Source organism: Gilliamella sp. B14448G11, from assembly GCF_016101765.1.
Classification (GTDB): Bacteria; Pseudomonadota; Gammaproteobacteria; order Enterobacterales; family Orbaceae; genus Gilliamella; species Gilliamella apicola_N.
Genome location: NZ_JACFPX010000011.1, coordinates 1 through 57,671, shown reverse-complemented (window position 1 = coordinate 57,671; position 57,671 = coordinate 1). Strand labels below are relative to the sequence as shown.

Below are 57,671 nucleotides of genomic sequence, written 5' to 3'. Positions count from 1 at the left end.
TAAAATATTTGCCTGTATAATCGCTAACAGATAAAATCAGTTGGTGCAGTTAACTATTAAAAGGAACAATAAAGCAATGCGTATATTACATACTATGATTCGAGTTGGAGATTTACAACGTGCTATTGATTTTTATACTCGTGTAATGGGAATGAAACTATTAAGAACCAGTGAAAATACAGAATATAAATATTCTCTCGCATTTGTTGGTTATGGTGATGAAACTTCCAGTTCAGTTATAGAACTTACCTACAATTGGGGTACAGAGCAATATAATCATGGTGATGCTTTTGGGCATATTGCCATTGGTGTGGATGATGTTGCTAAAATGTGTAATGATGTAAAACAAGCGGGGGGTAAAGTTACACGTGAAGCGGGGCCCGTTAAAGGTGGTAAAACTATCATCGCTTTTATTGAAGATCCAGATGGCTATAAAATTGAACTCATTCAAAATGATCAGGCGGATAAAGCATTAGGTAACTAATTTTATTGACTCATAAAATCGCCGATTCATATCGGCGATCGACTAATTTTTTACATCAACTTTTTTACATAACTAAGGTTTATAGTTTTGTAAAATTACTATTGTGACTCCTCTGCAACACTCTAATAATTAATGCAAATAATTATCTAACTCTATTTAGTGATTTAGTGCAGATCGATAATTAATTATTCAGCAAGCAATTCCTTGAGTAATTGTTGATTGGCTAAGGCTTGTTTTGGTTGCTCTAAACTGGCTGCGTTGATAATAGAATTTAATGCATTTAAAGAACATTCAAAATCATCATTAATGATAATGTAATCATATTCATTATAATGTGAAATTTCAGCTTGGGCTTTTTGCATTCTTTTATTAATAACAGTTGCATCATCTTGACCTCGTTTAATTAGGCGATTTTCAAGCTCTTTGAGTGATGGTGGTAAAATGAAAATGCTTTTTGCTTGTGGCATTTTTTCCCTTACTTGTTGTGCTCCTTGCCAATCAATATCTAAAAATACATTAATACCTTGTAACAAGCTCTGTTCAATCTCAGCTTTAGAGGTTCCATAATAGTTTTCAAACACATGAGCGTATTCTACAAATGCTTGCTCATCAATTAATGACTCAAAATGTTTGTGATCGACAAAATAGTAATGTGTGCCATGTAATTCTCCTGGTCTTGGATTACGCGTGGTATGAGAAATAGAAACTTTAGCAGGATGATGATCCTCTTGCTCTAAGTAAGCTCGAATTAAACTTGATTTACCTGCACCACTTGGCGCCGAGATAATAAATAGCGTTCCAGTATACATATATTTGATTGCCACTTTAATTAATATTAAGTTATTTTATTGTCATAAAGACGAGTTTGGCGATATTATAACAAACTTTAACGATAGTTTGTCTCATATTATTATGCAGACTATTTAGTTGGTATAAGTTTATGCTAAGTTAAGATTAATTAAAAAATATACTGAAACGTCTGCTTAACCTGAAACTTTTTTACAAAAAATTATAATTATTCATTAGTTGTACAGTTCTTATATTAAGGAAAGAACATGTCATTAACATTTAAAGATGGTGTTTACGCTTGTATCCCAACTTTATTAGGTTATATTGGTATCGGTATTGCTGCTGGTGTTGTTGGCAAATCCGCACATCTATCTGTATTAGAAATCACTTTATTGGCCGTAATTATTTATGCTGGAGCTTCACAATTTATTGTTTCTGGATTAATGTTAGTTGCTACACCTATTTCAGCTATTATTTTTACCGTATTTTTAGTCAATTCTCGCCATTTTTTAATGAGTATGGCAACCGCACCGACTTTTCGAAAATACTCCTTACTTAACAATATTGGGATTGGTAGCTTATTAACCGATGAGAGTTTTGCCGTGGCAATGAATGCAATTGCTAATAAAGAGCCTATTAATGCTGCATGGATGCATGGACTAAATTTAACCGCTTATATTACTTGGATTTTATCCTGTTTCATTGGTGCCCTAATTGGTGAGTGGTTACCCGATCCAACAAAATTTGGGTTAGATTACGCTTTAGTGGCTATGTTTATCGGGCTTTTGTATTTACAGTTAATTGGCGATAAAACTAAACGTTTAAGAAATCGAGTTATTGCGATGTTAACGGTGAGTGTTTTATTGGTACTGTTATTACGATTTATTTCTTCTGAAATGGCTATACTTATCAGCACATTCGCAGGTTGTTTTATGGGCGTTGCAATGGAGCGTAAAGCATGACCACATACAGTTTATTGATTATTTTAGGGTGTGGGCTTGTTACTTGGCTGCCGAGAGTAATTCCATTTATATTAGTACGAAAAGTGCAATTGCCTGAAATCGTTATCCGATTCTTATCTTATGTACCTTTATGTATTTTAACGGCTCTTTTTGTGCAAAATCTCTTTATTGCCAAACAAGGCGAATTCCCTGTTTTTAACATTGAGTATTGTTTAGCGGCTATACCAACTACGTTGATTGCCATTTTGACTAAAAATTTAATGTGGATTGTTGTTGTTGGTATGTGCTCTATGGCGGTCATTCGGTATTTCTTGGTTTAATGATAAATAGGAACAAAAAAAGACAGGGCAAATGCCCTGTTTTTTTATGTTCTTTCTTTCAATTCTAATTTGTTAATCGTTCTGAGGATTTTATCTGCTTCAGCCGTTTGCCCTAATTGATTAAGATAATTTGCCATCGCTCTTTTATAGGCAACATTATTAACAATCGCCTTAGGTTGTGAATTCCACCATTTTATTAAGGCTAACGGATCACTATCGGTTGATAATTGCTTGATACGACTTACATAGGCAACTTGTTTAAATTGGTCTAATTGCGACTCACTAAATGCTCCTGCTTTATACATAGCTGGCATAAGGTCAATGATTGCTTGATAATTTTGTGTATCATAATAGATTTGATCAGCAAGCCTTAACACTTCTGGATTACGAGGTTTCTCATTTAATAAAGTTTCAATTGTTGCTCGTGCTGCATCATACTCACGGTTTTTAATTTGCAAACGGATTTGCACTAATTGAAAAGCAAATAATTCGTTCGGTTGACAATGTTTAGCTGCTTGTTCTAACGATTGATTAGCTGGAATTACTTCATCATTGTCAATTTGCGTTTGGGCAGCAAGTAAGAACGATAAAGCTGTATTGGTTGAGGCTTTGGCACTCTTCATAAAAAATTTACTGGCTTGTTTATAATCCCCTTCAAGTAATGAAAGCTGTGCTTGCTCAAGTCGTTTAGCTGATTTTCTAGGTGATTTTGAGCGCAACCAGTTGCCCAACATTGTTTTGGAATTAAAGATTTTCTCAAAGAACCAATAGCAAATGTATAAACAAAGTAAACCCAGTAATTCTAAGATCACAAAGGATATAAATGACATACTGATTCTATAATTGGCGACCTCAAAAACGGCTGAGCCTTGATGACCCTGTAATAATGGCCCTAGAAAAAATCCACCCACTAGCACTAAGAAAATAATTAATATTTTAAGCATCATTATTCTCCTATTGTGCCAACATTAAATGAACACGAGTTTGCATCAGTTTTTCTAACTCACTGACACTTTCGAGTTTGTTAGGTACAGATTGGTCACTAATCGATTGGTTGAGCAAATTGTCAAGGTCATCTAAGAAAGCTTTAACACTTGGTGCGTTACTATCAAAATAAGCACTCACCCAAAGTAAAGCATCACTAAGTGCCCTTTGATAGATTAAATCTTGATGTCGAGGTACTGCTTGAGCAGCAATTAAAAGACGAAAACGAATATTTTCTCGAAGATAAAGTGATTGTTCTAACGTCAATGGTTCTTTAAAAATTTGGCATCTAAGCATCTGTTTTTCATCTAAGCCTGCTTTAGACAAACAGGTTTTGAAGTTATTTTCTTTTTCATCGAGGTTTTCGATGGTAATGAATTTAGCCATAAAGTTTTTTGTATTCGTCAGTAAATTACTGGACCAATCTGAAATTGATGAAGTAATACTTTGCTTATCATTATGAGCCATATCAGAATCAGCTCCCAAATTCACGTCTTGCGCGCTGGTTGTATGGGAATTTGACGGTTCTGTTTGGGTTGAGGCAACGGCATCATCATGTTGCGTCATGCCTAAATCTATTTGTTTATAATTACCAACTAAAGGTAATTCATTGAGTGATTCTGAAAGTCCAACCAAATTCATGATAATGCCATCATAATCAATAAAACTCACCTGAGACAGTGAATTAATATCTTCATTAATTGCCTGTCTTGCTGGTATTAAACTTGGATCATTTGCTTGTGCAAGACTTGCATCAGCATTTTTTAACAATAACCGAGCGGTCACATAATCGTGCTCATTCCAGATTTTTCTACCAGCTAAATGCACTAAATAATTAGCTTGAGAAATTAACCAGACACTGTAATTTGTTGCCGACATGGACGATAAGCGTTCATTAAGGTTATAAATATTTTGCTCATTAAGTTTTGATGCATCATTAATCTGATTAGTTAACTGTTGTTGTGCTTTTTGTTGTTCAGTCAATTGATCATCAACTCGTTGCTCTAATGTTGCAAATTGTTGATTCTGTTTGTTTACCGCTTGCGTAATGTTATTTTGTAAATCGTGAATAATACTATCTTTGGTGGTTTGCTTTAAATTAGCTAATTCTGTTTGTAAACTAGCAATCGTCTTTTTTTGGTTTTCAACTTGTGTATGACCGTGATAAAAAACAAAACCTCCAAGACCAAGAGTTAGCGCAATAGCTAAAAGGGATAGTTTTGATACAGGTGCTTTATTGACATTATTAGATGATGCAACTTTTTTTTCAACTGTTGGACTAGATTGGGCGGTTGTTGATGTTCTATTATCTTCTTTCATAGTCTTTTTCGCTTTATCTAAAGTAGTGATAGTGGAAGATTGGCTAAATGAAGAGGTGCTGATGGTAGAAAGTGTGGCATTGGCACCATAATATCGTAATGGCATAACTGACCTCATTTAGCATTGATATAATTAACAATATTATGACATAGAGTCATTATAGTTTTAAATAAAATTTGCTATTTGAATTAACAAACGATCATAATAACTTTTTTTAACCTAGCTTTGCTATTACTTTTAATAAATTAAAATTTTATTCAATAAAATTTTTTAAAATAAATAACCATCTTCACTATTACTATTTAAACGAATAAGCGAAAAGTATTTTTCAACGTTATTAAATTTATTATAACGGGGTAGGGAAGTGTTGTTTTACAGCATTAAAGACAGTTTGATTATCCGCACTATTTATTAATAAAACATTTTGCCATGTTAACTCTTTAGCTTTTGTAAAAATCCTTTGACTGGTTACCAGTAAACGACTTTGTTTTTTGTGTTCATCACTGCTATAGGATTCAAGTTGGTTTAGGTGCTCAATACTGGTAATAATAATGAGTTGTTGTGAGATATGCTCAGATAAGATATCAGGTTGGTAGATTATGGGAGTGCGAGAATAACACTCAATCAATTTTACTTTGGCTTGGCGAGACCTTAGCGTTTGTGCCAGTAATGGTCGACCTGAGTTACCACATAAGATTAAAATGTTTCGTTGTTTTACTGATTGTTGTTGAAGTAACACTAATAATCCTTCACTGTCTTCTCTATCAGGATAATTAACTTCAATTTCGGTGAATTGCTTAAATAATTGTGCAGATTTTTTGCCTATTGCAAAATAACTAATGTTTTTTGGCAAGGTCAAATGGGTAAAACACTGATTAATGGCATGAGTTACTTGGGGGGAAACCACTATCACGATATCTTGGGGTAATAGCTGGTTTAACTGATGCTGTAACTGTAGAATGTCACGACCTTGTGAAATTTTAAAAAATGGCAAATGTTGCGCAGGTAGATTGGCTTGGTTAAATAACTCACTTAATTTTTCACCTTCCGGAGAGGGTCTGGTTACAAAAATCATGCGTCTAATAATTCCGTTAGAATTAAATCTGCACCTTGATTTAATAACTGTTTAGCAAGCTTTTCACCTAAAGATTCGGCTTCGTTTATAAAACCTGTTATCTGTTGTTTAATTATTTTTGAACCGTCAACACGACCCACCAGACCTTGTAAAAATAATTCATCATTATTCAGCCGGCAATAACCCGCAATAGGTACTTGGCATCCACCTTGTAAGGCGTTATTCATTGCTCTTTCGGCTTGGATACAAACTCGACTTTTTTTATCATCAAGAACTGAAATAATGTCCAATATTTGTTTATCGTCAGTGCGACTTTCAATGCCAATCGCGCCTTGCCCAACAGCGGGCAACATTAAATCTGTATCTATGTATTGAGTAATTCTGTGTTCTAAAGATAAACGTTTTAAACCGACTGACGCCAGAATTATGGCATCATATTGCCCATCATCCAATTTATTGAGACGTGTGCCTACATTACCACGAAGATCTTTAATTATTAAATGGGGAAAATGACTGCGCAACTGACATTGGCGCCGTAAACTTGATGTACCAACAATTGCACTTTCAGGTAAATCATTTAGATTGGTATATTTATTAGCAACAAATGCATCTCGAACCTCATCTCTTTGGCAAATAGTTGCTAGCATCAAACCTTCAGGGAACTGAGCGGGAATGTCTTTAATTGAGTGAACCGCAATATCTGCTTCATTATTTAATATTGCTTGTTCTAACTGTTTAACAAAAAGACCTTTTCCACCAATTTTTGATAATGGACTATCAAGTATAATATCACCTTGAGTCACCATTGGAATAAGTTCAACCGTTAAATCTTTATGTGCTAATAATAGATTTTGTTTAACGAAATTAGCTTGCCATAACGCTAATGGGCTTTTCCTTGTTGCAATACGAATCTTCAATTCATTTTCCTAATTTTATAAATGAGGCTTTTTGTTTGGTTAACTCTGTTATTTTTATAGCGCTAAGGATAATTATTGATAATCAATCCTTAGCACAATTGTTGTTATACTTAATGAGCAGTAAACATTATAACTTATCGACAAAACTGGTCGCAAAGCCAATATAATTAGCAGGTGTTAACTGTTTTAAACGTGCTTTTTCTTCCTCAGGTAAATCCAACGATTCAATAAACAGTTGCATACCTTGAGCATCGACACGTTTGCCGCGAGTTAGCTCTTTTAATTTTTCGTATGGTTTTTCAATCCCATAACGTCTCATCACAGTTTGTATCGGTTCCGCTAACACTTCCCAATTACGATTAAGTTCTTCAAGCAAATAGCTTTGATTTACTTCAAGTTTATTTAATCCTTTTAACGTTGATTGATAAGCAATAACGGCATAACCAATCCCAACACCTAGATTGCGTAAAACGGTTGAATCGGTAAGATCACGTTGCCAACGAGAAATTGGTAATTTACTGCCTAAATGGTTCATGATCGCGTTAGCAATGCCTAAGTTACCTTCTGAATTTTCAAAATCTATTGGATTGACTTTATGTGGCATTGTTGATGAACCAATTTCACCAGCAACGGTTTTTTGTTTAAAATGATTTAATGAAATATAGCCCCATACATCCCGATCGAAGTCAATTACAATGGTATTGAAACGGGCAACACAATCAAAAAATTCGGCAATATAGTCATGTGGTTCAATTTGTGTGGTATAAGGATTCCATTCTAATCCTAATGAGCAAACAAATTCTTCACTCAATTTATGCCAGTCCACTTGTGGATAAGCAACCATATGTGCATTGTAATTTCCTGTTGCACCATTAATTTTACCTAAAATCTCAATCGATTGGAGTTGTTTAAATTGACGTTGCAGACGATAAGCAACATTGGCGAACTCTTTACCAATTGTTGATGGTGTTGCCGGTTGCCCATGTGTTCTGGAAAGTAACGGTAAATCTCGATACTCTTTTGCTTGAGAAGTGATTTTATCAATTAGTTGTTGCCAATAGGGTAGTAAGACCGTTTCTCTGGCTGTTTTTAGCATCAACGCATGCGATAAATTGTTAATATCTTCGGATGTGCATGCAAAATGGATAAATTCATTGATAGCATGCAGTTCTTCGTTACTACTGACTTTTTCTTTTAAAAAATATTCAACCGCTTTCACATCGTGATTGGTGGTTCTTTCTATCTCTTTAATTCGCTTCGCATCTTGCTCATTAAAGTTTTCAATGATTTGATTAAGATGCTCAGTAGCTAATTGGCTTAATGCTGGAACTTCAGGAATATTTTCTTGAGATGCTAATTTTTGTAACCAACGGACTTCAACTTGAACACGGTATTTTAATAAACCATATTCGCTAAAAATGGTACGTAATTGTGTTGTTTTCTCTCCATAACGGCCATCAATAGGCGAAAGGGCTGTAAGTGCAGATAATTCCATCGGTTTAACTCCGTTACTATTTTGAAATATCGAATATAAAATATACGTTAATAAGGTGTATTAATTGTTTGTAATAGCTGTTGCGCTGCATCACAAATACGTTTGCGCTGAAACAAAAACTGTAAACGACTACCACCGACTTGATACCATAGGATGGCCGATCGAATACAGCCCAAAAGTGCAGTTCTGACTTTAGCCTGCACAAAAGCATTCTGTAGAAATTTGGCTTTACCCGTTATCTGTATTTTGGTGGATATAGGGCTGACAATATCAGAATAAATTCCAGCCAATGAATAGGATAAATCTTCAATATTATCACCAATTGTTTCATCACTTAAATCAGGATAAAGACTGGTAATGTGTTTTAATCGTTGATCTATCTTACTTAGTGAATCATTATTTTTTAGTAATTTACTGGTTATATTTAGAGAACTAAAAACATAACGCATTATTTCCATCTGTTCTTTTTGTCCAGATGAAAGTAGCTCAATCAGTGTTTGTAACCCTATTTTAATGTTGTAAATACCATTATAAACATCTAATGTTGTGTTGGGTGAGGTGATAAACACACTTTTTATCGAGCGTTCGTATAATGTACTATTACAGATTCCTGAATTAGCTAATTGCGGAATTAATAATGCACTTTGCGCAACACCTGCAAGTGCAATAGCAATATGATGATACTTGCTGTCCATTTTACAACTCCTGTCTACCTATGATTCGCTCTTCAATGATGCCGCCACCAAGACATACTTCTCCTTGATAAAATACGGCTGATTGTCCTGGCGTTACTGCAGCAACAGGATGAGTAAATATCACTTCAATTTTATCTTCTGATAAAGGATTAACTTGGCAAGCGATATCTTGCTGACGATAACGTGTTTTAACGGTACATGTAAAAGGTTTGCTGACAACTTGACGATCAACCCAATGTAATTGGCTAGCAATTAATCCATCAGAAAATAATGCAGGATGGTCATGTCCTTGTGCAACAATCAATTCATTATTTTGTAAATCTTTATCTACAACATACCAAGGTGTATCATCAGCTTGTTTTAAACCACCAATCCCTAAGCCTTTACGCTGTCCTAATGTGTGATACATAAGTCCATGGTGCTTTCCAATTATTTCACCATCTACCGTGCGAATTGCTCCCCCCTTTGCAGGTAAATAGCGCGCTAAAAAGTCACTGAATTTTCGTTCTCCAATAAAACAGATACCTGTAGAATCTTTTTTAGCCGCCGTTGCTAAACCTAATTGTTGGGCGATTTCACGTACTTTCGGTTTTTCCAGTTCACCTACTGGAAATAAGCTTTGCTTAATTTGAGCTTCATTTAGAGTGTAAAGAAAATAACTTTGGTCTTTATTGTTATCCACACCTCGCAATAATTCAACTTTGCCATTACTTTCACGTTTGCGTACATAATGACCTGTTGCGATATAATCTGCGCCAAGATCTTCTGCTGCATATTCAAGAAAGGCTTTAAATTTGATCTCTTTATTACATAAGATATCTGGATTTGGCGTGCGACCTGCTTTATATTCAGATAAAAAATGTTCAAAAACATTATCCCAATATTCAGCAGCAAAATTGATAGTGTGTAATTTGATATTCAATTTATCACAAACGGCTTGAGCATCGGCTAAATCGACTGATGCGGAACAATACTCCTCGGTATCATCTTCTTCCCAATTTTTCATAAATAAGCCAACAACATGGTAACCTTGTTGCTGTAATAGATAAGCTGAAACAGATGAGTCAACGCCACCAGACATGCCGACAACAACTTTTTTGGATGTATTTACATTTGACATAATAACAAAATAGTAGACTTAAGAATTATGATAATTTTATCATACCTCAATAAAAAAGCATAAAGTTATACCCGCAACAGTTTATTTAATCGTGATGGCTTTTTGCTAAAACATAGGGTTAATCTCAAACTTTTTCACATTTTTTTAAACTGATTTTAAAGTTTATAAGAAAGGAAAACTACGAATTAATAATTCTTTTAATAACTCAGTCGAATAATTAGCGACGGAGTTATTAATATATTATATAGTTTTTTTATTAAAAATCCTTTAATAAATAGATGACATGCCCAATGATTTCGAAATTCTGTGGCGAATTTTTATCAATCAAAATCGTTGGGTACTTAGGATTATCACACAATAAAGCTAAGTTAGTCCCCTGATTTTGAATTCGTTTAACACAAATTTGGTCATCATATTGCACAGCATAAAGATAACCATCAATCGGTTTACAATATGCTTTATTAATGATCAAAATATCATGGTTGGATATAGTTGGATCCATACTGTCACCTTTAGCCCAAATCGCAGTTAAATCCTCAGTTTTACATCCTTGATTTTTAATTAAGTTTACTTCAAAAGGAATAGAATCAATTCGTGATAATGGATTGACATTTTTATTTAGGTCATGAAAAGGAATACGAAATGATTCTGTACCTATAGAATCACTAAGTAAACGACATTCTCCTTTTCCTGTTGCTAACCATTCAATAGGTACATCACATTTTTGGGCAATGATTGCTAATCGATTTAATGATGGATAGGTTTTACCAGATAAATAATCTCGAATTACAGCTTCTGACATGCCAACTTTTTTGGCAAAAGCATTACCGGAAAGTCCTTCTAATAATAAAGTTAATCTATTTTTAAAATTTATTACGCCTGTTTTTGTTAAAATGCTCGTTTTTTCGTGCTCGCTAAGCGTTTTAAAATTGTTTTCTTTCATTTTTTGTTCCATTTTATAGATTTTTTTTGTTTTTATAGTTTTGTTTCGTTTTTTTATGTGTTATTCTTTTTGTGGTAACATTTTACCATTTCGTATTGTAATGCCGATAATCATTACAATAGCAAAGAATTAACCTGAAGAGGATCTCATAATGAGCGAACAAGATCAAGATTGGTCACCATCAAGAGTTGTCGGTGAAATTAAAATTAGAGGTGGAAACTTAAGGGCACTATCAAGATCAAGTGGCTTACAAGCTGATACTTTGAGAAATGCTTTATATCGACACTGTCCAAAATATGAACGAATTATTGCTGAATACTTACAAGTTTCTGTTGAAACTATTTGGCCTTCACGTTATAGCATTCAAGCAAAATAATTATTTTTGATACTACATCAATTTAAATTCTTCCTTAAAAAAGACGCCTTTTCAGGCGTCATTATTTTATTTTTTTGCTTGTTCTGCTGCTCGAACAATTGCTGCAAAAGCATCTGCTTTAAGGGATGCACCGCCCACTAAAGCACCATCAATATCTGGTTGTGTAAATAATTCTGCTGCATTTTTATCATTTACTGAACCACCATATTGAATAATTACTTGTTCTGCAACTTGAGCATCTTGTTTTGCAATATGATCACGGATGAATTTATGAACAGCTTGAGCTTGGGCTGGAGTCGCAGATTTGCCAGTACCAATAGCCCAAACAGGCTCATAAGCAATTACTGCACCGTTGAATGCTTCAACACCTAATGCATTTATCACTGCATCAATTTGGCGCGCACATACTGATTGAGTTTGACCTGCTTCATTTTCAGCTTCAGTTTCACCGATACAAAGAACTGGCACTAAACCAGATTCTTTTAATACACCAAATTTTTTGGCAATAAATTCATCTGACTCTTTGTGGTAAGTACGACGTTCTGAATGACCGATAATTACATGAGTGACACCCACTTCCTTTAACATTGTCGCTGATACTTCACCTGTATAAGCGCCAGACAGGTTAACATCTACATCTTGGGCACCTAAAATAATATTAGAACCACCTAATTGATGTTTAACAAAGTCTAAATAAACTACTGGTGGGGCAATAGCAATATCACACGCTGCTTCTGTCGATAGTTCTTTTCTTAAACCCTCAACTAAATTTTTAGCCATATCAATACTACCATTGAGTTTCCAGTTACCCATAACGAGAGGTTTTCGCATAATTTTCTCCAACTTAAGTTTTAAAAAGGTGTTGATTTTAGAATGAATTCGTTATAATGGGGAGTATTATACATCAAATAATTTGAGCTTGAGGAAAAATATGACATTAGAAATTTTAAATCAGTTAGAAAATAAAATTCAGCATACTGTTAATACTATTACGACATTACAAAACGAAATTGCGACTTTAAAGCAAGGCAATCAAGAATTAGAACAGTTGATCAATGACAGTTCAGATGAAATGAAAGCATTACGCGAAGAAAATGAAAAGCTCAAACAAGATCAACAAGTTTGGCAGCAACGTATCCAAACTTTATTAACCAAAATAGGTGAAATCACACAATAAATCACACTATTTATAAACGCGGCTTATCTTGCGATTGTTTTATATTTCATTAATATAATTGTGAAAATTAACTATAATGCGAGAAGAGTTAAAATCGCTGTGGATTGCTCAGACTATTCATTTAATTGAAAAAGAATCTGGGCGATTTGCAGATCAAGATATTAATCGACAAGTAAGAGTGATTCAAACGTCACTGGTTAATCGTATTGTCATGCGAGCTGTCATGCTATCAAAACAAAATGGTTTGTATGCAGCGCAAAGAAATTTATTAAAAGCAATAAATCTCTCTTTTTTAGTATTCATTTTTTTATCTATTATTTGTGGTGCATCATTGGCTTTTAGTACTTTAAGCCAAAATCCAATTAATTTGTATTGGGCGCTTTTTAGTTTACTAGGTCTTCATTTAGTCACTTTATTTATCTGGTTAGTCTCCTCTTTTTTGTTTACTAATTTAGGTGGTAGCTTTTTAGTTTATTGCTGGTTATGGTTAGCAAAAAAGTTCTCCCAAAAAAAGACGGTACAACAGCTTATTCCAGCTTTTATTGAGTTATTCGGTGGGCGTATTCGTTGGCTAATTGGATTTGTACTTAATCTTTTTTGGTCAGTAATATTAAGTAGTGCGTTAATAGTGCTTATTGCCTTATTTTCAACAAAACATTATAGTTTTGAATGGAAAACAACATTACTTAGCTCAGATACGATTATTAGCCTAACTCATTATTTAGGTTGGTTACCTTCGAAAATAGGGTTTATGATTCCTGATGATAATATTATCAGATTAAGTGAACACGCTCTAAATGCTGGAGAAATACGTTCTGCTTGGGCAATTTGGTTGCTCGGTGTTTTCATCGTTTATGGTTTAGCGATTCGATTTTTATGTATGATAATTTGCGGGATTAATTGGTTGGTTAGTTGTCGACGAATTAAATTCAATACCCAACATCCTGATTATCAATTATTAGCAAATGATCTACAACCTATATTGTTTCATGTTGAAGATGAAGATAATAAAGATAACGTTAAATTTGAAAAATCAATTTCGCATTTGACTAAAGAGGGAATAGGTACTTTCTTGGTGGCAATTGATATTCAAGAAGAGTGGAATCCACCAAATTCAGTAACTTTTTTAGGTTTTTTAAATACGCGTGAACAGCGCCGTAAAATTCTTGACTATTTACAATTAACACCTGCTAAAAAGTTATTAATCGCGATTGATACTGATAGGGCACCCGATCGGGGTATGTTAAATTTAATTAATCAACTGACAAGTAAATCGCAGCAGAGTCGGATCTGGTTTATCAATCAAGGCAAACAATTTAATAATTGGCAAGCGTTATCGTTACAATCAGCTTTACCAACATGGTTAAGCGAGGAATTTTAACATGTTAACGACATTGAAATTAGCTGTGGTTGGGCACGCAAATGTAGGAAAAACATCATTATTACGCACTTTAATTCGCAATAGTAACTTTGGTGATGTATCAGATAAACCAGGCACAACAAGACATGTCGAATCAATTACCTTACCTGTTGATAACCAAAACACCATTATTTTTTATGATACACCAGGTTTAGAAGATAGCTTGGCACTGTATGATTACATTCATCAATTAACACCAGCTAACAATAAACTTGATGGTATTGATAAATTAACATTTTTTTTACAAAGCCCAGAAGCCGAAAATACCTTTGATCAAGAAACTAAAGTAATCAGACAATTATTGAAAAGTGATGCCGCTATCTATGTAATCGATGTACGAGAGCCAATTTTAGATAAATATCATGATGAATTAGCTATATTAGCCAGTGGAGCCAAACCGATATTGGCGGTATTAAATTTTACCGCGAGTATGCAACAAAATGAAAATGAATGGAAAATATTACTTTCTCGGATCGGTATTCATGCTATCATACGGTTCGATGCAATCGTGCCGCCCATAGATGGTGAAGAACGATTGTATAAGAGTTTATCTTTGCTAATTGAGCCGGCAAAATTGATTTTAGATCAATGGTTAAATAAAATTACGCAAATGCGTGAAGCTCGCAATAAAAAGGCTAATTTGATTATTGCTAAAGCTTTAGTTGATGTAACAGCTTTTTACAAAATGGCCAAATCTGATGATAAACAAGCTATTGTCGATATGCAAAATCAAGTAAGAAAGCGAGAACAGTTGGCAATAAATGAGCTGTTAAAACTCTTTCAGTTTAATTCAGCTTTAGAAAGTGAAGAATGTTTGCCTTTGTTAAAAGGTCGTTATAATGCAGATCTATTTAATATAGATGCCCTAACCACAATGGGCATGCATTTGACGAAAGGTTTTGTGTCAGGTGCTACAATTGGTGCAAGTATTGATTTAGTTACCGGAGGCATTACGCTTGGTTCTGCAACGCTCATTGGCGGTGCGGTCGGTAGTTTAGTGCAAACAGCCAAGCATTATGGTTCTAGAATGCGATATCAGCTTTCTGGTTATAATAAATTAAGTGTTGATGATGTTATTATTTGTTACCTTTCTTTACGACTTGTTAGTCTAAAAGAGAGTTTAAATCATCGCAGCCATGCGAACACTTGTCCCATTAAATTATCTAAATTAGAAACGCAAGAATGGAAAAAAGGTGTGTTACCTAAAAGTTTGAAAATAGCAAGGCGTTATTCGCATTGGTCGACGTTAAATAAAGGAACAAAAAGAAATGACAAAAAAAGACAATCGACAATTGAAAATATTGCCGAACAACTTTTTTAGTGTAAAAAAGCGGTTTTTCATAACATTGATATTTTCTATGTTTATGTTAATCGGTTGTAGCAGTACTACAACCGCTACTGTCAATACAAGTTATGGCGCTAAATCAGCTAAAGAGACTAAACAAGATGCCTTGATGTTAGCCAAAATTGACTCCCATTATAAAAAATGGCATAAAACGCCCTATCGTTATGGTGGTATGAGTTTAGATGGTAGTGATTGTTCTGGTTTAGTTGTTAATTTTTTCAAAAATAAACTCTCTAAAACTGTACCAAGAAGTGCTGCTGAGCAAGCTCAATTAGGTTATAAAGTGACTAAACCTAAACCAGGTGATTTAGTATTTTTCAAAACAGGACGAGGCGGCAGTGGTTTACATGTCGGCATTTATTATGCAGATGGTAAATTTTTACACGCTTCAACATCAAAAGGTGTAATTTATTCAAATTTGAATGATGACTATTGGAAAAAACGTTACTGGATGACGCGACGAGTGACTAGTAGTTAATTTATAAACCTGCTTGTCTATTTGACTCAAAATAGTGATATCTAAAAAGCTCTCTAAATTGTGTTCAATTTAGAGAGTTTAATTTTGTCAATAATGACATTTTTAAGAACACTTATGAAATTAAATTTTTCCCTTCTCTTTTAATTCTCGCATAATGTTAGCAACATAAAGCATTTCGCCAGGTGTACCGAGTGAAATACGGCACCAGTCCGTAGCAGGAGGAAAATCTCGTCCTATCAAAATAAAGTTATTTTCCATTAATTCCCGATATGCTTTTAAATCAATCGGACTTTTATGAAACATAAAATTGGTTTCAGATTTTAGGTAATGTAAACCTAAATCCGATAAGACGTTTTCCATGATTTGACGTGAAACATCAACGGCTTTTTTTGAATAAGTTAAAAATGACCGATCATCCATCGAGGCTAATGCTGCACAAACACCACAATAGTTAAGCTTTTCGCCTGCTACATATTGTGCAATATTATTGATATTTTCGGCTGAACTGACCGCATAACCAACACGTAAACCAGCCATAGCATGAATTTTTGAAAAAGTTTTTAGTAGTATTATATTTTCACAACCTTGCCCAATAAGGTAATCGGCTGATTTATATGCCGGATCGTTAACAAACTCAGCGTAGGCTTCATCAATAATAAAAATAGTATTTTTAGGTTTGCTTTTTATCCATGATTCGATCTCTTTAGTTGCAAAAACAGTCGAAGTGGGATTGTTAGGATTAACTAAATAGACAATCGATGATCCTTTATAGTTCTCAACCGCTTTTTGTAAACCTTTCAAATCGATTTGCCAATCCGGTAAACTTGGTACTTTGCTGATGTGTAAATTAAAAATTTTACCAAAATATTCACCGTCACCGTAAGTAAGTTCTGGGATAACTAATTGGGTATCAGGTTTAACATAGGCGGCAATAGCGCTACGAATTCCTTCTGATGAACCCGCGGTTAATAAAATTTGAGATTCAGCAACATTATGATGTTTAGCTAACCGTTTATTCAGCAATGGCATCTCCGCTTTAGCATAACGATTGGCTTTAGGAATAGCATCAATTGCTGCTTGTTTAGCATTAGGTGACATGCCAAGAGCATTTTCATTAAAATTTAGCCTGACTGGATTGTTTACATCGGGTGTAACTACTTTATCAAGCATAGGTAGGTTATAGGAAACCGTATTTTGTACTTCTTGAGCATAGGCTTTAGATAAAAATTGATTGATGGATAACCCAGCTATCGCTGCACTTGAAAATGTTAATAATTTTCTTCTATTGATATTTATATTAGACACCATGATTCACCTCATGTTTTAGTTGATCCTTATGTGGTCAATAATTATTAATGCAAAAATAATACCAAGTTACAGAGTTAATGAATCCTATTGATTTATAATAATAAAATAGTAAAAGAAGAGACTTATCAGTAGATTTTTATTAAAAAAATGCACAATATTGATGCTTTATTGCACAAAAAGGGTGTATAAAAAGACCAGTTATTATTTTTTAGTAATAACTGGTCTGTTTCATTCTTTATAGAATATGCGTCATTTGTACTTAACTATCAGGCGGGGTTTCAATATCCGAATAGCTTGATAGCATTTGTAAGAACCTATATTTTGATGCGACCATTTTTGTTGAACGTGCATGTAGTATATTAGCAACAGTCGGTTCTAAGGTTTCTAAACGTCGGAATCGTTGTTCTTTAAGTAAAATACTTGATAGAGCTTCACTATTTGGTGATTTTGAATCTAAAACTAATCCCGGTTTTCCTTCAGCCGCACGGCGAGGATCATATCGATAAAGAGGCCAGAACCCAGATTTCACTAAATCTTTCATCTGTTCGTGGGATTTAGCCAGATCATAACCATGTTCCTCACACGGACTATAAGCAATGACAAGTGATGGCCCATCATAGGCTTCCGCTTCTTGCAATGCTTTTAATGTCTGGTTTAGTTGAGAACCTAAAGCCACTTGAGCCACATAAACATGACCATACATCATAATGCTAACGCCTAAATCTTTACGGGCTTTATGTTTACCTAAATCCGCAAATTTAGATACGGCGCCCATAGGTGTTGCTTTAGACTGTTGACCACCCGTATTAGAATAACATTGAGTATCTAATACTAAAATATTGACGTTATCCGTTAAACTCATGACATGGTCGAGTCCGCCAAAACCAATATCATAAGCCCAACCATCTCCACCAATAGCCCACACTGATTTATCAATCAGATAATTGGCGTCTTCTAATAACTCTTTAGCTTCGACAGAATCAATGTGTTTTAATTGCTCTCGTAATAAATCAACTTGCGTTCTTTTTTCAGCGATGGTTGCATCAGAAGATTGCAAAGTGATGGCAATTTCTGGCGAAATCTCGCCCGCCAAATGATCAAGTAAACGTAAGGCACGTTTTCTATGTTGGTTATAAGTGATGCGATAACCTAAAGCAAATTCAGCATTGTCTTCAAATAAAGAATTAGCCCAAGCAGGTCCGCGACCCGAGCGATCGGTAGTATAAGGTGTTGATGGTAAATTACCCCCATAAATAGATGAGCAACCAGTTGCATTGGCAATAGCCAAATGGTCGCCATAAAGTTGTGTTAATAATTTAATATAAGGTGTTTCACCACAACCCGCACAAGCACCCGAATATTCAAACAATGGTGTAATTAATTGAGAAGTTCGTATATCTATACGCTCAAGTGATTTGATATCACGATCTGGTAATTGAGAAAAGAACTCATAATTAACTTTTTGTGTGTCAAGATTATCAATACGAGGTTGCATATTGATTGCTTTAATATCAAAGTTGTTACGATCACGAGATGGACACACCTCAACACATAAGTTACAACCAGTGCAATCTTCCGGAGCTACTTGCAATACATAACGTTGACCTTTCATATCGCGTGCTTTAACTTCTAGCGATTCTAATGTATCAGGGGCATTAAGCATTGCATCCGGTTCGACCACTTTGGCTCGAATAGCTGCATGAGGACAGGCAACTGCACAATGGTTACATTGTGTACACAGTTCAGATTTCCAAATCGGGATCTCTTCAGCAATATTACGTTTTTCCCATTTAGTGGTGCCAGTTGGCCAAGTGCCATCTGGTGGAAATGCCGAAACCGGTAGACTATCACCTAAACCTGCTAACATAGTTGCAGTAACGGTTTTTACAAAATCTGGCGCATTGTTTGGTACAATAGGAGGCATTGATGGGCTACTTTGATCCACACAACTAAGTGGAATTTGTTCAAGCGAAGTGATGGCTAAATCTAACGCTTTCCAGTTATTTTCAACCAACTCTTGACCTTTACTACTGTAACTTTTGGCAATGACTTCTTTTAACTGTGTGATGCTAAAATCATTTTTGAATATATCCGATAGATGAAAAAAAGCAGCTTGCATGACTGTGTTAATTCTGGCTCCTAAATTACATTCACGTGCAATCTTAGCTGCATTGATAATATAGAAATGGGCTCTTTTCTTAATTAATTGTACCTGCACTTCTTTAGGTAACCGATGCCAAATTTCATCTTTACTATAAGGGGTATTAAGTAAAAAAATACCGTCATCTTTAAGTTTATCGACAATCTGATATTTATCTATAAATTGGTCTTGGTGACAACCAATAAAATGTGCACTGGTAATCAAGTAAGGCGAATCAATTGGATCTAAGCTTACTCGTAGGTGAGAGGTAGTTAATCCACCTGCCTTTTTGGAATCATAAACAAAATAACCTTGCACATAAAATGGTGAACTGTCTCCAATTATTTTAATATTATTTTTAGTTGCCGAAACGGTGCCATCACTTCCCAACCCATAAAACAGGGCTTCTAGTGCTGATTTTTGCGGAATTGATTTATCTGGTAGTGGTAATGATAGCCCAGTAATGTCATCATAAATCCCCACAGTGAAGCGTGGTCTTGGTTTTTCTAAACCAAGCTCGTTAAAAATGCCAAGTACCGAGCGGGGATCAAACTCTTTTGAGGATAATCCATAACGTCCGCCTACAATCTGTGGCATAGAATTACGTTCACCACGAGACAAGCTCTCAGCAAAAGCTGTCATAATATCTAAATATAAAGGTTCCGCTTGTGCTCCTGGTTCTTTTGTTCTATCTAATACGGCAATTTTCTTAACACTATCTGGAGTCACAGCAAGTAAGTGTTGAGCTGAAAATGGACGAAATAATCGAACAATTACCACACCGACTTTTTGATTTTCTTTAAGCAGATAATCAACCACTTCTTTACTGGTACTCGCACCGGAACCCATAATTACAATAATTCGTTCAGCATCACTGGCACCGTAATACTCAAAAGGTTGATATTTTCTTCCAGTTTGTTTTTCAAAAGCGGTCATAGCATCAACAACATGCTGATAGGCATTATCATAATAACTATTTATAGCTTCTCGACATTGAAAATAGGTATCAGGATTGGCAGATGTACCACGGATCACCGGTTTATCAGGAGTTAGTGCTCGTGAACGATAAGCTTTAATTGCTTCATGTGGTAAAAGATTATGAATATCTTCATCTGATAGAGGATAAATCTTATTTACTTCGTGTGATGTTCTGAAACCGTCAAAAAAATGGACGAATGGAATTCGACTATTAAAACTGGCAATTTGAGAAATTAATGCTAAATCTTGTGCTTCTTGTACCGAACTAGAACAAAGCATAGCAAAACCGGTCTGTCTAACAGACATAACATCAGAATGATCACCAAAAATTGACAAGGCATGCGTAGCGACAGTACGTGCAGCGACATGTAAAACAAATGGTGTAAGTTCCCCTGCAATTTTATATAACGAAGGGATCATCAACAATAATCCTTGTGATGATGTAAATGATGTCGCTAATGCACCCGTCATTAATGCACCATGAACAGTAGAAATGGCTCCTGCTTCGGATTGCATTTCAACTACTCTCGGAATATCACCAAATACGTTTGGCTTATCAAATTCTGCCCATGTGCTAGCTTGTTCAGCCATTGAAGAGCTAGGAGTAATTGGATAAATGGCAATGACTTCGTTTGCACGATAAGCGACGGAGGACACCGCGCTATTAGCATCTGATATGATCATTAAAAAAACCTTGTAATTTATAGTGTTACGACATTACTTAATTATTATAAATTTCGACTATTGTACCAGAAAGTAAGATAGCTTTTAGTTATTTTTATATTAAATTTTTGGTAGGTGTTTTTGAATTACAGATATTTCTAACTTTTTATCGAGATATTAATGAGATAAAGAAAAAAGCAGCTTTTCAGTAACAAATAATTGGGGGTAATATTTTCTGTAATTAGAGTTTTAGTGATTAAATGATTGATAATAAGTTAATTACTTTTAAAACCAACATTTTAAAAATGGATAAAAAATGATATTATTCTAAAGATAGATTTTTTCGAATAATATCATTAAGTTATTTTATTTTATCACAACACGATCAGCCGATGTTGAGTGTTTAATTTCACCTAATAACCATGCCTTTTCACTGTGCTGATTAAGTATAGAAATAGCTTTATCTGCCAGTGATTTTGGTAAAGCAATAATTAAACCAACACCACAGTTAAATGTGCGGTACATTTCATGACGGCTTACATTACCTGCTTTTTGTAGCCAATCAAATATTGCTGGCCATTGCCAACTTGCTTCATTTATTATTGCTTGAGTATTATCGGGCAGAACGCGTGGAATGTTTTCCCAAAATCCACCACCAGTAATATGCGCAATTGCATGTACATCTTTAATCTGAGCAATTAAATCAAGAACAGATTTGACATAGATTTTAGTTGGTGCAAGTAAATGATCAGCAAGTGGTTTCCCGTCGAGTTGTTCAACAGCTGGGTTAACACCACTCACTTCAATAATTTTTCGTACTAATGAATAGCCATTGGAGTGTGCACCACTTGATGCTAATGCAATTAATGCATCACCATCTTGAACTTTAGTACCATCAATCATTTGCGATTTTTCAACGACACCCACACAAAATCCTGCTAAATCGTAGTCGTTGCCATGATACATGCCTGGCATTTCAGCTGTTTCACCACCGACTAAGGCACAACCTGATTGTTTACACCCCTCGGCAATGCCTGTAACTACCGTTGTGGCAACATCGACATTAAGTTTGCCCGTTGCGTAATAGTCGAGGAAAAATAAGGGTTCAGCACCTTGAACGATGAGGTCATTGACACACATGGCAACCAGATCAATACCGATTGATTCATGGCGATTCAAATCCATTGCCAAACGTAATTTAGTACCAACGCCATCTGTACCAGATACTAAAATGGGTTCTTTGTATTTTTGTGGAATAGCACACAGTGCTCCAAAGCCACCTAGTCCCCCCATCACTTCTGGACGTTTAGTTTCTTTAACAACCGATTTGATGCGATTAACTAGTTCATTGCCAGCATCGATGTCGACACCAGCATCTTTATAACTGAGAGATTTATTATTTGACACAGTGAGCAATCCTTACAGTAGAGAAATTGCTTTTTATTTTAGCAAGGATGAAATTTGTTGGCGATGGATTATTTAAAAAATAACGAATTAATTCAGTTTGCTAATTATTTTCAAACCAACTTTCTAAAATAATGACAGCAGAAGTAGCATCAACATGACCTTTTTCAAGGGCACGATAACCACGAGAAGCAAAAATTCTTGATTTTGCTTCAACCGTCGATAAGCGTTCATCTTGCAATTGAACTTGATAACCAAACCGTCCATGTAATCGATTAGCAAACTTACGGGCTCTGGCGGTTAATGGTTGTTCTGTACCATCCATATTCAACGGTAAACCTACGACTAATAAATCAGGTTGCCACTCATTTAAGATTTTTTCAATAGCTTGCCAATTAGGTATACCGTCACGAGCTTTGAATGAGCAAAGAGGACTAGCGGTTCTAGTCACATCTTGACCAATAGCAGCACCAATACTAAATGTGCCAAAATCAAATGCAATTACTGTCGCCATGGGTTATGCATTACCCATTTGGTGCGAAATTGTGTTCATATTGACACCCAAAGATTCGGCTGCTTTTTGCCAGCGATTTTCAAAAGGAACTTCAAAAATAATCTTAGCGTCAGCATCAGCAACTAACCAGTCGTTTCTGGCAACTTCATTTTCAAGTTGTAACGACTGCCAACTAGAGTAACCCAATGCTAATAAAAGATCTTTAGGTTGTTGACTTGTGCCAATTGATTTTAATAAATCAAGGGAAGTGGTTATCATTACATCGTCAGAAATTTGAATACTTGATGAAAAACCGGTTTGCGGTGTGTGTAATATAAAGCCTTGTTCTTCTGCAATAGGACCTCCTGCAAAAACAGGATATTCAAGTTCTGCACAATTTCTTGATGCAGTAATTTCAAGGCGACTTAGTATCGTTGAAACATTCAGTTCAATGATAGGTTTATTGATAATAATTCCCATAGCACCATCGCGGTTATGCTCACAAATATATACTACAGAACGGCTAAACAATACGTCGCTCATGGTCGGCATAGCGATTATAAAATGATTTTTTAAATTCATATGCTCACATCTTTAATTGTTTATAAAGCACATTTACCAATTTTAACATTATGCTCAATATTGCAACGCAATAAAAGTTCTGATTCATTACTTTCTTCATTGATTGATTCGGATATGATTTCGAAGTTTTGTGAACGAAAAAAGTTAATCGCATCAGTATTTTTCTTATAAACATGGGCAAAAAGTTCATTATAGCGTTGTTTCGCTTTATTAACTAAAGCTTTGCCTGTCCCTTGTCGACGATAATCTTGTTCAACAAACAGACCTGAAATATAATTTTCAGTTATGCCAATAAAGCCTTTTACACCATCAAGATCTTGAACATAAACCGTTGACATTGGGATCAACATTTCTACGATATCAAAATTTTGTTTGAAAAAATTACTATCAATAAAGTTATGTGCTTGTTCATTACCTTGTAACCATATTTCCATAACTTTATCTAAATCGGCACTTTTAAATTCTCTAATCATTTTTAACTCAACTTATTTAATCGACGTTCAATGGCATCCATAAGCATGCCAGTAATTGAAAGATTTGGATTTTCTGCTTCAATTTCACGAACACATGTAGGGCTAGTAACATTAATTTCAGTTAGTTTATCACCAATAATATCCAGTCCTACAAATAATAACCCTTTTTCTTTTAAAGTTGGAGCAACACTTTTAGCAATATGCCAATCACTTTCACTTAGTGCTCTGACTTCACCATGACCACCTGCCGCTAGGTTACCTCGTGTTTCACCTTTCTGTGGAATTCTAGCTAGACAAAAAGGGACAGGTTCGCCATCGACAACTAAAACTCGTTTATCGCCATTTGTGATAGCGGGTATATAGGTTTGTGCCATGCAGTAACGTGTATTATGTTCGGTTAATGTTTCAATAATCACGGATACATTTGGATCGCTTTGTTTAATCCTAAAAATTGAGGCGCCCCCCATACCATCCAAAGGTTTTAAGATGATATCAGAATATTGTTGATGAAACTCTTTAATATGTTGGGTTTGCCGAGTAACTAATGTTTCAGGTGTAAATTGTGCAAACCAAGCAGTAAATAGTTTTTCATTACAATCACGTAAACTTTGTGGTTTATTAACCACTAATACACCTTTTGCTTCAGCACGTTCAAGAATGTATGTTGCGTATATAAATTCTGTATCAAAGGGTGGATCTTTACGCATTAAAATGACATCAAGATCACTTAACGGTATAGTTTGTTCTTCGGTAAAATCAAACCAATGGGAATGGTCGTTATAAACCTTTAATGTCTTTGTTGTTGCGTACGCTTCGCCATTACGTAAAAAAAGATCATTCATTTCCATATAAAAAAGTTGGTATCCACGTTTTTGTGCCTCATGTAGCATAGCAAAACTTGTGTCTTTCTTAATTTTGATATGACTAATTGGATCCATTACTATACCAAGCTTAATCATGGTAACTCCTTACTGACGTTATTGGTTTTATCGACATTGATGATAACATATATTAAAGTAATACTTGTTAAAAAGTATATTTGAAACATTATGATAGAGTATTACCCACTATTATAAATAAATTGGTAACTATCATACTCGTTACTGGTCTAGATGCAAATAAACATTTATTACCTTATTTCTATTTCATTAGCCTAAATCACCTAAATGTACTTGTAAGGCTGTAATAGCGGTAAGTGCTGCTGTTTCAGTGCGTAATATACGTGGACCAAGTAGTATATCAGTAAAATCATATTGATGTGTCATATTGATTTCAGCATCGGACAGACCGCCTTCGGGACCAATTAGTAGACTAATATCTTTTTTATCATAAGGTAAATGCTTAATACCATGTTGCGCTTTAGGATGTAAATTTAATCTTAATTGACTTGTTAAACTTGCACACCAATTTTCCAGTTTCATCACGGGATTAACGATAGGTATCACGTTACGACCGCACTGCTCACAGGCTGAAATCACAATTTTCTGCCATTGTTGGACTTTCTTATTCATTCTTTCGTCATCCAACTTAACACCACAACGTTCTGACAAAAGGGGCGTGATAGTGTTAACGCCTAATTCTACGGATTTTTGAATGGTAAATTCCATTTTTTCCCCGCGCGAAATCACTTGGCCTAAATGAATATTTAAAGGAGATTCACGATTATCTAAAATTGTTGTGGCCGTTTTTACTGTGACGGATTTTTTATTTATTTCATGAATAACTGCTGGAGTGATGTGATTTGAACCATCAAATAAGATGATTTCTTCACCTGTTTTCATTCTCAACACCCGTATAAGATGATTAAAGGCTTCATCATTTAAAGTAATAAGGCTATTTTGATTGATGGTAAAAGGTTGATATATCCGAGTCATAATTACTAATTTCTTATAATATATTGCAATAAATTATAGCGTAATTTATCAATATTCGGTAATCTCTATTTAATACAGATCAGCAATCGGAACTAACTATGAAAATTAATAATAAAGACAGAGTGTTAATTGAAGGTCTTACTGTCCTAACAACCATCGGTGTTTATGAATGGGAAAAAACCATAAAACAAAAATTAATACTGGATCTTGAAATGTCATGGGACAACAAGCCTGCGGGTGAGAGTGATGATGTTACACTGTGTTTAGATTATTTTTTGGTAAGTCAATCGATAACCAATTTTATTCAATCGACTCAATTTGAACTTATAGAATGTGTCGCTGAACGTGTAGCACAATTGGTGATACAAACGTTTTCAGTGCAATGGTTAAAAGTGAAAGTTTCAAAACCTGGCGCGATTGCTAATGCGAGTAATGTGGCCGTGGTGATAGAACGCTCCGCTAATTAATCTAGGATTTTAATCGATGATAAACAAGCAAGAAGCTAATAAAAAAGTACATCGTTCAACCAAAAACTTTGAGAATCATGAACCGTTTACCATCAATTTTGTTAAAACATGGTGGTGGTATCAAAGACGTAAAGTGCTTGAGCCAAAAGGAGGGTATGAAGCATTTAATCAGGCTTGGTGTGAGTCTATCGATCTGACTTTACCTAACGATAGAGTTTGGTGGATAGGTCATTCAACCAATTTAATTCGTTTAAATGATAAGATGATTTTAACCGATCCTATTTTTTCTAAGCGAGCTTCACCTTCACAATTTACTGGACCTAAACGATATAATTCACCAGCACTTAGTATCGATCAATTGCCTAACATTGATTTTATAATGATTTCGCATAATCATTATGACCATTTGGATGAATATAGTATTCGTCAATTGGTCAAGCGTTATCCTAAAATTGTCTTGGTTGCTCCTTTAGGATTAAAAGATAAGCTTTTGAAATGGGGGGCTAAGCAGGTTTTTGAACTTAATTGGTATGATTCAATCACTTTTGATAGTCTAACTTTTACCGCAACGCCTGCTAGACATTGGAGTAACCGAGGTCTTTTTGATATTAACAAAACGCTATGGTGCGGTTGGATAGTACAGGCAAATGCGAATATTCCCAATAAAACTAAAACCGTTTATTTTATGGGGGATACTGGCTATTCACCGCGTTTAAAAGAGATAGGTCAACGTTTTACTTGTATTGATCTGGCATTAATTCCAATAGGAGCTTATGCTCCCCGTAGATTGTTACAATCGCAACATATCGATCCTGCGCAGGCTGTGCAGTTGTATGACGAACTCAATTGTCATGAAGCGATTGCTATTCACTGGGGAACATTTGAATTATCTGATGAATCGTTAGATGAGCCTGCGCAACAATTATGTGAGCATCGAGCTGATCGTTGTTTTCATCTATTAAAAATAGGTGGCAGTTTAGCTATTAATCATCATAATTCTGGATTAAAATGATTTTCAAATGTTTGAATTCGAAACTGTAATTCAGTTTTTGATTGAAAAAAGGGGGGCATAATGAAATTAGCAACGCTTGGATTAACTTGTATCATCTTAAGTTTAACTTTAGTTGCATGTGGTGGGAAGAATGATCAAGGGAAAAAATATCATTGGTCAAAGGCACATGGTGTATTAGAAGATTGCAAAGGTATGATGAGTAAATCACAACAATGTCAAAATAATTCAAATAATCAGCAGTTCCTTTTTCAAGTAGATAGGTATTAGTATGAGTGCATGGCTTATTTATGCATTACTCTCAGCTATTACCGCAGCTGGTGTTGCGATTTTAGGTAAAATCGGTTTACAACAGCTTGATGCCAATACAGCCACAGCGATTCGTGCCGTTGTTATGGCAATTTTTTTGGTTGGTGTGGTTGTAGTACAAGGAAAACTTAATCTTGTTAGCACATTTTTAAATGATAAAAAAGCATTGTTAATTATAGCACTAAGCGGTATTGCTGGCGCTCTATCTTGGTTGTTTTATTTTATGGCCATTAAAGAAGGTAAAGTATCGCAAGTTGCGCCAATCGATAAATTAAGTGTGGTTTTTGCAGTCGTATTTGCAGCAATTTTATTTGGTGAAAAAATCTCATTGTTAGCTGGAATTGGTGTGGCAATGATTGCTGCTGGTGCTATTTTAGTTGCACTCTTTTAATGACTAAATAACATTAATCATACACTATCTAAATAGTGTATGATTTTGTGTTAATAAGTTAACTTCTATATTAGATTGATGAAATTACTTAAGTAGAGTATTAAATAGTTCAATCGTCACCAGTTCGCCTTTGTTTACATTACCGCGTTCTTGTTCGAGAATAATAAAACAGTTAGCCTGATTAAACGACTGTGTAATATGTGACTCTTGTTGGCCAGTAGAAAAAACTTCTAATTCTCCTTGAGCATCAATTTGCAATCTTCCTCGTTGAAAATCTACCCGACCAATACTCTTTTTAAGGTTGGTAGCTGCTTTTACTTGGAAACGAAAATCAATATCGGATGTTGCAATCCCTGAAAGTGACAAAATCAAAGGCTGAACGAGTTGATAAAAAGTTACCAAGGTTGATACTGGGTTGCCAGGCAAACCACAAAATAATGCATGACCAATTTGTCCAAAAGCAAAAGGTTTACCTGGTTTCATGGCAATTTTCCAGAAATTGATCTGTCCTGAATCTTCTAAGGCTGTTTTCGTATAATCGGCATCGCCCACCGAAACACCACCACTGGTTATGACAAGATTTGCTTGGTTTGATGCGGTCACTAAAGCTTGTTTAATTTGAGTCGGATCATCAGGAATGATTCCAAGATCAATGATTTCACAGTTAAGTTTTGTTAATAACAATTTTAAAGTAAAGCGATTACTATCATAAATTGCGCCATTGCTTGATAACGGCATTCCAATTGGTGTTAGTTCATTACCCGTTGAAAAGATAGCTACTTTCAATTTGTTAAAAACTGTGACTTCGCTAATGCCTAGTGTTGCAAGTGTTGATAGGGTTGGTAATGTTAATTTAGTACCTGTGGCAACCGTTATCGAATCTTTTTTTACATCTTCACCACACCGACGTATGTTATCACCCGCTTTAACTTCCTTTAAAAAACTAATACCTAAATCGGATTGTTCTGTATGCTCTTGCATTACAACCGCATCTGCGTCAATCGGGACAGGGGCGCCTGTCATAATGCGTAAACAAGTACCTTCAGGCCATTGTAAATTACTAATATCGTCACCTGCAAAAATTGCACTGGCTAGAGGTAATGTTTTTGTTTGTTGAATATCTGAAAGTCTGACTGCGTACCCATCCATTGCTGAATTATCAAATCCAGGAACATTAATTGGCGAAATAATTGGTATGGCAGCAATTCTATCTAAAGCGTCAAATAATGAAACCTTTTGGTTAGTCAGAGGTTTTGCTTTAGTCGCGATTGCTAATATATTTTGCTTAGCTTGATTAAAAGTAAGTAACATTGACGAGTGCTTTCCTTATATGAATAGTCCATTAGTTTTGACAAGAAGTTTCAGGTAAGGTATACGTTTGTGTAAAAATTATTATTATATTAAATCTTAATGAGAACTTAATATAACAGTAAATATAACAACGTCGCCAAAAGGCGACGTAAAATAGATGGTTATACATTAAATAAAAAGTTCATGATATCGCCATCTTGTACGATATAGTCTTTTCCTTCAGAACGCATTTTCCCTGCTTCTTTAGCACCTTGTTCACCGCCATATTTGATAAAATCATCAAAAGCAATGGTCTGTGCTCGAATAAAGCCTTTTTCAAAGTCGGTATGAATTTTACCTGCTGCTTGTGGGGCAGTATCTCCAACCGAAATTGTCCATGCGCGAACTTCTTTAACACCTGCGGTAAAATAGGTTTGTAAATTAAGTAAACTGTAACCAGCACGAATAACGCGATTTAAGCCAGGTTCAGTTAACCCTAGATCTTGCATGAATTCATCACGATCAGCATCATCTAGTTCAGCAAGTTCTGCTTCAATGGCTGCACAAACAGGAACAACAACAGATTTTTCTTGAGCGGCAATGGCTTGTACCTTTTCCAAATAAGGATTATTTTCAAATCCATCTTCATTAACATTAGCAATATACATGGTTGGTTTTAATGTTAAAAAGCTTAAGTATTTAACCGCATCAAGCTCTTCTTTACTTAAATCCAATAGCAATAGCTTTTTACCTTGTTCTAAATGTGGTAAGCATTTTTCAAGAATTTCGAGTTCAAATTTAGCATCTTTATCGCCACCTTTAGCACGTTTTTGTAAACGTGTCATTGCTCTTTCACAAGCTTCTAGATCGGCTAACGCAAGTTCAGTATTAATAATTTCAATATCTTCAGCTGGGTCAATTTTGCCTGCAACATGAATGATATTTTCATTTTCAAAACAACGAACAACATGGCCAATGGCTTCAGTCTCACGAATGTTAGCTAAAAATTGGTTACCTAAACCTTCACCTTTTGAGGCACCTTTTACTAAACCAGCAATATCAACAAATTCCATAGTAGTAGGTAAGGTGCGCTGAGGTTTGACAATTTTAGCCAGCTCATCTAAACGTGGATCGGGCATTGGTACTACACCAGTATTTGGTTCGATAGTACAAAATGGAAAGTTAGCTGCTTCAATGCCTGCTTTGGTTAGTGCGTTAAAAAGAGTTGACTTGCCAACATTTGGTAGTCCGACGATACCACATTTAAATCCCATACTGTTTGTTACCTTTTTATCAATAAATGTCTTAAATATAAGAGGTAATTATATACTAAATCATGCTATTTATGCCAATGTTCTTATTGACGTGTTGTTAATAGATCTATATCAAATGTTGATATCGGTTTTAACTTGTTACTTTGCTTAAATTTATTAAAAGTGACAAGTAGCACATGACTTGTTAGTTTATTCTTCAAAATTTAAACCAATTTGATAGAGTTGATTCTTTTTAAGTCCATAAATTTCAGCAGTAATCGCAGCTGCTTTTTTTAATGGTAGCTCTTTTTGTAATAATTTAAGAGTATTTATGGCTTTTGGATCAATATCCTTATTATTTTCTGTATACCCAGCCACAATCAAGACAAATTCACCTTTTTGACGAGATGCATCTTGATTTAACCAGTCGATGAGTTCATTGACTGGAAAGCTAACAATGGTTTCCCATGTTTTAGTGAGTTCTTTAGCCAAAACAATCTGCTTATTGGCACCAAAAATAGTTTGCATATCCTTAAGTGTCTCTAATAAGCGATGCGTTGATTCATAAAAAATCATGGTGCGAGGCTCAGTAATTAATGAGGCTAAACTATCTTGCCGTGCTTTGCTTTTAGCGGGTAAAAATCCTTCATAAATAAATTTGTCGGACGGTAATCCAGCTACCGACAAGGCTGCAATAGCGGCACAAGCTCCTGGAATCGGAACTACTTTTATATCATTTTCACGGCAAGCTTTTACTAAATGATAGCCAGGATCATTGATTAATGGCGTTCCGGCATCTGAAACCAAGGCAATAGAGAGACCTGATTGGAGTTTTTCAATCAGAACGTGTGCTTTTTCTTGTTCATTATGATCATGTAAGGAAAAAAGCTTAGCTTTAATACCCAAATGCTGTAATAGTAAACCACTATGGCGCGTATCTTCAGCAGCTATCAAATCAACACGTTTAAGTGTGTCAATAGCTCTAAGGGTAATATCATCTAAATTTCCAATGGGTGTTGCAACAATATATAGAGTCATTAATTTGAGTCACATTAAAATTTCACAGAAAATAGAATAAATCTACTGTACGAACAAGCATTTTATTGTATATACTCACCACTTTCAAAAATAAATTCTATTTTCCGCTATTTGTTATAATAGTTATAATAAATAAACGTATTGCTAATTAGATATTGACTATTTGTTGCGCAATCTATTAATAATTGAAAAACAGAGAGTATATTTGTGCGGATTTAGTAGAAATTTGGTGGATTGTAATTGATTTAAATTGTATCCTTACTATTTTATTATAGCTAGCATAATAAGGAACCGATATAATAGCTTTTTATATTAGAAACGATAAAATATGCTCTTAAAACAATATTAACGAATGAAAGGTGTTGCTTTGAAAAAGATTCTTACGCTAACTTGTTTAAGCTTGGTCATTACTGCCTGTACTCAATCAAATCCTGCCCAAATTGAAGATATTTCGGATTTTTCAGGTGGTTCGTCAAAAACAGGTTATTCTAAACCTCCTGTTAATATTTCTACTGGAAGTGGCGTTACTTCACCTTCAGTACCATCAAATACCAATTCAACACAGGTACCTAAACCAATAACGACGTCAAGTTCAAACGATGATAATGCAAATAACACGACAAATAGTAATGTAGACAGTAATAATGGCGTTAATATTACTAACGAACGTGTTTCTAATAAGCGCAATTATGATGAAATTCCTAAGGGAGGTTATCAAGGTGATACTTATACGGTAAGTCAAGGCGACACATTATATTATATTGCATGGGTCACAGGTAATGATTATCGCTCTTTAGCGGCTAAAAATAATATCAAGAATCCCTACTCTCTTGTTATTGGACAAGTACTGGATGTTAGTGGGGGTGTCACGCAAAAAGTAACCAGTAATCAAACAACTCAACAAGTGGCGGTTACCAATCAAAAATCTAATGTAGCAGATACTAAAACTACACCTACAACCACAACTACAACTAAAACTTCTACACCAGTACCGACGCCTGTTTTAACTACTACCACTACAACAACTACTACATCAGGAAAAAATCAGACATCGAGTACTGTTCAGACAACTCAAACGGTAACTGGTTCTGTAACTGATACTACAAATAATGGAAAAACAAATCCATCAAATAAAGGAACTTCTGCTTCTAAGGTTGGGAATATTACATGGCAGTGGCCAGCTAAAGGTAAAATTATTGAAAAATTTTCTAATGCTAGCAAAGGTATTGATATAGCCGGTGGATTAGGTAATAAAGTGATGGCTGCCGCAGATGGTCGTGTGGTTTACTCCGGTAATGCTTTACCTGGTTATGGTAATTTAATTATTATAAAACATGATGATGATTATTTAACCGCATATGCACATAACCAGTCGATTTTGGTAAAAGAGCAACAAGCGGTTCGAGCTGGGGAACAAATTGCGACTATGGGAGCAACGGGTACCTCTTCAGTAAGATTGCATTTTGAAGTGCGCTATCAAGCAAAATCCGTTGATCCATTAAAATATCTACCAAAAAATTAATATTTATTAACTGTAAAACAGTTAATGTATGGAATTTACGAGTATTATAAAGATTATTTAATTTAAACAGTTTTATTCTACGTAACAAAGGAGTTAGACTCATGGCAGTAAAAAAATTAGTTCTTATCCGACATGGAGAAAGTGTTTGGAATCAAGAAAACCGATTTTGTGGTTGGACTGATGTTGATTTATCTGACAAAGGTAATAAGGAAGCAGCCGAAGCAGGTAAATTACTTAAACAAGAAGGTTTTCAGTTTGATTACGCTTATACTTCTGTATTAAAACGTGCAATTCATACTTTATGGCATGTTCTTGACGAAGTTGATCAAGCTTGGTTACCTGTTGAAAAATGTTGGAAACTAAATGAACGTCACTATGGTGCGCTGCAAGGTCTAAATAAAGCTGAAACTGCGGCTAAATATGGTGATGAACAAGTAAAATTATGGCGCCGTGGTTTTGCAATTACGCCTCCTGCACTTGAAAAATCAGATGAACGCTTCCCCGGTCATGATTCACGTTACAGCAATTTACCTGAATCAGAATTACCATTAACCGAAAGTCTAGCGCTAACCATTAAACGTGTGCTTCCTTATTGGGAATCAACCATTGCACCTCGTGTTGCTAAAGGTGAACGTGTAATTATCGCTGCTCATGGTAACTCTCTTCGTGCTTTAGTTAAGCATTTAGACAACATCAGTGACGATGATATTATCGAACTAAATATCCCAACAGGTGTACCATTAGTGTACGAATTTGATGACAACATGAAAGTTATCAAACATTATTACTTAGGTAATGCTGATGAAATCGCAGCAAAACAAGCCGCGGTTGCTAATCAAGGTAAAGCGAAATAATTAATCTTTAAGCTTTGAAAAAGGTAAGTTATATAACTTACCTTTTTTACTATCTAAACAATCTCTTTTATCCATTTATTTTATTTCTGAGAGTCTTATTTTGTCGAAAATTTACTATATTTATGCCGTAATGAATGCAGGTAAATCAACCGAGTTATTACAAATTGACCACAATTATTTGAGTAATAATATGCAGACTTTGCTGCTTAAATCTTCGGTCGACACTCGTGATTCGGCGGTTGAAATTGTCTCACGTTTAGGATTGCGAAAAAAAGCATTACAACTTGATGATAATAGTGTTGATGAAATCATTGAATTGATTAAGAAAAATAATTATGCTTGTGTGTTAATTGATGAAAGCCAATTTTTATCGCAAAGCACTATCTGGAAATTATCTGATGTGTGTGATGAATATGGTGTACCGATGATGTTTTTTGGTTTAAAGACGGATTATATGGGACATTTATTTGAAGGTTCAAAAACATTATTAGAAATTGCTGATAACTTTAGAGAACTAAAAACAGTTTGCTGGTGTGGAAAAAAAGCAACCATGAATTTACTTGAAGGAAAAGATGGGCAAATTGTTAAGTTTGGCAATTCAATTCATTTAGGAGATAGCGAGTTCCATTCAGTTTGTCGTAAACATTGGAAAGCGGGACAAATTAGACCTAAACAATAATCTTCTTAATATTTCACACTTATTCAATCAAATCATTTTGCTACATTTATCATTTGGTTTTGTAAAAGTGTGAATAACCTCTCATTTTAATGATTTTTCTTTGTCGATTTTTGGTTATTTATGTCATATTGACTGAAACGATTCAGTGTTGTTTTATTAATTATGAGAGGAATTACCATGAAAGTTCAATTAGTTTCATTAGCTGCAATACTTAGTTTGGCGAGTTATAGTGCCAATGCTAAAGAATTCATATTAACAGATGTAGAGAAGGGTATTGCTAAAGGTGACTGGTCAATTTCGAGCCAAGATTTAGGTGTAAAAGAGCATAAATTTACTATTCAAAACACGGTACTTAAAGGTGGTAAACAAGATGGTACGGAACTTTTAACTATTGCTAGTGACAATCTTACAATCAAATTAATTCCTACTCGAGGACTAGGTATTTTATCAGTTGATGGCGATGATATCCGCCTAGGATGGGATTCCCCTGTTGATGAAGTTGTCAATCCTAAATACATTAATTTAGAAAGTCGCGGTGGATTAGGTTGGTTAGATGGTTTTAATGAATTGATGGTACGTTGTGGTTTTGAATGGACGGGTCATGCGGTACAAGCCGATGGCATGATATATACGCTTCACGGTCGAGCACAAAACACACCCGTATCAAGATTGATTGTTAATGTATTGGATAAAGCACCTTATACCATAACAGTGACAGGGTTAATTAAAGAAAATACTTTTAAGAAAAGTAATCTAGAAACTTGGGTATCGCTTAGCTACGTACCAGGTAGTAAGGATTTCATTGTTCATGATGTTGTGACCAATAAGAGCGATTATACGCGTGATTACCAAATTATTTATCACAGCAACTATGGTACGCCGATTCTAGAAGAGGGTGCTCGATTTGTGGCACCAGTTAAAGAAATTTCACCATTTAATGATTATGCCAAAAAAGGCTTAAAAACATGGCAAACGTATTTAGGTCCAACTAAAGATTTTGATGAAATGGTCTTTAATGTTTATCCTTATGCCGATGAACAAGGACAAACTCAAGTAATGGTTACTAACCAAGCAGGCGATAAAGGGGCAGGTATTTCATTTAATACAAACCAATTACCTGTTTTTTCCCTATGGAAAAATACCGATACGCTTAAACAAGGCTATGTAACAGGTTTAGAACCTGGAACCAGTTTTGCCTACCCAGTTACGGTTGAGCGAGAACAAAAACGTGTACGACAATTAGAACCAGGACAAAGTACCGAATTTACTTTAGTATATAGTTTATTATCGGATAAAAAATCCGTTGAACAATATGAGGCTCAAATCAAGTCTATACAGGGCAATCAAGAAACCAAAGTTATTGAACGACCAATGGCAAAAGAATAAATCTTGTAATGCAACTAACAGGGAAGTTAGTTGTTATATTCTTATTGATTATTTCGTAAATCTATTATGGTTGTGTCAAATAGCTCATCATCTTTTACTGACAGATCTTGCTATTTTTTAATAAAAAACGGTATTTAATATTTTTGGATAACATAAATTATCTTATCAATTCTCAAATCTAGTTAGCTACGTTGATACTCACTTGATAGCAACGTTTTATATCGGTATGATTACTGACATTCAATTATACGAAATCAATTTTTTAGATTAATATCCTTTAAATGCAGCTTGTATTATTATAAAAGTTGTCTGATTTAATATTGTTTGGAATGGAAGAGATTATTATGGCAAATCCAACTGGATCTTATGATTTGCGTGATGCAATTAATCAACTTGCACAAATCCCAAATCAACTGGTTACCACTGACACCCCGGTTGATCCTATGGCTGAGTTAGCGGGTGTTTATCGTTTTGTTGGGGCAGGGGGAACGGTTAAAAGACCTACTCGAATTGGTCCTGCAATGATTTTTAATAAAGTAAAAGGATTTGATGATTTTAAAGTCCTAATTGGATTACTTGCTTCGCGCAAACGAGTTGCACATTTATTTGGTTGTGAACCAGACAAACTCGCATTTTTACTAAAAGATGCAGTAAATAATCCCATAGCTCCGATAACGATTCCTCGTGAACAAGCAGTTTGTCAAGAAATCGTTCATAAAGCAACTGATCCTGATTTTGATATTCGTAAACTAGTACCCGCACCCACTAATACTGAAGAAGATGCTGGCCCATACATTACCCTTGGCATGCTTTATGCGAGCGATCCAGAAACAGGTGAAAGTGATGTGACTATTCATCGAATGTGCTATCAAGGTAAAAACGAAATTTCGATCTACTTTGTTCCCGGACGACATATAGATGTATTTCGTGAAAAAGCTGAAAAAGCGGGTAAACCGTTACCTGTCTCAATTAGTATTGGTGTCGACCCCGTGATTGAAGTGTCAGCTTGTTTTGAACCTCCTACCACACCAATTGGTTTTGATGAACTTTCTATTGCTGGTGGCATACGTGGGCGTGCAGTTGAATTAGTCGATTGCTTAACAGTTAATGCAAAAGCAATTGCTAATGCCGAAGTCGTCATTGAAGGTGAAATATTACCAAATGTGCGAGTCGCTGAAGATCAAAACTCTCACACAGGTAAAGCAATGCCTGAATTCCCGGGTTATACAGGTCCAGCGAATCAATCATTACCAGTTATCAAAGTGAAAGCAGTTACTTATCGAAAAAATCCAATTTATCAAACTTGCATCGGACCAAGTGAAGAACATGTTAATATGGCGGGTATTCCTACCGAAGCCAGTATTTTACAAATGGTCGAAGCTGCCATGCCAGGTAAACTATTAAATGTTTACGCACATCGTTCTGGTGGAGGAAAATATTTAGCCATCTTACAATTTAAAAAATCTGTTCCTTCTGATGAAGGTAAACACAAGCAAGCAGCAATTTTAGCTTTTGCGGCATTTTCCGAATTAAAACATGTAATACTTGTTGATGAAGATGTTGATATTTATGATACTGATGATGTACTGTGGGCGATGAATACTCGTTTTCAAGGTGATATTGATATCTCAACAATATCAGGCGTTAGATGCCATCCGCTCGATCCATCTCAACGTCCAGAATATAGCCCGTTTATTAGGCAATTTGGTAGTTCGGCAAAAGTAATTTTTGATTGCACGGTGCCTTTTGCGTTAAAAGCAGAATTTGAACGAGCCCGTTTTAAAGAAGTTGATATAAAACGCTTTTTGCCAGATTTTGAATAAAATAGGAATGAATATGACTGTAAAGCGACTAGTAATTGGGATTAGTGGTGCAACAGGTTTTGCTTATGGTATTAAAGCCTTAGAGCTTTTAAAACCATTGGATATTGAAACACATTTAGTAATTTCAAAAGCGGCACAACTAACGCGCTCTTACGAAATCTCTAATATGAGTTTGGCCCAGATTGAATCATTGGCAGATAAAGTTTATTCCGTCAATAATGTTGGCGCAGCGATTGCCAGTGGTTCATTCAAGACTATGGGCATGCTGGTCGCACCTTGCTCAATGCGCTCTTTAGCTGCAATTGCCCAGAGTTTATCGGATAATTTATTAACTCGTGCTGCGGATGTCGTACTAAAAGAGCGTCGCCGATTGGTATTAATGATAAGAGAATCCCCCCTGCATTTAAGCCATATAAAAAATATGGAAATGGTCACTCTTATGGGAGGGGTAATTTTTCCACCAGTACCTGCACTTTATCAGCATATTGACAGTATCGATGATATGATTACCCACAGTGTTGCACGAGCGCTTGATCTGTTTGATATAGATATACCGTCACTACCTCGCTGGGGCGAAGATATGCATTTAAATGTTAAGCCAGAATAATGTATGTCAATCGATCCTAAAATTCTTAAGTTTATCAGAAAAAATCATGTATTATCGCTAAGTGTCATTACATCAGATAACTTGCCGTGGGCGTGTAATGTGTTTTATGTATTGGATGAAGAGCAGTTAAATCTCTATTTTTTAACTGAGTTAAAAACGGAGCATGCCAAGGCAATGCTAAATCAACCGCAAGTAGCCGGGACGATTGCCGTTACACCTAAAACCGTTGCTCAGATTCAAGGCATACAATTTCAGGCTCAAGCAAAACAGTTGCAAGGTGAGCAAGCTAAAGATGCTTATGGTCAATACTATCGTGCCTTTCCTTTTGCCAGAGTAATGAAAGCACCCATCTGGTCGTTACAGCTACAACAGATAAAAATGACGAACAATCTTTTAGGCTTTGCCCATAAAACACATTGGCAACGAAAGTAAAAGCTGATTAATTACTAATGAAATCTTAATTGCTCAATATTAAATTTGAATAAACTTTTTCTTGGTATGTTTTATATAAATTTTGCAGACTATTTTGTTTCACTTCTGAAATGATGGAATAAAAACACCTAATCAATCATTGTTTTTGCTAACTTTACGTTATAAATAAAAACTATATCGATATATAAATATATTATTTAACAGAAAAAATAGAGTTTTGTATTATACTTACCAACCTTATTATTCTATTATCTAAAAAAACAATGCATAAACTAGCCAATCGACTCGATCATTTTTCTGATTCAGTTATTCGTAGGATGACGCGAATTGCTAACCAATATCAGGCTATCAATTTATCACAAGGCTTTCCTGATTTTGATCCTCCAAAACAGCTTATTGATGCCCTTAAACAAGTAGCTGATAATGGGCCTCACCAATATGAGATCACTTGGGGATCGCAAGAATTTAGGCAACTGTTAGCCAAAAAACAGCAAAAATTAATGAATATCGACATAAACCCAGATGAAAACGTATTAGTTACTTGTGGCAGTACTGAGGCAATGATGTGTGCGGTGATGGCGGTATGTAACCCAAAAGATAAAGTTATCATCTTTTCGCCTTTTTATGAAAACTATGGTGCTGATGCAATTTTGTCGGATGCAACGCCTATCTATGTACCACTTATTCCACCTACTTTCGAGTTTGATAAAAAGCAGCTCCGCGAGGCGTTTGAGCAAGGTGCTAAAGCATTAATTTTATGTAATCCGAGTAATCCTTGTGGCAAGGTATTTACTAAAGATGAGCTTGAATATATCAGTCAATTAGCGATTGAATTCGATGCTTATGTCATTACTGACGAAGTGTATGAACACATGGTCTATCCACCGCATAAACATCTCTATTTAACGAGTTTTCCTGATATGCAACAGCGTACGATTAGTTGTAGTTCATTATCTAAAACTTATTCTATTACTGGTTGGCGTCTAGGCTATATCATAGCGGACAAACGCATCATTGATGGCTGCAAAATGATTCATGATTTTCTTACCGTTGGTGCTGCTGCGCCATTACAAAAAGCCGCTTGTGCAGGTCTATCATTAAGTGAGGAATATTATCAGCAACTCACCGAAACTTATATGGCTAAACGTCGCTTATTTTTACAAGGTTTAGATCAGATAGGCTTATCTTATTATGAACCGCAAGGTGCTTATTATGTATTGGTTGATATTTCTGGATTGAATCCATTTACCACCGATTTTGAATTTTGTGAATGGTTAATAAAAGAAGTTGGAGTAGCGGCTGTTCCTGGATCGGCTTTTTTTAAACATCCAGAATATCGCTATATTCGTTTTCATTTTGCAAAACAAGAACAAACCTTGATTGCAGCTTTAGATAGATTATCAAAACTTAAGGAAAAATTAACATGTTTAAAAAACTAATCACGGCAACAATAGCCATATTTTCGGCCATGTTGTTATTAACAGGTTGTGGCGAAGCTAAAAAGGAAAATCAACTCACCGTTGGTGTAGCGGCAGGTCCATATGGTGATATGTTTAAACAAGCGATTGCACCAGGATTAGAAAAAAAAGGTTACAAAATTGAAATCCGAGAATTCAGTGATTATGTACAACCTAATCTGGCTTTAGCCAATAAAGATATTGATATTAATTTATTTCAACATTTGAGCTATCTTGAAAATTTCAAACAAGCACGTAATTTAGATATCTTAGCTGTTGGCTTTGTACCAACGGCTGGGGCGGGTATTTTTTCGAACAAGATCACCGATTTTTCGCAATTAAAAAAAGGTGATCAAGTCACCATTTCAAATGACGTCACTAACGAAGCGAGAGCGCTAAGAATCTTACAAGCAGCAGGTTTAATTAAGCTCGATCCCGCGGTTGATAAAAATAATCTAACACCAAAAAACATTATCGAAAATCCATATGAATTAGAAATTGTACCCATCGAAGCGCCACAAACACCTAGATCACTGGATAATGTTGTTTTATCCGTTGTAAATGGAAATTATGCGATCGGTGCAGGTTTGGATCTATCTAAAGCACTTTACACAGAAGTCCTTGATAAAGATCACAAAAACGTCATCGCGATTCGTACTGAATCAAAAGATACTTTAGGTAACGACATTATAGATGTCCTGAAATCAGACGAATATTTACAAGTGATCGAAGACAAAAACGGTATTTTCTATACTTTCCAAAAACCTGATTATCAATTATTTTAACTATGCAAAATACACCACTGAAAAATACACCATTGATTCAAGTAAAAAATGTATCTGTGCGTTTTGAGGCCAAAGATCAGATCATTGATGCAGTAAAAAATGTTTCGTTTGAGGTTAATCATGGCGAGATATTTGGTATTATTGGCTCCAGTGGTGCAGGTAAAAGTACCCTCGTTCGCACTCTTAATCGACTTGCTGAACCGACTTCTGGGCAGATTATTGTTGGTGGCACAGATATTCAGACGTTAAAAGGGCGACAATTAATGGCCTTTCGTTTTCAAGTCGGCATGATCTTCCAAAATTTTAATCTAGCTTCATCAAAAACGGTTTATGAAAATATTGCCTTTGTACTAAAAGCTGCGGGTAAAAAAGGGGATGAAGTTAAAAATAGAGTAGAGGAGTTACTTGCATTAGTGGGATTAAGCGACAAAGCCAAAGCTTATCCTGCTGAACTCAGTGGTGGACAAAAACAACGAGTCGGCATTGCCCGTGCATTGGCTAATGAAGCAAAAATACTCTTGTGTGATGAAGCTACCAGCGCACTCGATCCGACTACAACCAGTGCCATTTTGGAACTACTTAAACAGCTTAACCAAAAATTTTCCTTAACCATCGTACTGATTACCCATGAAATTGATGTCGTAAAAAAAATCTGCGATCGAGTTGCTGTGATGTCTCAAGGTGAAATCGTTGAAATGGATAACACTTTCAATTTGTTCGCCAATCCCAAACAGCAATTCACCCAAAATTTTCTTAACATTGATGAAAATACTCATTTGCCTGAACCTATAAGACAAAATGTCAAAGGTAAATTGGTTCGACTTCGCTATATCAACGAAAACACCACTCAACCTATTTTGTATCAATCTGCTTATGAAACGGGTGTGGCTTTTAATATATTGCATGGTTTTATCGAATATTTTGACCAACAAGCGCTAGGCAATTTAGTTATAGAGTTAATTGGTGAACCCAATAATATCCAACAGCTTATTGCAAAACTGGAACATCAAAGTGTGATCATTGAGGAAATAAAATAATGGTAAAACTGACAATCGCTGAAATAATGGAAATGCTATGGAAAGCCGCAGAAGAAACGTTCATTATGGTGAGTTGGTCATTACTAGCTGGGCTTATTTTTGGTACCCTAATTGGATTGCTTCTATTTTTATTATCCAATCCATTTTTTCTAAAAAACAGGGTGATAGGGAATGTGGCTAATTTTATTATCAATGCAACGCGCTCCATTCCTTTTTTAATTTTGATGGTAGCCGTTCTACCGCTTGGAACGTATATTGTCGGTACTACAGTTGGTCCTAAAGCGGTAATTGTCCCGTTGGCAATAGCTGCAATAGCATTTTATGCTAGATTGGCGGAAAACGCCTTTAGCCAAATTGACAAAGGTGTTATTGAAGCAGCCATTGCCAGTGGTGCCTCACACACTCGTATCATTTTTGGCATATTGTTTCCTGAAGCGTTAGCACAGCTAATCCGCCATGCTACAGTCACGACCATATCACTCATAGGTTTTAGTTCAATGGCGGGGGTCGTTGGTGGCGGAGGAATCGGCGATTTAGCGATTCGGTTTGGTTATCAGCGTTATGTCACCGAAGTTCTTATTATCTGTATTATCATTTTAATTATTGTTGTCATGTTAATACAGTATCTAGGTGATAAATTAGCTAACCATTTTGATAGAAGTCACAAATAATCGGTAAAACAACATGAAAAAATTAACGGATATAATTGTTGATTCAGATCGAATCATTACTAAAGATCATATACCTCAATCTCACTTAACTGATGGACTTAAATCACATTATGGGCAAGCGGAAATTTTGGTTTATCCTAAAACTACGGATGAAGTTGCACAACTTGTTAAATATGCCAATCAAAATAATCTAAAAATTACAACACGTGGAGCGGGCACCAATCTAGTTGGCTCAACCATTCCTAATGGTGGTATGATTATCGACTTATCGTTAATGAATACTATTATTGAACTAGATAAATCAACATTTACGGTAACGGTACAATCAGGCATCTTATTACAAGATTTGCAGCAGTTTGTTGAAAAGCAGAATCTTTTTTATCCACCTGATCCCGGTGCAAAAAATGCGACCGTTGGCGGTAATATTAGTACTAACGCGGGCGGTATGCGTGCGGTTAAATATGGTGTTACGCGAGATTATGTGCAAGCGCTTGAAGTCGTTATGGCAGATGGCACAGTATTAAATATTGGTAGTAAAAATATCAAAGATAATACGGGGCTGTCATTAAAACATCTTTTTATCGGCAGCGAAGGAACATTAGGTATTATTACCCAATGTACATTAAAATTGATTGCTAAACCAAGTGTCTTTGAAACATTAATTATTGGATTTAACACTATTGAACAAGCCGTTGCCAATATCACGACAATATTACAGACATTAACACCCACTGCACTGGAATTTGTTGAACGTCAAGTGGCGCAGTGGGGAGAACGCTATTCAGGTTTCCAATTTCCATTGCCAGATTCTAAGGCCTATTTAATCATTATGCTTGATGGCGCCAACAAGCAACACATTGTTCAGCAACGCCAACAGTTATTAGCGAATTTAGGCGATTGCAACTATTTTATTGCCGAAACGATCGAACAAGCCAATCAAATTTGGACCGTTCGCGGATCATTGGTTCGTGCTGTTGAGGCAGTTACAGAACAAGATCCGATTGATATTGTCGTTCCGATTAATCGTATTGCCGATTTTATTAATTACACGAAACAGTTACAATCCCAATCAGGTGTTCGTATGCTCGCTTTTGGTCACGCAGGAGACGGCAATATTCACTTATGCATATTGCGTGACGGACGAGACGAAAAGCAATGGTCAGAAGCACTCGAGCAAATCCATAATGCCTTATATCAAAAATGTCATGAGTTAGGTGGACTACCTTCGGCTGAACATGGTATTGGCACTGCAAAAGTAAAATATTTTAACAATGCCATTGCCCAAGAAAACCGTCAATTAATGCAGCGAATAAAACAGCAATTTGATCCTAATAACATTTTGAATCATCAGGTCTATATTACCCAACTTTAAAAGTGCTATTAACATATAAACTATAAACTAACAGATCATAATAATCTGTTAGTTTATTGCTTAATGTCTAGTTGATTAAATTAATGGTCTATTTTACTAAAACTGATTAACAGATCTCTACAAAATAGTGCATAATGCGATTATCTTGTGTTAATTCAGGATGAAATGAACAGACTAAAATATTATTTTGTTTAGCCATTACGCAATGTTCATCAATGAAAGCGAGTTGTTCTACATGCTCACCTGCTTTGGCGATATAGGGAGCACGAATAAAAACAGCAGGGATTTGCTGACCGATTAACTTAACATCTAACTTTGTTTCAAAGCTGTTAATTTGCCGACCAAAACCATTACGCTCAACATGAATATCGATTAAAGCAAGCTGTTCAACTTCATTATGGGTAGTGGTTTTTCCGCATAAAACTAATCCTGCACAAGTCCCTAAAATACCTTTACCTTGTTGAGCAAATTGTTTAATTGGTTCAAACAGTCCATTTTGTCTTATCAAACGGCTAATGGTTGTTGATTCTCCACCAGGAATAATCAGACCATCTAGTTCAGCTAATTGCTCGGGATGTTTTACTGCGATAGCTTGCACGTTATCTAAACTATTTAGCATAGTGATGTGTTCACTAACTGCTCCTTGTAAATTGAGCACACCAACTTTTTTTAACCGCTTGGAAGTTAACGATTGCGTCATTACCAACCTCGTTCTTGCATGCGTTCGGATTCGGTAAGTTTACTGATTTCTATTCCTTTCATTGCTTCACCTAAGCCTTTCGATAATTCCACTAGACGTGGGTAATCATCATAATAGGTTGTAGCTTGCACAATTGCCTTAGCAAATTTTTCAGGATTTTGTGATTTAAAAATACCAGAACCGACAAATACGCCATCCGCACCAAGTTGCATCATCAAAGCTGCATCGGCAGGAGTAGCTACGCCACCCGCAGCAAAATTGACGACGGGTAATTTACCGAGTTGCTTAATTTGTTTTACCAGTTCAAAAGGTGCACCAATTTCTTTAGCAAAAGTCATCAACTCATCATCAGATTTACTGACAACCATACGAATTTGTTCATTGACTTTACGCATATGGCGCACCGCTTCAACAATATTACCTGTACCAGGCTCTCCTTTGGTTCGTAACATTGATGCACCTTCACCAATACGACGTAATGCTTCGCCTAAATCACGACAACCACACACAAATGGTACGGTAAAATTACTTTTAAGTAGATGATATTGTTCATCGGCAGGGGTTAATACTTCACTTTCATCGATATAATCAACGCCCATTGATTCTAAGATGCGAGCTTCAACAATATGCCCAATACGTGCTTTTGCCATGACAGGAATTGTCACTGCATTCATTACCTGTTCTACTATTGTTGGATCCGCCATTCGGGCAACGCCTCCAGCTGCTCGAATATCCGATGGCACACGCTCTAAAGCCATGACTGCGACAGCCCCCGCTTGCTCGGCAATTTTTGCTTGTTCGGCATTAACGACATCCATAATAACACCACCTTTTTGCATTTGCGCCATGCCACGTTTAACGGTTTGTGTTCCTGTAACTTGATTCATGTTTGCTCCTAGTAAAGTTTTTTTTAACTGAATTTGTGATTGGTTATCTATTATTCAGAAATATCAGAGTGGAATAAACGGCCAATTGGACTATAATCAAACCATCCAATTTTATTTTGTGTTCGGTTATATTAAGACCGCATTAAGTATATTTTTAGACATTACACAAATTGCCATTACTTCAATCGGTCATTTTAGTTTTACAATGCTGTACGCAATAAAACTAATAGCATCAAAGAGATAAATATTTACCAAAGTAAATTAATAAATTTCTTTATTTAGGACATAATCTTTAAATGGTAAGAAATGTTTTTTTAAAAAGCCGAAAACGAACAACATAAAATACTGATGGCATTAAAAGAATCAGCCATTTAATGCCAATTTTGAAAAATATTAAACGTATCAACTAGATATAAAAAGAGCAAAATATGTGGCATAAACAAAAACTTGCACCTTTTGAAGGTCCAATTTTCAAAAAAGTTATCCAACTGATTGAGTATTATATCGAACATGGGATTTTGATTTCGGGTGAAAGGTTAATTTCAGAGCGAGAATTGGCTAAACAATTGCAAGTAAATCGTTCGACAATCGTACATGCACTAGATTTTTTAACTGAACGCGGTGTATTAATTCGTAAACGAGGTAGTGGTACATATGTAAATAATCAGAAATGGGGGGTGCAAGTTTACTCAACGATTAATTGGCGTTTACCTGGGCATTTCTTTTATCAAAACAAACAAACATTGTATCAACAAAAAATTGATAAACTACGGAACAGTAAAACTCAAATATATGATCTTGCTAATGGAGATTTACCCACTGATTTAATTCCCAAATTACAATTACCTAATATATCGTCCCACGAATTAGTGATGCACGAAAAACAGAGTGATCAGCTACAGTTGGGTTTACCCTCACTTAAAGAACAGATTGTGCACTATATGAAAGTATGTTTTGCTATGCAAGTTGACAGTGATGAGATCTTAATTACTTCAGGTACTCAGCAATCATTGTTCTTAATTACCCAAGGTTTACTCAAACCCGGAGATGCGATTGGCATTGAGTCTCCTTCTTACTTTTATTCGTTACCCTTATTTCAAGCGGCGGGATTACGCTTATATGGCATAGAGTGTGATGCTCAAGGCATCATGCTGGAAAGTTTAAAAAAAGTGGTAGAACAACATCAAGTTAAATGGTTGTTTTTAAATCCTGTTTTTCAAAATCCGATGGGATTTGTTATGAGTGATAAACGAAAAAAAAGGATACTTGATTTTTGCCGATCACAATGTATTGGAATCGTCGAGGATGATGCTTATAGTAATTTAGCCTTTAGCGATAACTTAGCAATCTCACCGATTAAAAAGTTTGATAATAATGATCAGGTTATTTATTTAGGTTCATTATCTAAATATATTGGTCGAAATATTCGAATTGGTTGGATGATTGCGCCTCGAGCAGTTATCGAAAACTTAGCTAAAATCCGCCAACATATTGATTCAGGGTTAAGCATTTTACCTCAATTATTAGCAGAACAATATTTAAAGAACCACTATCTGGCACATCAACAACTGCTACGTGAAAAACTAAAATACAGATCAGAGCAATTAATGAATTGGCTAAACACCAAATTTAATGGTGAGATAACTTATCAACCATCATTAGGTGGTTTCCATTTGTATGCAAACTTACCTGTGACAAATACGGCTCAAGAACTAATGTTTTTAAATCACCTATTATCTCAAGGTATTATTGTTGCACAAGGCTCAGATTTTGGGGATAGCTTGGGTAAAGTCAGATTAAGTTATGGACATTTTGTTCAGAATCTGCTTTGATGAACAAACTCAAGTTATTTTATCTATCAGTTATTATGGAAAATTTAAAAGTATCATCATTATCGATTAATAAATTATTACTTGTTGCCGGCACAGGTTGGTTGTTTGATGCAATGGACGTTGGCCTATTATCTTTTATTTTAGCTGCATTAAAGCAAGATTGGGGGCTTTCACCAGCTCAACTGGGATGGATAGGTAGTGTTAACTCTATCGGCATGGCAGTGGGTGCATTTGTATTTGGTATTTATGCTGATCAAAAAGGACGTAAATCGGCCTTTTTATTTACCTTACTCATGTTTAGTATTGCCAGTGGCTTAAGTGCCTTTGCATGGGGACTGGGTAGCTTGCTTGTATTACGTTTTTTCATTGGTATGGGATTAGGTGGCGAATTGCCCGTTGCATCCACATTAGTTAGTGAAAGCGTTGCACCAGAGGTACGTGGTAGGGTCGTGGTATTATTGGAAAGCTTTTGGGCTGTAGGTTGGGTATTTGCGGCATTGATTGCTTATTTTCTTATCCCGCTTCCTGCCATTGGTTGGCGTGGAGCTATGATAATTTGCGCCGCTCCTGCTTTTTATGCGCTCTATTTACGATTTAGCTTACCGGATTCTCCGACCTATATACAGTTAAATTCCAATGCTAAAAAAGATTCCATCCTTCATAAAGTACAGTCATTGTTATCAACAAAGTTTCGTCGTCAAACATTAATGCTGTGGATTGTTTGGTTTTGCGTAGTGTTTTCCTATTATGGCATGTTTTTATGGTTGCCTAGCGTTATGATGATGAAAGGCTTTGGTATGGTTAAAAGCTTTGAGTATATTTTGCTAATGACGCTTGCACAGTTACCTGGTTATTTCACGGTGGCTTGGCTAATTGAACGTGTCGGGCGCAAATGGGTGTTAGTTACCTATTTACTTGGTACATTAATAAGCGCCTATTTGTTTGGTTTGTCTGAATCCGCTAACCAGTTATTATTCTTTGGTGCATTACTTTCGTTCTTTAATTTAGGTGCATGGGGTGCGATGTATGCTTACACGCCTGAACAATACACCACCAATATTCGGGCAACGGGTGCCGGCATGGCGGCATCAATTGGTCGTATTGGCGGTATCTTAGGTCCATTAATGGTTGGGTTATTAATGGCAAATAATGTATCAATCAGTACCATTTTCGGGCTTTTTAGTTTATCGATCTTAGTTGCAATTATCAGTATTATATTTTTAGGTTATGAAACAAAACAGACTGAACTTAAATAATTACAGGTAATTTGTAACAATATCACCAATCTTAGAAATAAATTGCATTGTGTAGTTTTTACCTTATTGGCTAATAGACTACACAGTGCGTTTTATAACCTGATGAATAACTATAATATCGTTTTTTAACACATACATTCCTTATTATTTCATTGATTTGTCTTAACGATAATGAATACTTTGGGGCAAGATCGTGTAATTGCAGGTAATTCCACATCTGATTATAATCATTTAGATATCTTTAGAAATTTAAAAGGGGACAATTTTGAAACTATCAAAAAAAGCTTTCCATTATTTAGGTATTATTGCAACAGTAGCTTCGTTATGTATGTATATTTCTTATATTCCACAAATTATTGATAATCTTCATGGGTTAAAATCTAATCCAACTCAACCATTAGCGGCTGCAATCAACTGTTTGCTTTGGGTGTTTTATGGATTATTACGAGAAAAGAAAGATTGGCCAATTGCAATCGCTAATTCTCCTGGCGTCATATTTGGTTTTATCGCATTTCTAACCGCATTATAAATTCTAATAATGATAATGTGACAATCAATCTTAATATTTGGTTTTGCTGTTTAATTAGAAAAAATTATCCTAACAATTTCAATAATTAACAAAATAACGGAATTATCGCAGTTATCTGTTTACTTTAAACCTACCTATTTTAAAAGGTATAAAGTTTATCTATTGTAAGTATTAACTATTTAGATTTATTATTTGCTATTTGGAATTTTACTGCGTTTTAAATACCAATAATGTTAAAGCAGTTAAAGCAACAATCACAATATTAATATTGGGCTGTTGCTTTTTTGTTGCAGTTTAGACGATAAAAAAGCTTATTTTGTAAAAGAAAAAAGTAAAAAAACACTTGCTTTTTTTAAGGGAATAAAATTAAAAAATTGGCTGGTTAATTTTTAACCTAGTAAAAATAACAATATAAATCAATTTATTAAAGAGTTATCAACAGGTTTGTTAAATACTTATCAAATAGTATAGTGAATAATTTTGGCGATATAAAATTAAAAAATTTTTATGAATGAGTGATATTTGTCCATTGTAAAGGCTTTAATATAATATTATAGTAAAAAGTACCAGTGATATTTTGATAATGATTTAAATTTTAGAATAGATGGCATTTTTTATCCGATGTAGTTGATGATACTTACCTAAAAAGACCAGCTATTTTAATTTAATAGTTGTGAAGAAGGTAATGATGAGACAAAAGGAATGAATATTATGACTGAGATAAATTTTTCAGATGACTTGATAAAAGAATTTATCTACTCCGTATATCGTAAAGAAGTATTGTTAAATTTAAAAGGAGTAGTATTAACAGAAGCTGATCGCAAAAAATTGCATGAAAAAAGAGATTTTGTGAATAGTTTATCTGAAGATGAATTAAACGATATTCGCTCTTGGATTTTGAATCGATTAAAATTATTGGAAAACCAACATCAGTAATCATTATTCCATTTTTTCCTAAATTCGGTTTATCTTCATTCACTATTATGAAGTAATTACGTACAACAGTTGTAGACAGATTCACCAATAGTTTTATAATGTTAGTAGTTTTATACTAAAAGGAAAGGAAATGAAAAAGTTAGTCTTGGTTCTTTTATTAAGTTTACCAATGATGGCTGTAGCATCTAATTGTGAAGACATTAGCTCTAATATAGCTGAAAAAATAAAAAATAATGGTGTTGATCCTTCTAAATTTCAATTGAAACTCATTCCAATCGAACAAGCCGATCAACAAACTGAAGGTAAAATTGTCGGATCTTGTGATCGTGGTCAACAAAAGATTGTTTATGTGCGCTTTAAAGATATACCCGTAGCGACTCAAACAACCGAACAAACACCAACACCCCAAAACCAGAACTCAAAAACTCAATCTGATACATTAGCTCAACAAGAAGCAGCTCCACTCGCTACAGAAAATCAGGAACCCCAAATTGAGTCAGAAAACAGATAACCACTTTTAATAAAATAAATAGAGTAGGCTCAATAAGCTAAATCTACAATGCGATCGAATAAGCCTACTCAATTTCAATAATAAAAATAAAAATTAATTTTTTAGTTGATAATAAGTGAACAAAAAGAAAGTAAAACTTAGTAATAAATTATTACTTATGTAAAAGTTTTGTTCATTATTCTGGATATTTATTTAATTGGGGTGCTATAAGCTGAAATTATACCAGCCGAACCTGATTCGTTTAATAGCGAAGAAAAGGGGTTAAAACAGGCTTTTTCTGCAAGTCTGCTTTACTCGTCAGTAGCTGAGTTGTTAAAAAAAGGAGCTGTTATGTCATCGTTTTACTCACTTATTCAATCATGTCAAACTGATTGGGATCACTATATTCAACATGAATTTATTCAGCGATTAGGCAAGGGAACATTAGATATAGGCTGTTTCCAGCACTATTTAAAGCAAGACTATCTATTTTTAATCAATTTTTCACGAGTTTGGGGACTTGCTGTCTATAAAAGTCATGATATTTCAGAAATTAAGCAATCTTTAAATAGTTTAAAAACGATTGTTGAAATAGAATTTGATTTACATATTGAATATTGTAAAAGATGGCGAATAAATGAAAATGAACTCAATACGCTAACGGAAGCCAAAGCAAATAAGGCATACACGCAGTATGTGCTTGATGTTGGATTGCAAGGTGATATTTTAGACTTACATATTGTATTGTCTCCTTGTTTAATCGGTTATGGTATGATTGCCAAATGGTTGAGAAAACAACTTTGGTATGATGCTAAAAATAACCCATATACCAGTTGGATTAAAATGTATGCCAGTAAGGCGTTTCAACAGACAATGCAAAATGAAATTGCATGGATTGATCAACGTTTAATAAATATCGATACGAGCCGATTTGAACATTTAACGACAATATTTAAGCAGGCTACTCAACTTGAAGCTAATTTTTGGCAAATGGGATTAGATAGAAGTTTTTAATAACAAACATACTTTACCATTTAAGGTAAAGTATGTTGACTGCCAACTAAAGCAATTGTGAATAATTTTGTTTGGTTGAATCGTCCCAAACACTAGCTTGAACTTGACCAATATGCTTTTGTTGTAGAAGTAACATAACTAAACGGGATTGACCAATTCCACCACCTATGGTTTGCAATAGTTCTCCATTGACTAAAGCTTGGTGCCAAGCAAATTGCAAACGATCCTCATCGCCAGTGATTTTCAATTGACGTTTTAATGTTTCTGGGTCGACTCGAATACCCATAGATGAAATTTCAAAAGCACTGTTTAAAATTGGATTCCAAACTAAAATATCACCATTTAACCCTTTTGAACCCATTTCATTATCGCTGCTCCAATCATCATAATCTGGAGCACGCACATCATGTTTTTCGTTATTTGCCAACTTACCGCCAATACCAATTAAAAATACAGCGCCAAGTTCTTTAGTTATCGCATTTTCACGCTCTTTAGGGGATAAATTTGGATAACGTTTTAATAGTTGCTCACTGTCCATAAAGGTAATTGATTCAGGTAAAAAACGGGAAAGATGATATTTTTCGGATGCTGCTTTTTCAGTCGCTTTAATGGCTGAATAAATTTTTTCAACCGTCTGTTTTAAATAAGTTAGATTACGATCTTCTGGTCGAATTACTTTTTCCCAATCCCATTGATCAACATAGACAGAATGAATAGGCGATAAGCGATCTTCATCAGGACGCAGTGCTTTCATGTTGGCATATAAGCCTTCACCAACAGCAAAATGGTGATCACTTAAAATTTTACGTTTCCATTTAGCAAGTGAATGTACCACCTCAAATTGGGCATCATTAATTGTTTTCACTTTAACTTGCACTGCGTTTTCTGTTCCAGATAAATTATCTTGAACACCATCACCAACTTTACTCAGTAGAGGGGCTTGAACTTCGATTAATGATAAATTTTCCGCTAATTTATCGGCAAAAAATTGTTTTACAAAGCTAATTCGCTGCTGTTGTTCTTTAAATGATATCTGCATGTTTCGTCTCTAATTATTTATAATTTGTGCAGGTAAATTAAACTAGAAAATAAAAATTTGCAAGACACAATCAGCCAAATGCAATTAGTGACAATAGTAATCAACAACTTATAGTCTGTTTACTAACAAATGATAGGTATTTCTATTTTGTCAAAAAGTTTCAGGTTAACTATACGTTTCAGTATAAAAACCAATAAATAATTTATTTTAAATTTATGTTTATAAAGAAAACATAATATTAGGTCAACATAAGTATTTACTTTTAAAATTGAGTAATAGATATGAAGTAACAGCCTTACATAATGGTTTTTACTAAAAAAATATAGTTGATTACTTTAAGATTGCTGAAATCATGTTAACTAAAAAAGCGTATATGAATCATAGATTATGAAAATTTTGTAACTAAGATATACAAACAAATCACTCTAAAAATAGAGTAATTTTAATAACAACAAAGCATCAAAAACATCTCAATAAAATTATATAAAAAAACAGCAAAAAAGTTGATGGAAATTTTCAACTAATCATTTTAATTAATAAACAATAAGTTATAATACGTTTCCTTGTATACATAGGGATAAACCGGTTAGCTGTACAATGTATAACGTATACACTATCGTGTTCCCTTTATAAACAGGAATAAACCGGCCTTTTAAAGTCTTTTAAGAGTAAGGAGATACACAGAGATAAACCAAAATAGCAACAACAATCGCTTTAAATATAAGTAATAAGTGCAGAAGAATAGTAAGAGTTAGTGAAATTATCAATTTTATTCTTGTTAGGCATTTAAATAACGAGACGTTAGAACAGATAACACAAGAGTTTATAAAAAAGAAAAGGTAAAGTAATGATGAAAAAGATAATATTTTGTTTTGTTTTATTTTTTATGTTAGCCGCATGCGGTGAAAAAACCAATTTTCAAGGAAAATATGAACCACAAGAAACTGGCGAAAGAGTTATAACACTAGAAAAAATAAATGATGTTGAGTATACATTTACTGTAGAACCTGATCATCTTGATAAAGTCCTTAAAATGGGGAGAGAAAAACATATCGTAAACATAAAAAATAGTAATCAAATTTATGATTTACGCGGAAATTATATAGGTGAATTTAATGAAAACAAAGAATTTGTAAACAAAAGAGGAATAGTTTATAAAAAAGTTGAATAATTTTAAAGCGCCAAAAAATTAAATTGTTTATTTAAAGTTTAAATTAATAAGATTGATTATATATGTCGGCTTTGTGTTTTCCCTGTATACACAGGGATAAACCGGATTTGAGTGCATCGATTCTCTCGATGTTATCGTATATTCCCTGTATATATATGAAAAATTAGAAAGTATTGTAATAAAAAATAAATGAGCAAAGTTGCTTTTGAAAACAATATCTGATTTACTTAGATTAGCTGTAAATGATTTTAATAAAACACAATAAAACTTAATCTAATATTAACCAGTGATTGTAAGGAATCTATATGAAAAAGATACTAGTATTAATTGCCGCTATATTTTTATTCGGATGTAATGAGAAAACCTATACCGTTTCTGACTTTGAAAATAACAAAGAACTACGAGATGAATATAATAAAAAATGTCAAAATGGTGAAATTGATGGCGATAGCCTAAACTGTCAAAATGTATTTGATGCATTATTAAGTATAGGAACCCCTGAACGCAACCCTAATGCTTGGAAATAATTAAATTACTATCTATGATAAGTTTTTAAACTGAAGTTGATTTTTATTCATTAGAAACTTATCACTTTGTATTGTCATCTTATCTCCTTTTTCAGCTTTATTTTCATTTAAAAATAGATTAATCTGTTTTGACCAAATCGTCTTTTCACTACAGTTGTTATCAATTAATTTTGCAAATACTTATTGCTTACTGTTTATTTGAAATTGATAATTAGCTTGACCAAAATCGACAATTTTATTAACAGTTGCATCTTTAAGTCGATTTTCTCTTTTCAACCTAGCCGATTCTTTCTCGATATTACTTTGTTTATCTGTTGCACTAGAAAATTTAGCATTAACACTTTCTAATTGCAGTTTAATTGTAAACTGTAACTTAATCCTATTTAATAGGGATTTATTTATATCTAAATTTTTACCATTAAATAATGATTTTTTTATTACTGTAATATGATTATTATCTGTATAAGAGTGCAAGCTATAATAAAAATTGTGATCATGAAAGTGTATAGATAACGTATTGTAATCTGATTGTTTTAAAATAACTTGATCTAATTTACCTTTCATTGAAAATATTAAATGGGAATTTGTCTGGGTTATATATCTTTTTTATCTACTTTCGTTAATTGATTATTATTAATAGCTGATAGAGGAGTTTACAAAGTGGAACATACTTTAAATGAAGAAGAGCTTTATGTTGCTCTTTCAGATCTATTTGTAGATAATGAAGTAGATTATGACCATATTGCTTCCGTAGCAAAATTATTTCCAATATCCTATGTTGAGCATGCTTTATTTAATTATGTCGCACCTTATTGTTACCACAATGCGCTCACACCTGTTCCATCTGTCTGCTACTTTTTTGATGAAGATGAGTTATTGAGTGCAATTGATGATATCAAAAAAAAAGAAAATCGCCCAATAAGTAAAATCAAGATGCGTATTTTGGCTTTTTATCTTAAGTTTGAATTTAAGGATGAATGGCAAAAATTAAAAAGCCTATTATGATTATTATCGTTTTTAAATCTTATTTAAATTAAATTTGTAATATGAATTCCCTAAAAAAACATGTCTAAACTTTGTCAAAAAGTTTCAGGTTAACTATACGTTTCAGTATAAAAATCAATAAATAATTTATTTTAACTCTATGGTGATAAACAAAATACCATGTTGAGCTAACATAAATGTTTATTTTTCATATTGAATAATAGATTACAAATAACAGCGCTTATAAAATTATTTTCATTCAAAAAAATATATTGGATTACTCAAAATCATAGAAATGTACCTACAAAAAACGAGTACTTGAGATTAATTTGTAAAAATTTTATAACCAAACTACATCAGCAAACAACTTAAAAAGTAGAGTTATTTTGATAACAACAAATCATTAAAAACAGATCAATAAAAATTATCATTTATTAACTGCATGAAAAATATAAATTTATTGGTAGAATTCCGTAGAATCTAATTTTAATTCCCATCAATTTTAATTAATTGAATAAAAACATAGTGTTATAAATACTGATTTTGATGAAAAATAGCCAAAAAAATCGGTAGAAATTTGGTGGTCAATATTTTAATTATAAAACAGTATGTTATAATTGGTGTGTTCCCTGTATACACAGGGATAAACCGTAACCGCCAAATAGGCGGTTTTTTATTGGAGTGTGTTCCCTGTATACACAGGGATAAACCGCAAAACAAATGCCGTCAAAAATGGCTGAATTTGTGTTCCCTGTATACACAGGGATAAACCGGGCATTGCGACTATTGAATTTAGTAGCTCTGTGTGTTCCCTGTATACACAGGGATAAACCGAAATTGCATCGATTAATAACTTTTTTAATGGAAATTACTATCTGTTCTTAGTGATACGTTTTGTTATTTATGCATTTTTTATTTGTCTCCTTATTAAATTTAAAATAACCATAAAAACTAAAGTCAACTCACAACTGTTTTTTAGAACTAGCAAATTGTGTTTTTTCTTAATTTGTTTTAATGAAATAATGTTGTTTATTCGGATGGAGTAAAAAATGTCTGCTATGAGTTTCTTTGACTATGTGATATTGTCACTTGGATGGTCTATCAATAATGGACTATGGAACATTATATCTATGTCTGGCATTTTTATTTTGCCCTAAATATTTAAAATGATTAGCATCATTATTGATGTTAGAGACAAAGGGGCGCTTAAAGGAGAACATACAAATATTATTGTTACTCGATTAGAACAATATATTTATATAAGTATTGTCGTAATCTTTTTTGTGTGTTATCCATCAATTAGTCTTGATATTAGAGTGCTACATTATGAAAACAATGGTTATTCAGCAGTCATTGACAGTGGAAAATCACTCAACAAAAATCTAATTGTTCATATTCAGAAATATCACCAGATTCATCATCTTTTAAAAAACATAACATTTAAGTGGTCAGCAAATTTATGTTCCTATTTGGTGGTACTTTGTTTACTCTTTATCTTCTGGATTTACCCAATCAGCAGTTACAACATTGCCATATAACACCGATTTACGAGAGGTTCGTTCAACAATTTCAGATTTAGTATTAACAGATCCAATATTGAAAAGCGAAGCGAATGAATTTTATTCGTTCTGTCTTAACCCATCCTTTAATAAATTTATATACTGAGTTATGCAAATTACCAGATGATCTAATTGATGATGTAACCTGGTTAGGTTCATCATATTATTTGAATACGCCTGGATATTATGATTCTTTTAGATCTCAAACTCCTCAAAAAGATTGGCCGTATGATGACAAACGAGATGTTGGATTAACACCGGGGGAGGGTAATACTGGTACCCGTTATGTAATGCCTGGTGGGGTGGATTAAAAAAGAAAATTATCGCTGATATTAATAAGCAAATTAAGAGAGAATCTAATGAAAAATCACGAACAGGAAATTTAAATCCTAACATCAATAAGTTTTCATTCTGGGAATGGATAACAACTAAAAAAGAAGAACGCGATGAAATTGTTTTACGTTCTGTAGCCTATCCACTCGTATTACTGCGTATATAGATAATCTCGCTGGGATAAACACAACTTTGGAAACATATTGTTTTCCAGAAC

The 57,671-nt window shown here is 34.5% G+C and carries 60 protein-coding genes; 35 read left to right on the top strand and 25 right to left on the bottom strand.

What is annotated here, in order from left to right; all coding sequences use genetic code 11:
- The first annotated feature begins 76 nt into the window (after positions 1-76).
- Positions 77-484 (top strand): lactoylglutathione lyase, encoded by a 408-nt coding sequence (gene gloA / locus H3S88_RS08635; protein WP_198228042.1) that lies wholly within the window; start codon positions 77-79, stop codon positions 482-484.
- Between the two features lie 185 nt (positions 485-669).
- Here the strand turns inward: gloA and gmk are convergent, their stop codons facing one another.
- On the bottom strand, positions 670-1,293 hold the full coding sequence (gene gmk, locus H3S88_RS08630) for a guanylate kinase (RefSeq protein WP_065738872.1): 624 nt from the start codon (positions 1,291-1,293) through the stop codon (positions 670-672).
- 246 nt (positions 1,294-1,539) lie between these two features.
- On the opposite strand from gmk, the gene H3S88_RS08625 reads away from it, so the two are divergent.
- Both H3S88_RS08625 and H3S88_RS08620 read left to right on the top strand, forming a co-directional pair.
- Positions 1,540-2,235 (top strand): AzlC family ABC transporter permease, encoded by a 696-nt coding sequence (locus H3S88_RS08625; protein WP_086326065.1) that lies wholly within the window; start codon positions 1,540-1,542, stop codon positions 2,233-2,235.
- Entirely contained in the window at positions 2,232-2,555 is a 324-nt protein-coding gene (locus H3S88_RS08620) for an AzlD domain-containing protein (protein ID WP_065738874.1), read from the top strand. The genes H3S88_RS08625 and H3S88_RS08620 overlap by 4 nt, the downstream gene beginning before the upstream one ends.
- Positions 2,556-2,599: 44 nt before the next feature.
- Here H3S88_RS08620 and H3S88_RS08615 read toward each other — a convergent pair whose 3' ends face one another.
- The 8 genes from H3S88_RS08615 to H3S88_RS08580 form a co-directional block, all read right to left on the bottom strand.
- Positions 2,600-3,499, bottom strand: a complete 900-nt coding sequence (locus H3S88_RS08615) for a heme biosynthesis HemY N-terminal domain-containing protein (RefSeq protein ID WP_198231965.1) — start codon at positions 3,497-3,499, stop codon at positions 2,600-2,602.
- A 10-nt stretch (positions 3,500-3,509) separates the two neighbouring features.
- Entirely contained in the window at positions 3,510-4,964 is a 1,455-nt protein-coding gene (locus H3S88_RS08610) for a uroporphyrinogen-III C-methyltransferase (protein WP_198228046.1), read from the bottom strand.
- A gap of 241 nt (positions 4,965-5,205) precedes the next feature.
- Entirely contained in the window at positions 5,206-5,934 is a 729-nt protein-coding gene (locus H3S88_RS08605) for a uroporphyrinogen-III synthase (RefSeq protein WP_198228048.1), read from the bottom strand.
- Positions 5,931-6,851 carry a hydroxymethylbilane synthase gene (gene hemC, locus H3S88_RS08600; RefSeq protein WP_198228050.1) on the bottom strand — a complete coding sequence of 307 codons (921 nt, stop codon included), beginning with the start codon at positions 6,849-6,851 and terminating at the stop codon, positions 5,931-5,933. The genes H3S88_RS08605 and hemC overlap by 4 nt, the downstream gene beginning before the upstream one ends.
- A gap of 127 nt (positions 6,852-6,978) precedes the next feature.
- Positions 6,979-8,346: an adenylosuccinate lyase gene (gene purB / locus H3S88_RS08595; protein WP_198228052.1), complete on the bottom strand. Its 1,368-nt coding sequence runs from the start codon at positions 8,344-8,346 to the stop codon at positions 6,979-6,981.
- Between the two features lie 47 nt (positions 8,347-8,393).
- Positions 8,394-9,041, bottom strand: a complete 648-nt coding sequence (gene hflD, locus H3S88_RS08590; protein WP_039129884.1) for a high frequency lysogenization protein HflD — start codon at positions 9,039-9,041, stop codon at positions 8,394-8,396.
- 1 nt (position 9,042) lies between these two features.
- Positions 9,043-10,161 carry a tRNA 2-thiouridine(34) synthase MnmA gene (gene mnmA / locus H3S88_RS08585; RefSeq protein WP_198228054.1) on the bottom strand — a complete coding sequence of 373 codons (1,119 nt, stop codon included), beginning with the start codon at positions 10,159-10,161 and terminating at the stop codon, positions 9,043-9,045.
- 256 nt (positions 10,162-10,417) lie between these two features.
- Entirely contained in the window at positions 10,418-11,104 is a 687-nt protein-coding gene (locus tag H3S88_RS08580) for a LexA family transcriptional regulator (RefSeq protein WP_198228056.1), read from the bottom strand.
- A gap of 151 nt (positions 11,105-11,255) precedes the next feature.
- Between H3S88_RS08580 and H3S88_RS08575 the strand changes: the two genes are divergently transcribed.
- On the top strand, positions 11,256-11,480 hold the full coding sequence (locus H3S88_RS08575) for a helix-turn-helix domain-containing protein (protein WP_038517432.1): 225 nt from the start codon (positions 11,256-11,258) through the stop codon (positions 11,478-11,480).
- Positions 11,481-11,546: 66 nt separating this feature from the next.
- Here H3S88_RS08575 and tpiA read toward each other — a convergent pair whose 3' ends face one another.
- Complete coding sequence (gene tpiA, locus H3S88_RS08570) at positions 11,547-12,311, bottom strand: triose-phosphate isomerase (protein WP_198228058.1); 765 nt, start codon at positions 12,309-12,311, stop codon at positions 11,547-11,549.
- Positions 12,312-12,411: 100 nt separating this feature from the next.
- Here tpiA and zapB point away from each other — a divergent pair, with 100 nt between their 5' ends.
- The 4 genes from zapB to H3S88_RS08550 all read left to right on the top strand — a co-directional run bounded on the left by zapB (position 12,412) and on the right by H3S88_RS08550 (position 15,900).
- Positions 12,412-12,657 carry a cell division protein ZapB gene (zapB, locus tag H3S88_RS08565; RefSeq protein ID WP_065738884.1) on the top strand — a complete coding sequence of 82 codons (246 nt, stop codon included), beginning with the start codon at positions 12,412-12,414 and terminating at the stop codon, positions 12,655-12,657.
- 76 nt (positions 12,658-12,733) lie between these two features.
- Positions 12,734-14,038 (top strand): DUF2868 domain-containing protein, encoded by a 1,305-nt coding sequence (locus tag H3S88_RS08560; protein ID WP_198228060.1) that lies wholly within the window; start codon positions 12,734-12,736, stop codon positions 14,036-14,038.
- 1 nt (position 14,039) lies between these two features.
- Positions 14,040-15,398 carry a DUF3482 domain-containing protein gene (locus tag H3S88_RS08555; RefSeq protein ID WP_198228062.1) on the top strand — a complete coding sequence of 453 codons (1,359 nt, stop codon included), beginning with the start codon at positions 14,040-14,042 and terminating at the stop codon, positions 15,396-15,398.
- Positions 15,399-15,435: 37 nt separating this feature from the next.
- Entirely contained in the window at positions 15,436-15,900 is a 465-nt protein-coding gene (locus H3S88_RS08550) for a C40 family peptidase (protein ID WP_198228064.1), read from the top strand.
- Between the two features lie 120 nt (positions 15,901-16,020).
- On the opposite strand, the gene H3S88_RS08545 is transcribed toward H3S88_RS08550, so the two are convergent.
- The 8 genes from H3S88_RS08545 to rsmE all read right to left on the bottom strand — a co-directional run bounded on the left by H3S88_RS08545 (position 16,021) and on the right by rsmE (position 25,815).
- Positions 16,021-17,208 carry a histidinol-phosphate transaminase gene (locus H3S88_RS08545; protein ID WP_370528592.1) on the bottom strand — a complete coding sequence of 396 codons (1,188 nt, stop codon included), beginning with the start codon at positions 17,206-17,208 and terminating at the stop codon, positions 16,021-16,023.
- 259 nt (positions 17,209-17,467) lie between these two features.
- The gene (gene nifJ, locus H3S88_RS08540) at positions 17,468-21,010 is read right to left on the bottom strand and encodes a pyruvate:ferredoxin (flavodoxin) oxidoreductase (protein WP_198228068.1); all 3,543 of its coding nucleotides are present in this window, start codon (positions 21,008-21,010) and stop codon (positions 17,468-17,470) included.
- A gap of 345 nt (positions 21,011-21,355) precedes the next feature.
- Positions 21,356-22,396: a phosphoribosylformylglycinamidine cyclo-ligase gene (gene purM / locus H3S88_RS08535; protein WP_198228070.1), complete on the bottom strand. Its 1,041-nt coding sequence runs from the start codon at positions 22,394-22,396 to the stop codon at positions 21,356-21,358.
- A 100-nt stretch (positions 22,397-22,496) separates the two neighbouring features.
- Entirely contained in the window at positions 22,497-22,907 is a 411-nt protein-coding gene (gene ruvX / locus H3S88_RS08530) for a Holliday junction resolvase RuvX (RefSeq protein WP_186279191.1), read from the bottom strand.
- Positions 22,908-22,910: 3 nt separating this feature from the next.
- Positions 22,911-23,468: a YqgE/AlgH family protein gene (locus H3S88_RS08525; RefSeq protein ID WP_198228072.1), complete on the bottom strand. Its 558-nt coding sequence runs from the start codon at positions 23,466-23,468 to the stop codon at positions 22,911-22,913.
- A gap of 20 nt (positions 23,469-23,488) precedes the next feature.
- Positions 23,489-23,941: a GNAT family N-acetyltransferase gene (locus tag H3S88_RS08520; RefSeq protein WP_198228074.1), complete on the bottom strand. Its 453-nt coding sequence runs from the start codon at positions 23,939-23,941 to the stop codon at positions 23,489-23,491.
- 2 nt (positions 23,942-23,943) lie between these two features.
- A complete protein-coding gene (gene gshB, locus H3S88_RS08515) occupies positions 23,944-24,900 on the bottom strand; it encodes a glutathione synthase (RefSeq protein WP_198228076.1) in 957 nt (318 codons plus the stop codon).
- 189 nt (positions 24,901-25,089) lie between these two features.
- Complete coding sequence (rsmE, locus tag H3S88_RS08510) at positions 25,090-25,815, bottom strand: 16S rRNA (uracil(1498)-N(3))-methyltransferase (RefSeq protein WP_198228078.1); 726 nt, start codon at positions 25,813-25,815, stop codon at positions 25,090-25,092.
- A gap of 98 nt (positions 25,816-25,913) precedes the next feature.
- On the opposite strand from rsmE, the gene folB reads away from it, so the two are divergent.
- From folB to H3S88_RS08490, 4 genes are read left to right on the top strand one after another with little or no spacing between them, the layout of a single operon-like run.
- A complete protein-coding gene (folB, locus tag H3S88_RS08505; RefSeq protein ID WP_198228080.1) occupies positions 25,914-26,282 on the top strand; it encodes a dihydroneopterin aldolase in 369 nt (122 codons plus the stop codon).
- A 16-nt stretch (positions 26,283-26,298) separates the two neighbouring features.
- Entirely contained in the window at positions 26,299-27,294 is a 996-nt protein-coding gene (locus H3S88_RS08500; RefSeq protein WP_198228082.1) for an MBL fold metallo-hydrolase, read from the top strand.
- Positions 27,295-27,354: 60 nt separating this feature from the next.
- The gene (locus H3S88_RS08495; protein WP_198228084.1) at positions 27,355-27,561 is read left to right on the top strand and encodes a hypothetical protein; all 207 of its coding nucleotides are present in this window, start codon (positions 27,355-27,357) and stop codon (positions 27,559-27,561) included.
- A gap of 1 nt (position 27,562) precedes the next feature.
- A complete protein-coding gene (locus H3S88_RS08490; RefSeq protein ID WP_065738897.1) occupies positions 27,563-27,991 on the top strand; it encodes an EamA family transporter in 429 nt (142 codons plus the stop codon).
- 84 nt (positions 27,992-28,075) lie between these two features.
- Here H3S88_RS08490 and moeA read toward each other — a convergent pair whose 3' ends face one another.
- The 3 genes from moeA to rsmI form a co-directional block, all read right to left on the bottom strand.
- Positions 28,076-29,302: a molybdopterin molybdotransferase MoeA gene (gene moeA, locus H3S88_RS08485; protein WP_198228086.1), complete on the bottom strand. Its 1,227-nt coding sequence runs from the start codon at positions 29,300-29,302 to the stop codon at positions 28,076-28,078.
- Positions 29,303-29,463: 161 nt separating this feature from the next.
- On the bottom strand, positions 29,464-30,555 hold the full coding sequence (ychF, locus tag H3S88_RS08480) for a redox-regulated ATPase YchF (protein ID WP_198228088.1): 1,092 nt from the start codon (positions 30,553-30,555) through the stop codon (positions 29,464-29,466).
- A 189-nt stretch (positions 30,556-30,744) separates the two neighbouring features.
- Positions 30,745-31,572, bottom strand: a complete 828-nt coding sequence (rsmI, locus tag H3S88_RS08475; protein WP_198228090.1) for a 16S rRNA (cytidine(1402)-2'-O)-methyltransferase — start codon at positions 31,570-31,572, stop codon at positions 30,745-30,747.
- A gap of 367 nt (positions 31,573-31,939) precedes the next feature.
- On the opposite strand from rsmI, the gene nlpD reads away from it, so the two are divergent.
- From nlpD to H3S88_RS08415, 12 genes are all read left to right on the top strand, one after another.
- Positions 31,940-33,094: a murein hydrolase activator NlpD gene (gene nlpD, locus H3S88_RS08470; protein WP_198228092.1), complete on the top strand. Its 1,155-nt coding sequence runs from the start codon at positions 31,940-31,942 to the stop codon at positions 33,092-33,094.
- Between the two features lie 101 nt (positions 33,095-33,195).
- Positions 33,196-33,948 carry a 2,3-diphosphoglycerate-dependent phosphoglycerate mutase gene (gene gpmA / locus H3S88_RS08465; protein WP_065602620.1) on the top strand — a complete coding sequence of 251 codons (753 nt, stop codon included), beginning with the start codon at positions 33,196-33,198 and terminating at the stop codon, positions 33,946-33,948.
- Between the two features lie 100 nt (positions 33,949-34,048).
- The gene (locus H3S88_RS08460; RefSeq protein WP_198228094.1) at positions 34,049-34,627 is read left to right on the top strand and encodes a thymidine kinase; all 579 of its coding nucleotides are present in this window, start codon (positions 34,049-34,051) and stop codon (positions 34,625-34,627) included.
- 177 nt (positions 34,628-34,804) lie between these two features.
- On the top strand, positions 34,805-36,013 hold the full coding sequence (locus H3S88_RS08455; protein ID WP_198228096.1) for an aldose 1-epimerase family protein: 1,209 nt from the start codon (positions 34,805-34,807) through the stop codon (positions 36,011-36,013).
- A gap of 344 nt (positions 36,014-36,357) precedes the next feature.
- Positions 36,358-37,836 carry a UbiD family decarboxylase gene (locus H3S88_RS08450; RefSeq protein ID WP_198228098.1) on the top strand — a complete coding sequence of 493 codons (1,479 nt, stop codon included), beginning with the start codon at positions 36,358-36,360 and terminating at the stop codon, positions 37,834-37,836.
- Between the two features lie 13 nt (positions 37,837-37,849).
- Complete coding sequence (locus H3S88_RS08445; RefSeq protein WP_198228100.1) at positions 37,850-38,443, top strand: UbiX family flavin prenyltransferase; 594 nt, start codon at positions 37,850-37,852, stop codon at positions 38,441-38,443.
- A gap of 3 nt (positions 38,444-38,446) precedes the next feature.
- Positions 38,447-38,875, top strand: a complete 429-nt coding sequence (locus H3S88_RS08440) for a pyridoxamine 5'-phosphate oxidase family protein (RefSeq protein WP_198228102.1) — start codon at positions 38,447-38,449, stop codon at positions 38,873-38,875.
- A gap of 263 nt (positions 38,876-39,138) precedes the next feature.
- On the top strand, positions 39,139-40,314 hold the full coding sequence (locus tag H3S88_RS08435; protein ID WP_198228103.1) for a pyridoxal phosphate-dependent aminotransferase: 1,176 nt from the start codon (positions 39,139-39,141) through the stop codon (positions 40,312-40,314).
- On the top strand, positions 40,299-41,117 hold the full coding sequence (locus tag H3S88_RS08430; protein ID WP_198228104.1) for a MetQ/NlpA family ABC transporter substrate-binding protein: 819 nt from the start codon (positions 40,299-40,301) through the stop codon (positions 41,115-41,117). Before H3S88_RS08435 ends, H3S88_RS08430 begins: the two co-directional genes overlap by 16 nt.
- 2 nt (positions 41,118-41,119) lie before the next feature.
- Positions 41,120-42,154 carry a methionine ABC transporter ATP-binding protein gene (locus H3S88_RS08425; RefSeq protein WP_232352545.1) on the top strand — a complete coding sequence of 345 codons (1,035 nt, stop codon included), beginning with the start codon at positions 41,120-41,122 and terminating at the stop codon, positions 42,152-42,154.
- Positions 42,154-42,825 carry a methionine ABC transporter permease gene (locus tag H3S88_RS08420; protein WP_086351456.1) on the top strand — a complete coding sequence of 224 codons (672 nt, stop codon included), beginning with the start codon at positions 42,154-42,156 and terminating at the stop codon, positions 42,823-42,825. The genes H3S88_RS08425 and H3S88_RS08420 overlap by 1 nt, the downstream gene beginning before the upstream one ends.
- Positions 42,826-42,838: 13 nt before the next feature.
- A complete protein-coding gene (locus tag H3S88_RS08415) occupies positions 42,839-44,197 on the top strand; it encodes an FAD-binding oxidoreductase (protein ID WP_198228105.1) in 1,359 nt (452 codons plus the stop codon).
- Between the two features lie 106 nt (positions 44,198-44,303).
- Here the strand turns inward: H3S88_RS08415 and pdxT are convergent, their stop codons facing one another.
- Both pdxT and pdxS read right to left on the bottom strand, forming a co-directional pair.
- Positions 44,304-44,897: a pyridoxal 5'-phosphate synthase glutaminase subunit PdxT gene (gene pdxT / locus H3S88_RS08410; RefSeq protein WP_198228106.1), complete on the bottom strand. Its 594-nt coding sequence runs from the start codon at positions 44,895-44,897 to the stop codon at positions 44,304-44,306.
- A complete protein-coding gene (pdxS, locus tag H3S88_RS08405; protein ID WP_086327403.1) occupies positions 44,897-45,784 on the bottom strand; it encodes a pyridoxal 5'-phosphate synthase lyase subunit PdxS in 888 nt (295 codons plus the stop codon). Before pdxS ends, pdxT begins: the two co-directional genes overlap by 1 nt.
- A 428-nt stretch (positions 45,785-46,212) precedes the next feature.
- Here pdxS and H3S88_RS08400 point away from each other — a divergent pair, with 428 nt between their 5' ends.
- The 6 genes from H3S88_RS08400 to tenA all read left to right on the top strand — a co-directional run bounded on the left by H3S88_RS08400 (position 46,213) and on the right by tenA (position 51,841).
- Positions 46,213-47,616, top strand: a complete 1,404-nt coding sequence (locus tag H3S88_RS08400; RefSeq protein WP_198228107.1) for a PLP-dependent aminotransferase family protein — start codon at positions 46,213-46,215, stop codon at positions 47,614-47,616.
- A gap of 35 nt (positions 47,617-47,651) precedes the next feature.
- Positions 47,652-48,872, top strand: a complete 1,221-nt coding sequence (locus tag H3S88_RS08395) for an MFS transporter (protein WP_198228108.1) — start codon at positions 47,652-47,654, stop codon at positions 48,870-48,872.
- A 265-nt stretch (positions 48,873-49,137) separates the two neighbouring features.
- Entirely contained in the window at positions 49,138-49,401 is a 264-nt protein-coding gene (locus H3S88_RS08390) for an SWEET family sugar transporter (RefSeq protein WP_232352544.1), read from the top strand.
- A gap of 711 nt (positions 49,402-50,112) precedes the next feature.
- Positions 50,113-50,337, top strand: coding sequence for a hypothetical protein (locus H3S88_RS08385; protein ID WP_198228110.1), 225 nt, complete (start codon positions 50,113-50,115; stop codon positions 50,335-50,337).
- 130 nt (positions 50,338-50,467) lie between these two features.
- Positions 50,468-50,848: a DUF1161 domain-containing protein gene (locus tag H3S88_RS08380; RefSeq protein WP_198228112.1), complete on the top strand. Its 381-nt coding sequence runs from the start codon at positions 50,468-50,470 to the stop codon at positions 50,846-50,848.
- A gap of 330 nt (positions 50,849-51,178) precedes the next feature.
- Positions 51,179-51,841 (top strand): thiaminase II, encoded by a 663-nt coding sequence (tenA, locus tag H3S88_RS08375; RefSeq protein ID WP_198228114.1) that lies wholly within the window; start codon positions 51,179-51,181, stop codon positions 51,839-51,841.
- A gap of 46 nt (positions 51,842-51,887) precedes the next feature.
- Here tenA and asnA read toward each other — a convergent pair whose 3' ends face one another.
- Positions 51,888-52,880, bottom strand: a complete 993-nt coding sequence (asnA, locus tag H3S88_RS08370) for an aspartate--ammonia ligase (RefSeq protein WP_198228116.1) — start codon at positions 52,878-52,880, stop codon at positions 51,888-51,890.
- 847 nt (positions 52,881-53,727) lie between these two features.
- Here asnA and H3S88_RS08365 point away from each other — a divergent pair.
- Both H3S88_RS08365 and H3S88_RS08360 read left to right on the top strand, forming a co-directional pair.
- On the top strand, positions 53,728-54,051 hold the full coding sequence (locus H3S88_RS08365) for a membrane lipoprotein lipid attachment site-containing protein (RefSeq protein ID WP_198228118.1): 324 nt from the start codon (positions 53,728-53,730) through the stop codon (positions 54,049-54,051).
- 305 nt (positions 54,052-54,356) lie between these two features.
- Positions 54,357-54,578, top strand: coding sequence for an EexN family lipoprotein (locus H3S88_RS08360; RefSeq protein ID WP_198228120.1), 222 nt, complete (start codon positions 54,357-54,359; stop codon positions 54,576-54,578).
- 180 nt (positions 54,579-54,758) lie between these two features.
- On the opposite strand, the gene H3S88_RS08355 is transcribed toward H3S88_RS08360, so the two are convergent.
- Positions 54,759-55,142, bottom strand: a complete 384-nt coding sequence (locus H3S88_RS08355) for a hypothetical protein (protein ID WP_198228122.1) — start codon at positions 55,140-55,142, stop codon at positions 54,759-54,761.
- A 96-nt stretch (positions 55,143-55,238) separates the two neighbouring features.
- Here H3S88_RS08355 and H3S88_RS08350 point away from each other — a divergent pair, with 96 nt between their 5' ends.
- The 3 genes from H3S88_RS08350 to H3S88_RS08335 all read left to right on the top strand — a co-directional run bounded on the left by H3S88_RS08350 (position 55,239) and on the right by H3S88_RS08335 (position 57,432).
- Entirely contained in the window at positions 55,239-55,583 is a 345-nt protein-coding gene (locus H3S88_RS08350) for a hypothetical protein (RefSeq protein WP_198228124.1), read from the top strand.
- Positions 55,584-56,728: 1,145 nt separating this feature from the next.
- Positions 56,729-57,100, top strand: coding sequence for a hypothetical protein (locus H3S88_RS08345; protein ID WP_198228126.1), 372 nt, complete (start codon positions 56,729-56,731; stop codon positions 57,098-57,100).
- A gap of 74 nt (positions 57,101-57,174) precedes the next feature.
- Positions 57,175-57,432, top strand: coding sequence for a hypothetical protein (locus H3S88_RS08335; RefSeq protein WP_198228128.1), 258 nt, complete (start codon positions 57,175-57,177; stop codon positions 57,430-57,432).
- The last annotated feature ends 239 nt before the right edge of the window (positions 57,433-57,671 follow it).

Excerpts from the sequence above, each read along its gene's own strand:
- gloA (WP_198228042.1), top strand. The coding sequence starts at position 77 with ATGCGTATATTACATACTATGATTCGAGTTGGAGATTTACAACGTGCT.
- gmk (WP_065738872.1), bottom strand. The coding sequence starts at position 1,293 with ATGTATACTGGAACGCTATTTATTATCTCGGCGCCAAGTGGTGCAGGT.
- H3S88_RS08625 (WP_086326065.1), top strand. The coding sequence starts at position 1,540 with ATGTCATTAACATTTAAAGATGGTGTTTACGCTTGTATCCCAACTTTA.
- H3S88_RS08620 (WP_065738874.1), top strand. The coding sequence starts at position 2,232 with ATGACCACATACAGTTTATTGATTATTTTAGGGTGTGGGCTTGTTACT.
- H3S88_RS08615 (WP_198231965.1), bottom strand. The coding sequence starts at position 3,499 with ATGCTTAAAATATTAATTATTTTCTTAGTGCTAGTGGGTGGATTTTTT.
- H3S88_RS08610 (WP_198228046.1), bottom strand. The coding sequence starts at position 4,964 with ATGCCATTACGATATTATGGTGCCAATGCCACACTTTCTACCATCAGC.
- H3S88_RS08605 (WP_198228048.1), bottom strand. The coding sequence starts at position 5,934 with ATGATTTTTGTAACCAGACCCTCTCCGGAAGGTGAAAAATTAAGTGAG.
- purB (WP_198228052.1), bottom strand. The coding sequence starts at position 8,346 with ATGGAATTATCTGCACTTACAGCCCTTTCGCCTATTGATGGCCGTTAT.
- hflD (WP_039129884.1), bottom strand. The coding sequence starts at position 9,041 with ATGGACAGCAAGTATCATCATATTGCTATTGCACTTGCAGGTGTTGCG.
- mnmA (WP_198228054.1), bottom strand. The coding sequence starts at position 10,161 with ATGTCAAATGTAAATACATCCAAAAAAGTTGTTGTCGGCATGTCTGGT.
- H3S88_RS08580 (WP_198228056.1), bottom strand. The coding sequence starts at position 11,104 with ATGAAAGAAAACAATTTTAAAACGCTTAGCGAGCACGAAAAAACGAGC.
- H3S88_RS08575 (WP_038517432.1), top strand. The coding sequence starts at position 11,256 with ATGAGCGAACAAGATCAAGATTGGTCACCATCAAGAGTTGTCGGTGAA.
- tpiA (WP_198228058.1), bottom strand. The coding sequence starts at position 12,311 with ATGCGAAAACCTCTCGTTATGGGTAACTGGAAACTCAATGGTAGTATT.
- zapB (WP_065738884.1), top strand. The coding sequence starts at position 12,412 with ATGACATTAGAAATTTTAAATCAGTTAGAAAATAAAATTCAGCATACT.
- H3S88_RS08560 (WP_198228060.1), top strand. The coding sequence starts at position 12,734 with ATGCGAGAAGAGTTAAAATCGCTGTGGATTGCTCAGACTATTCATTTA.
- H3S88_RS08555 (WP_198228062.1), top strand. The coding sequence starts at position 14,040 with ATGTTAACGACATTGAAATTAGCTGTGGTTGGGCACGCAAATGTAGGA.
- H3S88_RS08550 (WP_198228064.1), top strand. The coding sequence starts at position 15,436 with ATGTTTATGTTAATCGGTTGTAGCAGTACTACAACCGCTACTGTCAAT.
- H3S88_RS08545 (WP_370528592.1), bottom strand. The coding sequence starts at position 17,208 with ATGGTGTCTAATATAAATATCAATAGAAGAAAATTATTAACATTTTCA.
- nifJ (WP_198228068.1), bottom strand. The coding sequence starts at position 21,010 with ATGATCATATCAGATGCTAATAGCGCGGTGTCCTCCGTCGCTTATCGT.
- ruvX (WP_186279191.1), bottom strand. The coding sequence starts at position 22,907 with ATGGCGACAGTAATTGCATTTGATTTTGGCACATTTAGTATTGGTGCT.
- H3S88_RS08525 (WP_198228072.1), bottom strand. The coding sequence starts at position 23,468 with ATGAATTTAAAAAATCATTTTATAATCGCTATGCCGACCATGAGCGAC.
- H3S88_RS08520 (WP_198228074.1), bottom strand. The coding sequence starts at position 23,941 with ATGATTAGAGAATTTAAAAGTGCCGATTTAGATAAAGTTATGGAAATA.
- gshB (WP_198228076.1), bottom strand. The coding sequence starts at position 24,900 with ATGATTAAGCTTGGTATAGTAATGGATCCAATTAGTCATATCAAAATT.
- rsmE (WP_198228078.1), bottom strand. The coding sequence starts at position 25,815 with ATGACTCGGATATATCAACCTTTTACCATCAATCAAAATAGCCTTATT.
- folB (WP_198228080.1), top strand. The coding sequence starts at position 25,914 with ATGAAAATTAATAATAAAGACAGAGTGTTAATTGAAGGTCTTACTGTC.
- H3S88_RS08500 (WP_198228082.1), top strand. The coding sequence starts at position 26,299 with ATGATAAACAAGCAAGAAGCTAATAAAAAAGTACATCGTTCAACCAAA.
- H3S88_RS08495 (WP_198228084.1), top strand. The coding sequence starts at position 27,355 with ATGAAATTAGCAACGCTTGGATTAACTTGTATCATCTTAAGTTTAACT.
- H3S88_RS08490 (WP_065738897.1), top strand. The coding sequence starts at position 27,563 with ATGAGTGCATGGCTTATTTATGCATTACTCTCAGCTATTACCGCAGCT.
- moeA (WP_198228086.1), bottom strand. The coding sequence starts at position 29,302 with ATGTTACTTACTTTTAATCAAGCTAAGCAAAATATATTAGCAATCGCG.
- ychF (WP_198228088.1), bottom strand. The coding sequence starts at position 30,555 with ATGGGATTTAAATGTGGTATCGTCGGACTACCAAATGTTGGCAAGTCA.
- rsmI (WP_198228090.1), bottom strand. The coding sequence starts at position 31,572 with ATGACTCTATATATTGTTGCAACACCCATTGGAAATTTAGATGATATT.
- gpmA (WP_065602620.1), top strand. The coding sequence starts at position 33,196 with ATGGCAGTAAAAAAATTAGTTCTTATCCGACATGGAGAAAGTGTTTGG.
- H3S88_RS08455 (WP_198228096.1), top strand. The coding sequence starts at position 34,805 with ATGAAAGTTCAATTAGTTTCATTAGCTGCAATACTTAGTTTGGCGAGT.
- H3S88_RS08450 (WP_198228098.1), top strand. The coding sequence starts at position 36,358 with ATGGCAAATCCAACTGGATCTTATGATTTGCGTGATGCAATTAATCAA.
- H3S88_RS08445 (WP_198228100.1), top strand. The coding sequence starts at position 37,850 with ATGACTGTAAAGCGACTAGTAATTGGGATTAGTGGTGCAACAGGTTTT.
- H3S88_RS08440 (WP_198228102.1), top strand. The coding sequence starts at position 38,447 with ATGTCAATCGATCCTAAAATTCTTAAGTTTATCAGAAAAAATCATGTA.
- H3S88_RS08435 (WP_198228103.1), top strand. The coding sequence starts at position 39,139 with ATGCATAAACTAGCCAATCGACTCGATCATTTTTCTGATTCAGTTATT.
- H3S88_RS08430 (WP_198228104.1), top strand. The coding sequence starts at position 40,299 with ATGTTTAAAAAACTAATCACGGCAACAATAGCCATATTTTCGGCCATG.
- H3S88_RS08425 (WP_232352545.1), top strand. The coding sequence starts at position 41,120 with ATGCAAAATACACCACTGAAAAATACACCATTGATTCAAGTAAAAAAT.
- H3S88_RS08420 (WP_086351456.1), top strand. The coding sequence starts at position 42,154 with ATGGTAAAACTGACAATCGCTGAAATAATGGAAATGCTATGGAAAGCC.
- H3S88_RS08415 (WP_198228105.1), top strand. The coding sequence starts at position 42,839 with ATGAAAAAATTAACGGATATAATTGTTGATTCAGATCGAATCATTACT.
- pdxT (WP_198228106.1), bottom strand. The coding sequence starts at position 44,897 with ATGACGCAATCGTTAACTTCCAAGCGGTTAAAAAAAGTTGGTGTGCTC.
- pdxS (WP_086327403.1), bottom strand. The coding sequence starts at position 45,784 with ATGAATCAAGTTACAGGAACACAAACCGTTAAACGTGGCATGGCGCAA.
- H3S88_RS08400 (WP_198228107.1), top strand. The coding sequence starts at position 46,213 with ATGTGGCATAAACAAAAACTTGCACCTTTTGAAGGTCCAATTTTCAAA.
- H3S88_RS08395 (WP_198228108.1), top strand. The coding sequence starts at position 47,652 with ATGGAAAATTTAAAAGTATCATCATTATCGATTAATAAATTATTACTT.
- H3S88_RS08385 (WP_198228110.1), top strand. The coding sequence starts at position 50,113 with ATGACTGAGATAAATTTTTCAGATGACTTGATAAAAGAATTTATCTAC.
- H3S88_RS08380 (WP_198228112.1), top strand. The coding sequence starts at position 50,468 with ATGAAAAAGTTAGTCTTGGTTCTTTTATTAAGTTTACCAATGATGGCT.
- tenA (WP_198228114.1), top strand. The coding sequence starts at position 51,179 with ATGTCATCGTTTTACTCACTTATTCAATCATGTCAAACTGATTGGGAT.
- asnA (WP_198228116.1), bottom strand. The coding sequence starts at position 52,880 with ATGCAGATATCATTTAAAGAACAACAGCAGCGAATTAGCTTTGTAAAA.
- H3S88_RS08365 (WP_198228118.1), top strand. The coding sequence starts at position 53,728 with ATGATGAAAAAGATAATATTTTGTTTTGTTTTATTTTTTATGTTAGCC.
- H3S88_RS08360 (WP_198228120.1), top strand. The coding sequence starts at position 54,357 with ATGAAAAAGATACTAGTATTAATTGCCGCTATATTTTTATTCGGATGT.
- H3S88_RS08355 (WP_198228122.1), bottom strand. The coding sequence starts at position 55,142 with ATGAAAGGTAAATTAGATCAAGTTATTTTAAAACAATCAGATTACAAT.
- H3S88_RS08345 (WP_198228126.1), top strand. The coding sequence starts at position 56,729 with ATGATTAGCATCATTATTGATGTTAGAGACAAAGGGGCGCTTAAAGGA.
- H3S88_RS08335 (WP_198228128.1), top strand. The coding sequence starts at position 57,175 with ATGAATTTTATTCGTTCTGTCTTAACCCATCCTTTAATAAATTTATAT.